Source organism: Pectobacterium zantedeschiae (genome assembly GCF_004137795.1).
Lineage (GTDB): Bacteria > Pseudomonadota > Gammaproteobacteria > Enterobacterales > Enterobacteriaceae > Pectobacterium > Pectobacterium zantedeschiae.
The window spans coordinates 2,244,205-2,301,875 of sequence record NZ_NWTM01000001.1 but is presented as its reverse complement, the minus strand read 5'-3'; the positions used below and the strand labels follow the sequence as shown (position 1 = coordinate 2,301,875).

Annotated in this window: 46 protein-coding genes and 1 other RNA gene (2 of these 47 only partly in view); 26 read left to right on the top strand and 21 right to left on the bottom strand. The window is 50.0% G+C overall.

Translation table 11 applies throughout. The features are described from left to right. The 3 genes from CLR69_RS10485 to amtB all read left to right on the top strand — a co-directional run. A protein-coding gene (locus CLR69_RS10485; protein WP_129712605.1) for a SmdB family multidrug efflux ABC transporter permease/ATP-binding protein crosses the window boundary here: on the top strand, nucleotides 1-200 show its end. Its footprint begins 1,576 nt before the window's first position; 200 of the gene's 1,776 nt are visible here — the last part of the coding sequence; the start codon falls outside the window, past its left edge; it ends in the stop codon at nucleotides 198-200. A 360-nt stretch (nucleotides 201-560) separates the two neighbouring features. Continuing rightward, nucleotides 561-899, top strand: coding sequence for a P-II family nitrogen regulator (gene glnK / locus CLR69_RS10480; RefSeq protein WP_002208627.1), 339 nt, complete (start codon nucleotides 561-563; stop codon nucleotides 897-899). Between the two features lie 39 nt (nucleotides 900-938). Next, nucleotides 939-2,225 carry an ammonium transporter AmtB gene (gene amtB / locus CLR69_RS10475; RefSeq protein WP_165345992.1) on the top strand — a complete coding sequence of 429 codons (1,287 nt, stop codon included), beginning with the start codon at nucleotides 939-941 and terminating at the stop codon, nucleotides 2,223-2,225. Nucleotides 2,226-2,342: 117 nt separating this feature from the next. On the opposite strand, the gene tesB is transcribed toward amtB, so the two are convergent. Then, on the bottom strand, nucleotides 2,343-3,206 hold the full coding sequence (gene tesB / locus CLR69_RS10470) for an acyl-CoA thioesterase II (protein ID WP_129712603.1): 864 nt from the start codon (nucleotides 3,204-3,206) through the stop codon (nucleotides 2,343-2,345). Nucleotides 3,207-3,419: 213 nt separating this feature from the next. Here tesB and CLR69_RS10465 point away from each other — a divergent pair, with 213 nt between their 5' ends. Beyond that, on the top strand, nucleotides 3,420-4,001 hold the full coding sequence (locus CLR69_RS10465; protein WP_129712602.1) for a YbaY family lipoprotein: 582 nt from the start codon (nucleotides 3,420-3,422) through the stop codon (nucleotides 3,999-4,001). Nucleotides 4,002-4,020: 19 nt separating this feature from the next. Here the strand turns inward: CLR69_RS10465 and CLR69_RS10460 are convergent, their stop codons facing one another. Further along, nucleotides 4,021-4,341: an MGMT family protein gene (locus CLR69_RS10460; RefSeq protein ID WP_129703359.1), complete on the bottom strand. Its 321-nt coding sequence runs from the start codon at nucleotides 4,339-4,341 to the stop codon at nucleotides 4,021-4,023. A 185-nt stretch (nucleotides 4,342-4,526) separates the two neighbouring features. Between CLR69_RS10460 and ffs the strand changes: the two genes are divergently transcribed. Further along, nucleotides 4,527-4,623: signal recognition particle sRNA small type (gene ffs / locus CLR69_RS10455), an RNA gene on the top strand. 464 nt (nucleotides 4,624-5,087) lie between these two features. Here ffs and CLR69_RS10450 read toward each other — a convergent pair. From CLR69_RS10450 to CLR69_RS10425, 6 genes are all read right to left on the bottom strand, one after another. Continuing rightward, complete coding sequence (locus tag CLR69_RS10450; RefSeq protein ID WP_005976087.1) at nucleotides 5,088-5,291, bottom strand: HHA domain-containing protein; 204 nt, start codon at nucleotides 5,289-5,291, stop codon at nucleotides 5,088-5,090. A 53-nt stretch (nucleotides 5,292-5,344) separates the two neighbouring features. After that, nucleotides 5,345-5,713, bottom strand: a complete 369-nt coding sequence (gene tomB / locus CLR69_RS10445) for an Hha toxicity modulator TomB (RefSeq protein WP_005976089.1) — start codon at nucleotides 5,711-5,713, stop codon at nucleotides 5,345-5,347. A 596-nt stretch (nucleotides 5,714-6,309) separates the two neighbouring features. Next, nucleotides 6,310-6,453: a type B 50S ribosomal protein L36 gene (gene ykgO, locus CLR69_RS10440; protein WP_005976091.1), complete on the bottom strand. Its 144-nt coding sequence runs from the start codon at nucleotides 6,451-6,453 to the stop codon at nucleotides 6,310-6,312. A 17-nt stretch (nucleotides 6,454-6,470) separates the two neighbouring features. After that, entirely contained in the window at nucleotides 6,471-6,719 is a 249-nt protein-coding gene (locus CLR69_RS10435; protein WP_129703361.1) for a type B 50S ribosomal protein L31, read from the bottom strand. A gap of 237 nt (nucleotides 6,720-6,956) precedes the next feature. Next, the gene (locus CLR69_RS10430; RefSeq protein WP_129712601.1) at nucleotides 6,957-10,085 is read right to left on the bottom strand and encodes an efflux RND transporter permease subunit; all 3,129 of its coding nucleotides are present in this window, start codon (nucleotides 10,083-10,085) and stop codon (nucleotides 6,957-6,959) included. A gap of 28 nt (nucleotides 10,086-10,113) precedes the next feature. Further along, nucleotides 10,114-11,307 carry an efflux RND transporter periplasmic adaptor subunit gene (locus tag CLR69_RS10425; RefSeq protein ID WP_129712600.1) on the bottom strand — a complete coding sequence of 398 codons (1,194 nt, stop codon included), beginning with the start codon at nucleotides 11,305-11,307 and terminating at the stop codon, nucleotides 10,114-10,116. Between the two features lie 165 nt (nucleotides 11,308-11,472). Between CLR69_RS10425 and acrR the strand changes: the two genes are divergently transcribed. After that, a complete protein-coding gene (acrR, locus tag CLR69_RS10420) occupies nucleotides 11,473-12,114 on the top strand; it encodes a multidrug efflux transporter transcriptional repressor AcrR (RefSeq protein ID WP_129703367.1) in 642 nt (213 codons plus the stop codon). Between the two features lie 45 nt (nucleotides 12,115-12,159). Here the strand turns inward: acrR and rsmS are convergent, their stop codons facing one another. Continuing rightward, nucleotides 12,160-12,339, bottom strand: a complete 180-nt coding sequence (gene rsmS, locus CLR69_RS10415; protein ID WP_129712599.1) for a pleiotropic regulatory protein RsmS — start codon at nucleotides 12,337-12,339, stop codon at nucleotides 12,160-12,162. Between the two features lie 37 nt (nucleotides 12,340-12,376). Then, nucleotides 12,377-12,913 (bottom strand): primosomal replication protein PriC, encoded by a 537-nt coding sequence (gene priC / locus CLR69_RS10410; RefSeq protein WP_129703371.1) that lies wholly within the window; start codon nucleotides 12,911-12,913, stop codon nucleotides 12,377-12,379. Between the two features lie 207 nt (nucleotides 12,914-13,120). Between priC and CLR69_RS10405 the strand changes: the two genes are divergently transcribed. The 8 genes from CLR69_RS10405 (at nucleotide 13,121) to hemH (ending at nucleotide 21,562) form a co-directional block, all read left to right on the top strand. Then, nucleotides 13,121-13,516, top strand: coding sequence for a DUF454 family protein (locus CLR69_RS10405; RefSeq protein WP_129712861.1), 396 nt, complete (start codon nucleotides 13,121-13,123; stop codon nucleotides 13,514-13,516). A gap of 219 nt (nucleotides 13,517-13,735) precedes the next feature. Further along, nucleotides 13,736-14,290 carry an adenine phosphoribosyltransferase gene (gene apt, locus CLR69_RS10400; RefSeq protein ID WP_129712860.1) on the top strand — a complete coding sequence of 185 codons (555 nt, stop codon included), beginning with the start codon at nucleotides 13,736-13,738 and terminating at the stop codon, nucleotides 14,288-14,290. A gap of 74 nt (nucleotides 14,291-14,364) precedes the next feature. Then, the gene (gene dnaX / locus CLR69_RS10395) at nucleotides 14,365-16,437 is read left to right on the top strand and encodes a DNA polymerase III subunit gamma/tau (protein WP_129712598.1); all 2,073 of its coding nucleotides are present in this window, start codon (nucleotides 14,365-14,367) and stop codon (nucleotides 16,435-16,437) included. 40 nt (nucleotides 16,438-16,477) lie between these two features. Continuing rightward, complete coding sequence (locus tag CLR69_RS10390) at nucleotides 16,478-16,807, top strand: YbaB/EbfC family nucleoid-associated protein (protein WP_005976112.1); 330 nt, start codon at nucleotides 16,478-16,480, stop codon at nucleotides 16,805-16,807. Continuing rightward, complete coding sequence (recR, locus tag CLR69_RS10385) at nucleotides 16,807-17,412, top strand: recombination mediator RecR (RefSeq protein WP_014914551.1); 606 nt, start codon at nucleotides 16,807-16,809, stop codon at nucleotides 17,410-17,412. Before CLR69_RS10390 ends, recR begins: the two co-directional genes overlap by 1 nt. A 174-nt stretch (nucleotides 17,413-17,586) precedes the next feature. Next, a complete protein-coding gene (gene htpG / locus CLR69_RS10380) occupies nucleotides 17,587-19,470 on the top strand; it encodes a molecular chaperone HtpG (protein ID WP_167483400.1) in 1,884 nt (627 codons plus the stop codon). 262 nt (nucleotides 19,471-19,732) lie between these two features. Continuing rightward, nucleotides 19,733-20,377 (top strand): adenylate kinase, encoded by a 645-nt coding sequence (gene adk / locus CLR69_RS10375; RefSeq protein WP_129703379.1) that lies wholly within the window; start codon nucleotides 19,733-19,735, stop codon nucleotides 20,375-20,377. Between the two features lie 222 nt (nucleotides 20,378-20,599). Continuing rightward, nucleotides 20,600-21,562, top strand: coding sequence for a ferrochelatase (gene hemH, locus CLR69_RS10370; protein WP_129703381.1), 963 nt, complete (start codon nucleotides 20,600-20,602; stop codon nucleotides 21,560-21,562). A 113-nt stretch (nucleotides 21,563-21,675) separates the two neighbouring features. Here hemH and ybaL read toward each other — a convergent pair whose 3' ends face one another. Continuing rightward, nucleotides 21,676-23,361 (bottom strand): YbaL family putative K(+) efflux transporter, encoded by a 1,686-nt coding sequence (gene ybaL, locus CLR69_RS10365; protein ID WP_129712596.1) that lies wholly within the window; start codon nucleotides 23,359-23,361, stop codon nucleotides 21,676-21,678. Nucleotides 23,362-24,048: 687 nt separating this feature from the next. Here ybaL and ushA point away from each other — a divergent pair. The 9 genes from ushA (at nucleotide 24,049) to CLR69_RS10320 (ending at nucleotide 39,997) form a co-directional block, all read left to right on the top strand. After that, nucleotides 24,049-25,698 carry a bifunctional UDP-sugar hydrolase/5'-nucleotidase UshA gene (gene ushA / locus CLR69_RS10360; RefSeq protein ID WP_129712595.1) on the top strand — a complete coding sequence of 550 codons (1,650 nt, stop codon included), beginning with the start codon at nucleotides 24,049-24,051 and terminating at the stop codon, nucleotides 25,696-25,698. A 236-nt stretch (nucleotides 25,699-25,934) separates the two neighbouring features. Further along, nucleotides 25,935-27,953, top strand: a complete 2,019-nt coding sequence (locus CLR69_RS10355; RefSeq protein ID WP_129712594.1) for a discoidin domain-containing protein — start codon at nucleotides 25,935-25,937, stop codon at nucleotides 27,951-27,953. Between the two features lie 163 nt (nucleotides 27,954-28,116). Then, complete coding sequence (locus CLR69_RS10350; RefSeq protein WP_129712593.1) at nucleotides 28,117-30,147, top strand: discoidin domain-containing protein; 2,031 nt, start codon at nucleotides 28,117-28,119, stop codon at nucleotides 30,145-30,147. A gap of 163 nt (nucleotides 30,148-30,310) precedes the next feature. Further along, complete coding sequence (locus tag CLR69_RS10345) at nucleotides 30,311-32,359, top strand: discoidin domain-containing protein (protein WP_129712592.1); 2,049 nt, start codon at nucleotides 30,311-30,313, stop codon at nucleotides 32,357-32,359. 163 nt (nucleotides 32,360-32,522) lie between these two features. Further along, nucleotides 32,523-34,532 (top strand): discoidin domain-containing protein, encoded by a 2,010-nt coding sequence (locus tag CLR69_RS10340; RefSeq protein ID WP_129712591.1) that lies wholly within the window; start codon nucleotides 32,523-32,525, stop codon nucleotides 34,530-34,532. Between the two features lie 292 nt (nucleotides 34,533-34,824). Beyond that, nucleotides 34,825-36,978 carry a carbon starvation CstA family protein gene (locus CLR69_RS10335; protein ID WP_129703392.1) on the top strand — a complete coding sequence of 718 codons (2,154 nt, stop codon included), beginning with the start codon at nucleotides 34,825-34,827 and terminating at the stop codon, nucleotides 36,976-36,978. A 143-nt stretch (nucleotides 36,979-37,121) separates the two neighbouring features. After that, on the top strand, nucleotides 37,122-37,325 hold the full coding sequence (locus CLR69_RS10330) for a YbdD/YjiX family protein (RefSeq protein ID WP_005976130.1): 204 nt from the start codon (nucleotides 37,122-37,124) through the stop codon (nucleotides 37,323-37,325). 16 nt (nucleotides 37,326-37,341) lie between these two features. Continuing rightward, entirely contained in the window at nucleotides 37,342-38,343 is a 1,002-nt protein-coding gene (gene yjiA / locus CLR69_RS10325) for a GTPase (RefSeq protein WP_129712590.1), read from the top strand. Nucleotides 38,344-38,614: 271 nt separating this feature from the next. Then, nucleotides 38,615-39,997 (top strand): glycoside hydrolase family 28 protein, encoded by a 1,383-nt coding sequence (locus CLR69_RS10320; RefSeq protein ID WP_129703396.1) that lies wholly within the window; start codon nucleotides 38,615-38,617, stop codon nucleotides 39,995-39,997. A gap of 250 nt (nucleotides 39,998-40,247) precedes the next feature. On the opposite strand, the gene ybaK is transcribed toward CLR69_RS10320, so the two are convergent. The 3 genes from ybaK to copA all read right to left on the bottom strand — a co-directional run bounded on the left by ybaK (nucleotide 40,248) and on the right by copA (nucleotide 44,494). Then, entirely contained in the window at nucleotides 40,248-40,727 is a 480-nt protein-coding gene (gene ybaK, locus CLR69_RS10315) for a Cys-tRNA(Pro)/Cys-tRNA(Cys) deacylase YbaK (protein ID WP_129703398.1), read from the bottom strand. 70 nt (nucleotides 40,728-40,797) lie between these two features. After that, nucleotides 40,798-41,616, bottom strand: coding sequence for a TraB/GumN family protein (locus CLR69_RS10310; protein WP_129712589.1), 819 nt, complete (start codon nucleotides 41,614-41,616; stop codon nucleotides 40,798-40,800). Nucleotides 41,617-41,770: 154 nt separating this feature from the next. Beyond that, nucleotides 41,771-44,494: a copper-exporting P-type ATPase CopA gene (gene copA / locus CLR69_RS10305; RefSeq protein ID WP_129712588.1), complete on the bottom strand. Its 2,724-nt coding sequence runs from the start codon at nucleotides 44,492-44,494 to the stop codon at nucleotides 41,771-41,773. Between the two features lie 115 nt (nucleotides 44,495-44,609). On the opposite strand from copA, the gene cueR reads away from it, so the two are divergent. Beyond that, nucleotides 44,610-45,026 (top strand): Cu(I)-responsive transcriptional regulator, encoded by a 417-nt coding sequence (gene cueR, locus CLR69_RS10300; protein WP_129712587.1) that lies wholly within the window; start codon nucleotides 44,610-44,612, stop codon nucleotides 45,024-45,026. Nucleotides 45,027-45,086: 60 nt separating this feature from the next. Here cueR and CLR69_RS10295 read toward each other — a convergent pair whose 3' ends face one another. The 6 genes from CLR69_RS10295 to ubiG form a co-directional block, all read right to left on the bottom strand. After that, complete coding sequence (locus tag CLR69_RS10295; RefSeq protein ID WP_129712586.1) at nucleotides 45,087-45,542, bottom strand: NfeD family protein; 456 nt, start codon at nucleotides 45,540-45,542, stop codon at nucleotides 45,087-45,089. After that, nucleotides 45,542-46,456, bottom strand: a complete 915-nt coding sequence (locus CLR69_RS10290; RefSeq protein ID WP_129703408.1) for an SPFH domain-containing protein — start codon at nucleotides 46,454-46,456, stop codon at nucleotides 45,542-45,544. Before CLR69_RS10290 ends, CLR69_RS10295 begins: the two co-directional genes overlap by 1 nt. Before the next feature lie 290 nt (nucleotides 46,457-46,746). After that, nucleotides 46,747-47,007 carry a class I ribonucleotide reductase maintenance protein YfaE gene (yfaE, locus tag CLR69_RS10285; RefSeq protein WP_129703410.1) on the bottom strand — a complete coding sequence of 87 codons (261 nt, stop codon included), beginning with the start codon at nucleotides 47,005-47,007 and terminating at the stop codon, nucleotides 46,747-46,749. A gap of 3 nt (nucleotides 47,008-47,010) precedes the next feature. Continuing rightward, nucleotides 47,011-48,141 carry a class Ia ribonucleoside-diphosphate reductase subunit beta gene (nrdB, locus tag CLR69_RS10280; RefSeq protein WP_129712585.1) on the bottom strand — a complete coding sequence of 377 codons (1,131 nt, stop codon included), beginning with the start codon at nucleotides 48,139-48,141 and terminating at the stop codon, nucleotides 47,011-47,013. 110 nt (nucleotides 48,142-48,251) lie between these two features. Further along, nucleotides 48,252-50,537, bottom strand: a complete 2,286-nt coding sequence (gene nrdA, locus CLR69_RS10275) for a class 1a ribonucleoside-diphosphate reductase subunit alpha (protein WP_129712584.1) — start codon at nucleotides 50,535-50,537, stop codon at nucleotides 48,252-48,254. 354 nt (nucleotides 50,538-50,891) lie between these two features. After that, nucleotides 50,892-51,617, bottom strand: a complete 726-nt coding sequence (gene ubiG / locus CLR69_RS10270) for a bifunctional 2-polyprenyl-6-hydroxyphenol methylase/3-demethylubiquinol 3-O-methyltransferase UbiG (protein ID WP_129712583.1) — start codon at nucleotides 51,615-51,617, stop codon at nucleotides 50,892-50,894. A 266-nt stretch (nucleotides 51,618-51,883) separates the two neighbouring features. Here ubiG and gyrA point away from each other — a divergent pair, with 266 nt between their 5' ends. After that, complete coding sequence (gene gyrA, locus CLR69_RS10265; protein ID WP_129712582.1) at nucleotides 51,884-54,523, top strand: DNA topoisomerase (ATP-hydrolyzing) subunit A; 2,640 nt, start codon at nucleotides 51,884-51,886, stop codon at nucleotides 54,521-54,523. A 115-nt stretch (nucleotides 54,524-54,638) separates the two neighbouring features. Next, nucleotides 54,639-57,494 carry a two-component system sensor histidine kinase RcsC gene (gene rcsC / locus CLR69_RS10260; RefSeq protein WP_129712581.1) on the top strand — a complete coding sequence of 952 codons (2,856 nt, stop codon included), beginning with the start codon at nucleotides 54,639-54,641 and terminating at the stop codon, nucleotides 57,492-57,494. A 37-nt stretch (nucleotides 57,495-57,531) separates the two neighbouring features. Here the strand turns inward: rcsC and rcsB are convergent, their stop codons facing one another. Further along, nucleotides 57,532-57,671: the 3' portion of a response regulator transcription factor RcsB gene (gene rcsB, locus CLR69_RS10255; RefSeq protein WP_005976164.1), read on the bottom strand. Its footprint extends 511 nt past the window's final position; only the last 140 of its 651 coding nucleotides appear in the window; its start codon lies off the right edge, out of view; it ends in the stop codon at nucleotides 57,532-57,534.

Sequence of the window (57,671 nt, the reverse complement as noted above, 5' to 3'; positions counted from 1 at the left end):
CGACCTTGATTATTATCGCCCATCGGCTTTCCACTATCGTTGAGGCCGATATGATTATGGTGCTTCATCATGGACAAACCGTTGAACGGGGAACGCATGAGCAACTGCTGCAACAGCAGGGGCGCTACTATCAAATGTATCAATTGCAGTTGGCAGGAGAGGATCTCGTGGCCACTAGTACTGAATCTTGTCTTGCATAATACTCTTATCTGTAATGCCTCGGTCTGCACCGTCTTGTGTGGTGCAGACCAACAGTCTGCATATACCTTCGCACCATCAGCAAGCATCGTGATTCTGGTTTTTACCTATCCTGCACTGAAAGTACTCTGCGTGCACTAAATTGGTGCAATTATTGCCCCGAATTCTTCACTATTCCATTCCCGTTCCGTTTGCTTTTTGTTCTTTTCTATCTTTAATCGCGTTCTCCATCCTGATTTATGCCAGATAAATCATTTATGGCACACCGTTTGCTTTAATCATGACGTAGACCTACTTCATAGAGTGCGTAATCGAACAAGTGGCGGGCGAAAGCCTGAACGTAATGGCTAGGGGGAAGATAAATGAAACTGGTTACTGTGGTGATAAAACCATTCAAGCTGGAAGATGTACGTGAAGCGTTATCTTCTGTCGGCATCCAGGGGCTCACCGTCACTGAGGTGAAAGGATTTGGTCGTCAGAAAGGGCACGCGGAGCTATATCGTGGCGCAGAATACAGCGTCAACTTTTTACCCAAGGTAAAAATTGATATTGCGATTGCAGACGACCAACTGGACGAAGTGATCGACGTCATCAGCAAAGCCGCGTACACCGGAAAAATTGGTGATGGCAAAATTTTTGTCGCCGAGTTGCAAAGGGTAATCCGTATTCGTACGGGTGAAACTGACGAAGCCGCACTTTAACAACACCTAGCGTAGATACGTAAATAGGGATGGATGAAAATGAAAAAACTACTCTCTTCATTAGGTCTCGGTGTGGCGGCATTACTCCCGTCCTGGGCAATGGCTGCAACACCGACGATTGATAAAGCGGATAACGCTTTTATTATGATTTGTACCGCGCTGGTACTCTTTATGACTATACCGGGCATCGCACTGTTTTACGGCGGCCTGATTCGTTCTAAGAACGTTCTGTCCATGATGACGCAGGTGAGCGTAACGTTCGCGATGGTCTGCATCCTGTGGGTGGTTTATGGATATAGCCTGGCCTTCAGTGAAGGTAACGCTTTCTTCGGTGGTTTCAGTACGTTTATGCTGAAAGGTATCGGGATTGAGTCCATCAGCGGCACCTACTATCAGTTTGTGCATGTGGCTTATCAAGCTTCCTTCGCCTGTATCACCGTGGCGTTGATTGTCGGAGCGATCGCTGAGCGTATTCGTTTCTCTGCTGTACTGATTTTTGTTGGATTGTGGTTGACCTTCTCCTACCTGCCGATGACGCACATGGTATGGGGTGGTGGCTATCTGGCTGCGGATGGGGCGTTAGACTTTGCTGGCGGTACGGTTGTTCACATCAACGCCGCTGTCGCTGGGTTGATTGGTGCTTACCTGCTGGGCAAACGCGCTGGTTTTGGTAAGGAAGCCTTCAAACCACATAACCTGCCGATGGTGTTTATCGGTACAGCGATTCTGTATATCGGCTGGTTTGGTTTCAATGCGGGTTCTGCGGGTGCTGCGAACGGTGTCGCTGCTCTGGCTTTCCTGAATACGGTTGTCGCGACTGCCGCTGCGATTCTGGCATGGGTTGGCGGTGAGTGGTTGGTGCGTGGTAAACCTTCTCTGCTTGGGGCGTGCTCTGGCTGTATCGCAGGTCTGGTGGCAATCACGCCAGCGGCGGGTACGGTTGGCGTGGGTGGTGCATTGATCATCGGTCTTGCTGGTGGCGTTGCTGGTCTGTGGGGCGTAACAGTACTGAAAAGATGGCTGCGTGTGGATGACCCATGTGATGTATTTGGTGTTCACGGCGTGTGCGGTATCGTTGGTTGTATCCTGACAGGGGTATTTACATCGGCATCGCTGGGCGGAACTGGCTATGCAGAAGGTGTGACAATGGCGCACCAGGTTTGGGTTCAGCTGTTTAGCGTGATTATTACGCTGGTGTGGTCTGGCGTGGTGGCATTTGTCGCCTTCAAGGTTGCGGACATGATCGTCGGTCTGCGTGTACCTGAAGAGCAAGAGCGCGAAGGTCTGGACGTCAACAGCCATGGCGAGAGCGCTTACAACCAATAAGTAAGACAGTTCAAAAGCAGTGAACAGGCGTGGAGGAAACTCCACGCCTGTTTTGCTTTACAGCTAAAGCTATTCAAATGGCGTTGTTTTCGCTATGCAATAGGTCTGTCAGCAGATTTATTGCTGGCGGCGACGCATGACCCCTTCCTGCACGCTGGATGCAACCAATACCCCTTCCCGAGTATAGAATTGCCCACGTACGAAGCCACGAGCACCGGATGCGGACGTGCTTTCCACGGTATATAACAGCCAGTCGTCCAGCCGGAAATCACGGTGGAACCACATCGAGTGATCGATCGTGGCAACCTGCATACCCGTCTCCAAAAAGCCAACGCCATGAGGCTGCAAGGCGGTAAGTAGGAAATTGCAGTCAGACGTATAGCCGAGCAGATATTGGTGAATGCGCTTATCGTCCGGCAGTGTGCTGCTGGCACGGCACCAAACGTGTCGTACAGGCTCGTCTACTTCGCCCTTTAGCGGGTTATGGAATTTAACCGGGCGCATCTCAATCGGGCTAGCCTGAATAAACTTATCGCGAAAGCGGGGCGGCAGAAGATGCTGCATGTCTTGCGCGATTTCCTGCTCGGATTTCAGCGCTTCTGGCGGTGCGACATTTGGCATCACATTTTGGTGCTCAAACCCTTCCTCATGACTTTGAAATGAGGCAGTCATATAAAAAATGGGACGACCGTTCTGGATGGCGCTAACACGGCGAGCGCTGAAACTGTTGCCATCACGCAGGTTTTCAACGTCATAAATAATCGGTTTCTGGCTATCGCCGGGTAACAAAAAGTAGCTGTGAAAAGAGTGAATATTGCGCTCGACAGGAACGGTCTGTTTCGCGGCCGACATGGCCTGGCCGACGACTTGTCCACCAAAAACCTGGCGCAGCCCCAAATCATCGCTTTGCCCGCGAAATAGCCCTTCTTCGAGTTTCTCTAAATGAAGGAGGTCGAGAAGGTGTTGTAGTGGTTGACTCATGGTATCGGCCTCAGTGGATGCGAATGGCTGGTTATCTGTTTGTTTTGTAATGTGTAAAATGTTTTATTATGGCTTTTTCACCGCAATAAATATGTGATTTTCAGGAAAAAATCAGAATTTTGCACCATCATTATTGTGTTTATTGAATCATACTATTTATGAGTGCCGGTCTTCGATGCCGGTAGTCTGACAATAATAAAGGAGACTGACCGAATGAAATTATGGCATATCTTAGGCGGTATCACGTTATCGATGACTCTGGTTGCATGTGCACAGAGGGGTGATTATGGCGTTTCTCCTCAGACTGGTGCACCTGTCACCAGTGTTTCTTCAGCGCGTCCGGCTGTCGCGATGCCAGCGGTAACTGGTACCGTGAATATTCGTCAGCGCATTGCGCTACCTCACAACGCAGTTTTGACCGTTACAGTGTCTGATGCATCGCTGGCAGATGCGCCTTCTAAAGTTATTACTCAGCGCGTAACGCGTACAGAAGGGAAGCAGGCTCCTTTCCAATTCGAATTACCGTACAACCCAGCTGATATTCAGCCTAACGCGCGCATCTTACTCAGCGCAGCGGTTGCGATCGATAACCGTATCGTAATGGTGACGGAGAATGTCTTGCCAGTCATCAGCAACGGAGTAAATAACGCCGATCTGGTATTGGTGCCTGTCGCTTCTGTTCCCTTACCAGCGAAAAATCAGGGCTCAATGATATCTAACCCAACAAATCAGACTCCTCATATGCTTCAGGGGCAGCCCGATTCGTCATCTATGGCTCCGCAGCCAATCTGGTAATTTATCTGAATACGCGCCGTTATGGCGCGTATTGCCAGCGATATTTAGCAAGATCAATCTTTCCCTGACGATTGAAAATCACCCCTTCTGCCTGTAGTGCAGATTTCTGGCGTACATAATCTCCACCAGCCAGCGATATTTCGCCTTTACGGTTGATTACTCGATGCCAGGGGAGTTTGCTGTCTTTCGGCAGGCGTTTTAGCACACCGCCGACTTGTCTTGATGCTCTGGGCGAATCAGCAAGCTGCGCGATGTCGCCATAGGTCGCTATTTTTCCGTACGGTATTGCCGCGACGATTTGAAAAACTCGCTGGCGAAAATTATCGTTTTCTTCTGACATCCGAGGATGTTCCTGCTGTTTCTAAATCGATGAAACATCATAGTGGCATAGTAAGGTGAGTAAGAAAACAACGGTTAGTCTGGGTTAGCTTGCAATTGCCTATCTCATCACCGATAATGCCCACCGCTTTGTAGCACGCTGTAGTTACCATGTGTAAGCTGTTATAAAGTCGTCAATGGAGGCCCTGTCGGTTCTCCCGCAACACTAACCTGTGGACTCGGTCAGATCCGGAAGGAAGCAGCCGCAGCAGGAGACGTGTGTGCCGGGATGTAGCTGGCAGGGCCTCCACCAATTCTGCCTCTGTATAACTTTTTATCGTCAGGCTGTGACTTTCTCTTCTGCTTATCGACCTCGTGTTTCTGCCATACACTCAACATTTTCGCATACATAAACTCAGTGCCGTCATTCTCGGCTTAACAGGCATCATGCACTGCTTTTGCTTTCTTCAGGGAGAAGACTACATATCTTTACTTACCGAGTAATAATTGCGGTAATTATTACGACCTCTGTTTTTCATCAAGAGATATACCATCCGTATGTCATCTATCGATGCAATTGTTATAAACGATAAGTGATGGGGAATAAGCGTGGAGCGAGAAGGGTTTTGCATTTTTACTTAATATTAAAAATACAATTTGTTACAAGTCTTACTTAATTAATGCGTTAAAAATATAATAAAAACAAAGGCCGATAATATTATCGGCACAGTGTATTTAATGTCAGTTTTTGTATGCGCTCGTTAGAAATTAACGGACATATCGCCATACTGCAGTAGGAACTTTGTCGTAGAGTTTGTTCATCGTCAACTCAGCCAGACGATGATCGGCTGCAGAAAAGAACATCTCTAGTTCATCATTAGAGAGCTCATACTTGTTTTTTTCAATAACGCGTTCGAGGGTGTCAATGGTTGTGCATTTACGCAAACGCATCAAATAGTCGATTTTTTTCATAATGGCCTATGCAAACAGTACCTGGTGGTTAAAAAATATAAATAAATTATTGCTTAAGTTTTAGCAGGCGTACAGACGTTCTCCCCTGAGAACATTCCGAATAATTTTGCTTTGGACTTCTGCCAACGTCGTAGTTCTGCATCATTAATACCATAGTTGCTAAACAAGACGTACGTATCATCCAAATACTTTTCAACCTGCTCTGAAAGCTCACTTTCGTTAGGGTATTTTATTTTAAATGTGAGAATAAACGTAGCGATATGCTCAATAAGTTCATTTAATTGGAGATTGATCGCAGATGTTGGATCATTGACCCAGCCGTGACTGCTATCGCCTAACGTAGCTATGCTTTCATCACACAGATTCTCACATAAGAATCTGAGTTGGGCAATATCATAATGTTTTGGTGTGTACTCATCCATATCAATCCCTCCGTTAAGCCGTTATTCAGTGTTACTGCGGTTAACACCTGGTAAACAGGTAGACTGATGAAGCCTGCAAGATAAAGACATTAGCATTGTTTCGTATTCATGCTGTTACAGGTAATGCGTTGACGATTGTGATTTGTTCAGCAATGAATGAGACAACAAAGATTTTTTCACCTCCTACTATCTACTATGTCGCGAAATAGGGTCGGCGTAAATACCAACATATCATGACTTAACCTTAAGTATAGCTCTACCATGTTGGTGACGATTACGTCATTCTATATATGACTATAGCAAAAGCGTTCGTAAAGTTCGCGGGTAATAGATAAGGTTTTCATTGCTATTTATTTTGATTAAATCTCAGATTTTTTGTTGTAACAATGAGCATAGAATAAACTCGGCTGCGGTTTATTTAATTATTTCTATCTGAAAATATGAGGAATGACAGAAGTAATGCGACGGGATTTTTCAGTTGATAAGGTGAATTGTTTTTCGTTATCTTATTGTTTCAGAAGTTTTTTTATGAAAATAATCCCGAGCGGTCTTGTTAGTGTCGCAACGCAGACCGTACGGGATGAACCTGGAAAAGATTAACCTTTTTTCTTTTTCCCGCCTTGTACTGCCTTAAAGCGCGGGTTGGATTTACATATAACGTAAACTCGTCCGCGACGGCGGACTACTATACAATCTTTATGGCGATTTTTTGCTGAACGCAGCGAACTAAGAACCTGCATTTAATAACCCTCTCTGATTACTTGAAGAAGTTCCCAAAACGCTGCTGGAAGCGCGCCGTGCTACCTTCTTTGGAATATTCTTTTTGCTTCCCGGTGTAATAGGGATGCGATGCCGAAGAAACGTCGATGGTGACGTAAGGGTAGTTGGTGCCCTCAAGCTCAATCGTCCGATCGGTTTTAATGGTTGATCCAGTTCTGTAATAGACATCTGCGCTGGTATCATGAAATACCACTGTGCGATAGTCAGGGTGAATACCCGGTTTCATATCTACCTCAATTGTTATGTTATAACATACAAAGCATGTTGCGCTTTTTTAGCATCAGGATCAACCATTATGTTGTGGCGAGATATCTGTACTCTCTACGTCACTATAGATATGGGTAAGAGACAAACCAGGACAGCGCGCTGTTTGGCACGGATTAGTCGTAATGTGAAGGTGGTGAGGGTGGGGCGTAAAAAAGGCCGCTAGGCGGCCTTTTAGGATACATCTCTGGGGATGGTTTTAGTGTGCTGTTGTGTCGTCTGCTTTCTTGCCAAAGCGGCGGCGGACAACAACAAAGAACACTGGAACGAAGAAGATAGCCAGCACGGTTGCGGTAATCATCCCGCCCATTACGCCAGTACCAACAGCATTCTGTGCACCGGAACCTGCACCACTACTGATTACCAGCGGCATTACACCGAGGATAAAGGCAAGTGATGTCATCAGGATTGGGCGCAAACGCATACGAACGGCATCGAGCGTTGCTTCTATCAGTCCTTTCCCTTCTTTTTCCATCAGGTCTTTAGCAAATTCGACAATCAATATGGCGTTCTTCGCGGATAGCCCTATGGTTGTCAGCAGGCCCACCTTAAAGTAAACGTCGTTTTCAAGACCTGTCATATTCGCTGCAATCAATGCACCGATGATCCCTAATGGAACAACCAGCATGACGGAGAACGGTATTGACCAGCTTTCATAAAGTGCTGCCAGACATAGGAACACGACAATCAATGAAATGGCATAGATTGCAGGAGCCTGGTTGCCTGATAACCGCTCTTGATAAGACATACCCGTCCATTCGTAGCCGATACCTTGCGGTAATTGGGTGACGAAACTTTCCATCAATGCCATGGCTTCACCAGTACTCTTACCTGGAGCGGCTTCGCCCTGTATCTGCATGGATGGTTGACCGTTATAACGCTCCAGACGCGGTGAACCGTATTCCCAGTGGCTCTGCGTGAATGCAGAGAATGGCACCATTTGTCCGTTACTACCGCGGATGTACCAGTTTTTGATGTCATCTGGCAGCATACGGAAAGGCGCATCGGCCTGAACGTAAACTTTCTTCACACGGCCACGATCGATAAAGTCATTCACATAAGATCCACCCAGCGTTGTTGCCAACGTAGAGCTGATATCCGACAGTGACACACCAAGCGCCTGAGCTTTTTCCTGATCGATATCAAGACGGAATTGCGGTGTATCTTCCATCCCGTTAGGACGAACTTGTACCAGCGTATCAGGGTGTTGTGCAGCCATGCCGAGTAACTGATTACGTGCTTCAGTCAGTTTTGCATGACCAAGGTTAGCCTGGTCAATCAACTGGAAGTCGAAACCTGTTGCTGTACCCAGTTCGATAATCGCAGGGACGTTGGCCGCAATCACGATAGCTTCTTTATACTGACTGAAGACCGCGTTAGCCCTGCCAGCAATCGCCTGGACTTTATTCTCCGCACCGCTTCGTTCACTCCAGTCATTCAAGCTGGCGAAGGCCAAACCGGCATTCTGCCCACGACCAGAGAACCCAAAGCCCGTCACAGTAAATACAGACTTGACGTTATTTTTCTCATTTTCGAGATAATATTTCGTCATTCTGTCCATGATTTTCTGAGTGTTTTCCTGCGTCGCACCTGAAGGTAGCTGAACAATGTTCAGGAGAACCCCTTGGTCTTCATCCGGTAGGAAGGACGTTGGTAAACGTAAGAACAACAGTGCCAGACCCACAACAATCAACAGATAGATGACCAGATAACGGCCAGTGCTGCGCAGGATATTCGCCACGCTGTCGGTGTAGTGGTGCGTGCTCTTCTCAAACAGCCTGTTGAACCAGCCGAAGAAGCCTGTTTTTTCACCGTGATCGCCTTTGGCGATTGGCTTCAGAAGTGTTGCACAAAGCGCTGGCGTTAAAATCAACGCGACCAGAACCGACAGCACCATCGCAGAAACGATTGTGATGGAGAACTGGCGATAGATTGCCCCAGTAGAACCACCAGTAAACGCCATCGGGACGAATACAGCGGACAGAACCAGTGCAATACCGACCAACGCGCCCTGGATCTGCTCCATGGAGCGTTTGGTTGCTTCTTTAGGCGGTAGACCTTCTTCCGCCATGACACGTTCTACGTTTTCCACGACGACGATGGCATCATCCACCAGAAGCCCGATGGCGAGAACCATCGCGAACATCGTCAAGGTGTTTATGGAATAACCAAACGCAGAGAGGATTGCAAACGTCCCCAGCAAGACGACTGGCACCGCGATGGTTGGGATCAGCGTGGCACGGAAGTTCTGCAAGAACAGATACATGACCAGGAATACCAGTACGATGGCTTCTACCAGCGTTTTCACCACTTCGTTGATCGAAATCTTAACGAACGGCGTTGTATCGTACGGGTAAACGACTTTCAGGCCGGAAGGGAAGAACTCTTCCGCTTTGGTCAGCGCATTTTTTACTGCGGTTGCCGTATCCAGCGCGTTCGCGCCTGTTGCCAATTTGATACCGATACCAGCAGCGGGCTTACCATTGAAGCGCGCGATAACGTCGTAGCCTTCTGCTCCTAGCTCAACGCGTGCGACGTCTTTAAGGCGAACCTGAGACCCATCAGCGTTAACTTTCAGCAGTATTTTAGAAAACTCCTCTGCTGAATTCAGACGGGTTTGCGCAATGATTGAGGCGTTCAACTGCTGCCCGGGAACCGGTGGTGCGCCCCCCAATTGCCCTGCGGCGATCTGGTTATTTTGAACTTTGATCGCGGCTGTGACATCACCGGCAGTTAACTGATAGTTATTCAGTTTGTTCGGATCCAGCCAGATACGCATGGCGTACTGGGAGCCAAACAGCTGCGCGTCACCGACACCGGATGTACGGCTGATCGGGTCTTTAACGTTAGCAGCCACGTAGTCAGCGATATCTTCCTGCGACATTTTACCGTCTTCACTAATGAAGGCGGCAACCATGAGGAAGCTGCTACTTGATTTCTGAACGTTAACCCCTTGCTGCTGTACTTCCTGCGGCAGCAGCGGCATGGCCAGTTGCAGTTTGTTCTGCACCTGAACCTGCGCGATGTCTGGATCGGTACCAGCGTCAAAGGTCAGCGTAATCTGAACCGTACCAGAGGAGTCACTGCTTGATGACATGTACATCAGGTTATCGATACCGTTCATATTCTGTTCGATAACCTGCGTAACGGAATCTTGCAGCGTTGATGCATCGGCCCCTGGATACGTTGCTGTTACGTCAATCGCGGGTGGTGCGATCGTCGGATACTGGGCAATGGGTAACTTAACAATTGCCAGCAACCCCGTCAGCATCACCATGATGGCGAGTACCCATGCAAAAATGGGTCGATCTATAAAAAACTTAGCCATGAATTGTACCGGCTCCTGTTAGAACGTCTTAAGACTTCGCGGGTTCTGCTGACGCTTGCTGCGCCTGCAGATTTTCTGGAGCGACTTCTTTAACTTTCACCTGCGCACCGGGTCTGATTTTTTGCAGACCAGTGAGGATAACGCGGTCGCCCGCTTTCAAGCCTTCGGTAACCAACCATTTGTCACCAATTGCTTTACTGGTTTTAAGCGCGCGAGGTTCTACTTTATCGCCTTCCCCAACGACCATCGCCGTAGCTTGACCACGTGGATCGCGGGTGATTCCTTGCTGAGGAACTAACAGTGCCGTTGGGTTAACACCGGAATCGAGGCGAGCTCGTACAAACATACCAGGCAGCAGGTTATGCTGTGGGTTAGGGAAAATAGCGCGCAGCGTGATGGAACCGGTGGTTTCATCTACGGTTACATCAGAGAATTCCAATGTCCCCGCTTCAGCATATTCGGTACCGTTTTCTAACAGCAGGCGAATATTCGCTTTGCCTTGATTTTGTTTCAGCGTGCCGTTTTCCAGCTCTCTTTTCAGTTGCAGGAAATCATTACTGGACTGTGTGACATCAACATAGATTGGATCAAGCTGTTGTACGGTCGTTAGTGCCGTTGTCTGGCCAGTGGATACCAATGCGCCTTCCGTGACCGTGGATTTACCCACGCGGCCTTCAATTGGCGAATTAACTTTGGTGTAGGCCAAATTGATTTGCGCCGTGTCAACTGCCGCTTTGGCAGCCTGAACGGCGGCGTCAGCCTGACGAGAGGTGGCAACAGCCTGATCGTAATCCTGCTTGCTGACGTAATTGGTGCCCAGCAGCGGTTTATAGCGGTTAACCGTCAGGCGGGCAATTTCTGCCTGAGCTTGTGCCTGAGCAAGTGAGCCTTTGGCGCTATTATAATTTGCCTGGTATGTTGCAGGATCGATCTGATATAGCGATGCACCAGCTTTAATGTCAGATCCTTCAACAAAGTTGCGCTTGAGGATAATACCGCCAACCTGTGGGCGAACCTCTGCAATGCGGTAAGCACTTGTACGGCCTGGCAGCTCGGTCATAACATTCAGTGCTTCCGTTTTCAACGTAACAATACCCACTTCAGGCATCTGCTGTTGTGCGCCGCCTTGCTGATTATTGCCGCCATCACATCCTGCAAGCATTAAGCCGCCAGAAAGCATCAGAACTGCCGCCAGAGGCGTTAGCCCTCTGTTTTTGTTCATAGATAAACCTCAAGTGTCCGATTTGAAATTGACCAATGGATCACAAGCTTAAAAACCCATTGCTGCTATAGTCTTATGTTCGTGCTATGTTACATACATACTTGAATGTATGTAAATCTCACTTTCCTTCAAATACAGCGATATGGCACGAAAAACCAAATTATCATGGCACGAAAAACCAAAAAACAGGCTCAGGAAACTAGGCAACAGATACTGGATACTGCGTTAAGGGTGTTCTCTGAGCATGGTGTGTCTGCGACTTCATTGTCTGACATTGCGACTGCTGCTGGTGTGACCCGCGGTGCTATTTATTGGCATTTTAAGAACAAAGCCGAAATTTTTGATGAAATCTGGGTTCTGGCAGAGTCAAAGATCAGTGAGTTTGAAATAGAGTATCAGACAAAATTCCCTGATAATCCACTCCGCGTGATGCGTGAATTATTGATTTATATGCTGCGTTTAACCGTTAGTGATACCCACTGGCGATCTATTATGGAGATCGCTTTTCACAAATGTGAGTTTGTCGGTGAAATGTTGCAATCGTATAATGCACGCAAAGAGCTTTATCTTTCCTGTTATGTCGATATCGAAGAAAACCTGATTGAGTGCATCCGCATGGGAATGTTGCCGATGGACATTTATCCTCGTCGTGCCGCGATTGCGTTGCGTGCTTATTTTTCCGGCGTGATGGAAAACTGGCTATTTATGCCGGAAAGTTTCGATCTCGATCAGGAAGCGCCAGCGCTGGTGGATGCCTTTATCGATATGCTGCATTTTAGCCCTTCGTTACGCAAACCCGCTGAGTAAGTCGTGGTTCGATGCATTAAAATCTCTTGTCTTTAAAACGCTGAGCTATTTACCTTGGGTGGAGGATTCAGCGTTGCTTTCTTCTTGCGAGAGCTTTTTCTCAAAATCGGTACGCACCATTGCCAACGCGGCTAGTACGATACGCGGTTCGATTTTGTTTTCTTCCAGCAGCATAATCAAATCGACCGCCAGCTTGACTTCGGGTGGTGCGTTTTCAAGTGACATGAATCAGTTCCTCTTCTTTCTCGGCTAAGCTATCGCGCTACAATCCTTGCTCCCGACGTTCGATCTGACGTTCCAGGCGTGTCAGCGCCTGACGGCAGCGTGACAGCCGTCCTTCGAGCGCGGCCAGCTCTTTTTGCAACCGCTGTTGCTCGCTGAAAAGCGTCTGTGTAAGGAGCAGACTTTCTCTATCCTGAATCATAGAAAGCAAACGGCGTTCATAATCCTGATGTTCCGCCAGCTTGTGATATACATCTTCCTGCTGTGGTACGGCGCTTTGCTCTTGTCTGCGCAATGATTGTGTCGCCAGTTCACGCTGTAATGCGGCTATCTGCCTGACCAATTTTTCCGCCAGAAATGCCACGCGATCGGTGCGCTGTTCAGCGACAAGCTGTTTTATTGCGTGCAGGTTTTGTTCAACTTCGGCGCGATAGTCACGCAGCCTGGTGCCATAGCTGCTAAAAAGCTGACGATCAAAGCGCGATTGCGGTACTGCTTTATCCGCCAGCGGCTCAAGCTCTTTCGCCAGCGTGTTAATTTGTTGTTCAAGTACCAGCAGCAATTGATGCGTATTCACTTTTTTCCCTTACGGTAAGGCTGATAGTTCAGCGAGTCGCCACCAGTAGATCGATACAGTGAGTCTACGTCGCCTTAATACACTGCATGAGGATATCTTAACTAATTCATCGGGCAAGGTGGTGATAAAGTGTGATGGGCATTGTCGTAGACAAAGCATGTTGAGTAGACAAAACATATTGGTAGCAAACAAGGTGTAAAGGTGAATATGTATCGCGTGTTGCTGATTATATTGGGGTGGGTTTCCGTTGTGCTGGCAACGTTGGGTGTCGTATTACCTTTATTACCGACCACTCCATTCTTGTTACTGGCCGCCTGGTGTTTTGCCCGTTCGTCCCCGCGTTTCCATGATTGGTTACTGTATCGCTCCTGGTTTGGCAGCTATCTGCGCCACTGGCAGCAACACCGAGCCTTGCCGCCGGGAGCAAAATGGAAGGCCGTCACCATGATTTTGTTGACGTTCGCGCTGTCACTCTGGCTGGTTAAGCTCGTCTGGGTCAGGATCTTGCTGTTAGTCATTTTGACTATTTTGCTGACCTTTATGCTTCGTTTACCCGTGATTGATCCAGAACAACAAACGCAAAGCGCGAATCCGAAAAGATAGCGCAAACGGCGGCCTCCGTGACGGGTATACAAAAAATACCCACCCAGAGTGCGGATGGTTGCATTTATCCGTCACTTTGACTAGATTTGAGCGTTTTCGTGCGCGGGTCGCCATTTTCCTCTTTGTCATAATGCCTCTTCATCACACATCATGCGATGATGAAAGCCTTGTGGTGACCGGCATTTGTATGTTCAGAACGTTTTATCAGGCACAACTATGATGACCGTAACAGCGCAGCAGCAGGCAGAATTAATTAAAAACAGTATCAAAAGCATTCCCGATTATCCGAAGCCGGGGATACTGTTCCGTGATGTCACCAGCCTGCTGGAAGATCCTGTGGCCTATGCGGCCAGTATTGAGATGCTGGCGAACCGTTATCGCAACACTGGTGTGACTAAGGTTGTCGGCACAGAAGCGCGTGGTTTCCTGTTTGGCGCACCGGTTGCTCTGGCACTGGGGGTAGGTTTTGTTCCCGTGCGTAAACCGGGCAAGCTTCCACGTCCGACGATCAGTGAAAGCTATGAACTGGAATACGGTTCAGATACGTTGGAAATTCATGCCGACGCTATTTCTGCTGGCGATAATGTGCTGGTGATTGACGATCTGCTGGCAACGGGCGGTACGCTTGAGGCCACCGTGAAACTGATTCGTCGTCTGGGTGGTACGGTGAGCGATGCCGCTTTTATCATCAATCTGTTTGATCTGGGTGGTGAGCAACGTCTGACTGAGATGGGTGTGGCCTGCTATAGCCTGGTTGACTTCCCCGGTCATTAATCATAACAGTCTCGCCGATAGCGGCGTGGCTGTGTTAGCATGATCGCCTCAATAACTCGACTGTTGCGGTATTGATGAGCTATCAGGTTCTTGCCCGTAAGTGGCGTCCCCAAACGTTTACCCAAGTTGTCGGTCAGGAACATGTCCTGACCGCGTTGGCTAACGGCCTTTCCCTAGGTCGAATTCATCACGCTTATTTGTTTTCTGGCACCCGCGGTGTCGGGAAGACGACGATTGCCCGTTTGCTGGCAAAAGGGCTGAATTGCGAGCAGGGTGTGACGGCAACGCCGTGCGGCCAGTGTGACAACTGCCGAGAAATCGAACAGGGCCGTTTTGTCGATTTGATTGAAATCGACGCCGCTTCTCGCACTAAAGTCGAAGACACGCGCGATCTGTTGGATAACGTGCAGTATGCCCCCGCGCGTGGGCGATTCAAGGTGTACCTGATTGACGAAGTACACATGTTATCGCGCCACAGCTTTAATGCGTTGTTAAAAACTCTGGAAGAGCCACCTCCACACGTCAAATTCCTATTGGCGACCACCGATCCGCAGAAACTGCCGGTGACCATTTTGTCGCGCTGCCTGCAATTTCATCTCAAAGCGCTGGATGTCGAACAGATTCGTGCGCATTTGGAACAGGTATTACAGGCGGAAAATCTCGTTAGCGAACCGCGTGCGCTACAACTCTTGGCGCGTGCTGCCGATGGTAGCTTGCGTGATGCCCTGAGTCTGACCGATCAGGCGATTGCCATGGGGCAAGGGCAGGTGACGACCGTTTCAGTCAGCCAAATGCTGGGTACGCTGGACGATGAACAACCGCTGGCACTGATTGAAGCGTTGGCGAAAGGCGATGGTGGGCAAGTCATGTCGCTGCTCGATCAGGTAGCGGCACGAGGCGTGGACTGGGAATCGTTATTGGTGGAAACCCAGACACTGTTACACCGTATTGCGATGGTCCAACTGCTGCCTGCGGCGTTAGGCGATGATTACGCCGCAGTTGAAGCCCGTATGCGAGAGTTGGCGCGTGCGCTGCCACCAGCAGACGTACAGCTTTACTACCAGACGATGCTCATTGGCCGCAAAGAGCTGCCTTTTGCACCAGATCGTCGGATGGGCGTTGAAATGACGCTCCTGAGAGCGTTGGCGTTTCACCCCAGTCAGATTATTGCCGAGCCTGTAGGACCCGTCAGCACCGTTCCTGTTCAGGCTGCGCGCGTGACTTCTATCCAGCCTCCTGTGCAGCAGCCTGTTGCTACCGCATCGTCGGTGACTCGTGCGTCGATGCCACAAAACACGGAATTTCATGACGACGTGCCACCGCCATCTTATTCTCCCGAACCGCCGATGGATGTTTCCGCGTATGCCCCGCCGTTAGGGGAACCGCCTGTTTCTGCCGATTCTGCGGATCAGCATAGTGGGAGCGAACTGCCTGATGCGACTTCTCAGCTGTTACAGGCGCGCAGTCAGCTCCTGCGAAAACAGGGGAGTACGCCACCAAAAAAGGCTGAACCGGCGGCGTCTGACAATACGCGGCCGGCAACCTCAGCGCTGGAGCGATTGGCCTCAGTGACTGAGCGCAGCATTCAACGGCAAAACGCGAAAACGTCTCCTTCTGAGCCTAAAAAGCCAGAAGCCTATCGTTGGCGGGCACAGAATAAAGTCGACGAAGAGAAGGTCGATGTGACGACGCCAAAAGCTCTGCGTTCGGCACTAGAGCACGAAAAAACGCCGGAACTGGCGGCACGGCTGGCGGAAGAGTCATTAGAGCGGGATCCATGGGCGGCGGAAATCCATCGCCTGACGCTGCCAAAGCTGGTACAACAGCTGGCACTCAATGCGTTTAAAGAGAGTGAAGAAGCAGATAAAATCCATTTACATCTGCGTTCATCTCAGCGGCATCTGAATTCGCCTGCGGCGCAAAAGACGCTGGGGGACGCATTGACGGCTCACTACGGGCATCCTGTAGAATTACTGATTACTGAAGACGACAACCCTGCGGTGCGAACGCCGCTGGAGTGGCGTCAGGCTATATATGAAGAGAAGCTGGCGCAGGCGCGTCAGTCGATTCTGGCCGATACAACGATTCAAACGCTGCGGCGTTTCTTTGATGCGGAACTGGACGAAGAAAGTATCCGCCCTGTTTAACCGCTGCGAGTGCGCAGCCCGACGTGATAGAGAGAAAACTATGTTTGGTAAAGGTGGAATTGGCAACCTGATGAAGCAAGCCCAGCAGATGCAGGAAAAAATGCAGCAGATGCAGGAAGAAGTGGCAAATCTGGAAGTCACGGGCGAATCGGGCGCAGGTCTGGTGAAAATCACGATCAACGGTGCGCATAACTGCCGTCGTGTTGAGATCGATCCCAGTCTGATGGAAGACGACAAAGAGATGCTGGAAGATCTGATCGCTGCGGCGTTCAACGATGCTGCTCGTCGCATCGCTGAAACGCAGAAAGAAAAAATGGCATCGGTTTCCAGCGGTATGCAATTGCCGCCGGGCTTCAAGATGCCGTTCTAATGCAGACCAGTCCGCTTCTTGAATCATTGATGGAAGCGCTGCGCTGCCTGCCGGGCGTTGGGCCCAAGTCGGCGCAGCGCATGGCGTTTCAACTGCTGCAACGTAACCGCAGCGGAGGTATGCGTTTAGCGCAGGCGTTGACGCGGGCGATGTCCGAAATCGGCCACTGTAGCGATTGTCGGACATTCACCGAGCAGGACGTTTGTGCAATTTGTTCGAATCCGCGTCGACAGCAAAATGGGCAAATTTGCGTTGTAGAAAGCCCGGCTGATATTCATGCGATCGAACAGACGGGGCAGTTTGCCGGTCGTTACTTTGTGCTGATGGGGCATTTGTCGCCGCTGGATGGTATTGGCCCGGACGATATTGGCTTGGGACGGTTGGAAGAACGTCTGCAAGTTGAGTCGATCAGCGAAGTCATTCTGGCTACCAACCCAACGGTAGAAGGTGATGCCACGGCGAACTATATCGCTGAGCTCTGTGCGCAACACGGCGTGATGGCCAGCCGCATTGCACACGGTGTGCCCGTCGGCGGTGAGCTGGAAATGGTGGATGGTACAACGCTTTCCCATTCTCTGGCGGGTCGTCAGCCTTTCCGGTTTTAATCTGTCGGCTGTCAGCGTCACTCTCTGGCAGCCACAGTCTTCTTTTTTCTCCCACCATTTTCGTCATTCGCTGAAATTTACCCCTTGAAATCATCTTGGTTTATCCCCACCTGCTACTTATCGTCAGTTTAATCAGCCTGAATAATATTAGGATTGAGGTAAGCAACAATGAGTATGAAAGGCCAAGAAACTCGCGGGTTCCAGTCCGAAGTTAAGCAACTCCTGCATTTGATGATCCATTCGCTTTATTCCAACAAAGAAATTTTTCTGCGTGAATTGATCTCCAACGCCTCCGATGCGGCAGACAAGTTACGTTTCCGTGCGTTGTCTACGCCAGAGCTGTATGCGGGCGACGGCGACCTGCGCGTACGCGTGTCTACGGATAAAGAAAAACGTACTCTGACGATCTCTGACAACGGTATCGGCATGAACCGTGACGAAGTCATTGATAATCTCGGTACAATTGCGAAATCCGGCACCAAGGCTTTTCTGGAATCCATGGGTTCTGATCAGGTTAAAGATAGCCAACTGATTGGCCAGTTCGGTGTGGGTTTCTACTCCGCCTTCATCGTTGCAGATAAAGTGACTGTGCGTACCCGTGCTGCGGGTGCAAATGCCGATCAGGGCGTGTATTGGGAATCGGCCGGTGAAGGTGATTACACCATTGCCGACATTACTAAAGACGATCGCGGAACGGAAATCACTCTGCATCTGCGTGAAGGTGAAGACGAGTTTCTGGATGATTGGCGTGTGCGTTCCGTCATCAGCAAATACTCCGACCATATTGCGCTGCCGGTAGAAATAGAATCCCAGACTGAAAGTGAAGAAGAAGGTGGTGAGTCCACCGTTAGTTGGGAAAAGATTAACAAGGCACAAGCCCTGTGGACGCGCAGCAAATCTGAAGTCAGCGATGATGAGTACAACGAATTTTATAAGCACATCTCCCATGACTTTACCGATCCGCTGAGCTGGAGTCACAACCGTGTAGAAGGTAAGCAGGAATACACCAGTCTGCTCTATGTTCCTGCTCGTGCGCCGTGGGATATGTGGAACCGCGATCATAAACACGGTCTGAAATTGTATGTTCAGCGCGTCTTTATTATGGATGACGCCGAGCAGTTCATGCCGAATTACCTGCGCTTTGTTCGTGGCCTGATTGATTCCAACGATCTGCCGTTGAACGTTTCTCGTGAGATTTTGCAAGACAGCCGTGTGACGCAGAACCTGCGTAATGCACTGACTAAACGTGTGCTGCAAATGCTGGATAAACTGGCAAAAGACGACGCGGAAAAATACCAAACGTTCTGGCAACAGTTCGGCCTGGTGCTGAAAGAAGGCCCGGCGGAAGACGGTAGTAACCGTGAAGCGATCGCGAAACTGCTGCGCTTTGCCACCACGCAATCCGACAGTTCCGCGCAGACGGTATCGCTGGAAGATTACGTTAGCCGGATGGTGGAAGGTCAGGACAAAATCTACTACATCACCGCAGACAGCTATGCAGCGGCGAAGAGCAGCCCACACCTAGAGCTATTCCGTAAGAAAGGTATCGAGGTATTGCTGCTGTCCGAGCGCATTGACGAATGGATGATGAGCTATCTGACCGAGTTCGATGGCAAATCCTTCCAGTCTGTTAGCAAAGCGGATGATACGCTGGACAAACTGGCTGATGAAGAAAACGATGCGCAGAAAGAAGCACAGAAAGCACTGGAGCCGTTTGTTGACCGCGTGAAAACGTTGCTAGGTGAGCGTGTTAAAGATGTACGCTTCACGTACCGTTTGACCGATACGCCTGCGATTGTCGTGACAGATGCCGACGAGATGAGTACGCAGATGGCGAAACTGTTCGCCGCAGCGGGCCAACAGGCACCGGAAGTGAAGTACATCTTTGAACTGAACCCAGAACACGCGCTAATTAAACGTGCCGCTGATGTTTCTGACGATGCTGAATTTGGCGAGTGGGTTGAGCTGCTGCTGGATCAGGCTTTACTGGCCGAACGCGGTACGCTGGACGATCCGAACCAGTTCATTCGTCGTATGAATCAGCTATTAAGCGCCTGATATTGATGCCCTTCAGACCCCGGTTTCAACCGGGGTCTCCCTCGATTTTTACGTATCCTTCCTCTGATGAGGGTTTCTTCGTCTACACTGAATGGCAACATTGGGCAGGCGGCAAACCGCATTTTTAGGTATTTGGCTTTTTTTCATCTGCCTACGCGATGCTGAAGCGAGCCCGTTCCTTGAGCATAAGCGTCTGGAATGGTATGGTTTAGCGTTTTTCAAATTTATTTTATAAATATTACATAGCAAGGGGATTTACGCGATGCGTATTATTCTGCTGGGCGCTCCGGGCGCAGGCAAAGGTACTCAGGCTCAATTCATCATGGAAAAATACGGTATTCCGCAGATTTCCACGGGTGACATGCTGCGTGCTGCGGTAAAAGCGGGTACTGAATTGGGCAAACAGGCTAAAGAAATCATGGACGCGGGTAAACTCGTCACTGATGAATTAGTCATTGCTCTGGTTAAAGAACGCATCGCCCAGGACGATTGCCGTAATGGTTTTCTGCTGGATGGTTTCCCACGCACCATTCCACAAGCTGATGCTATGAAAGACGCTGGCATCGATGTGGATTACGTTATCGAATTCGCAGTTCCTGACGAACTGATCATCGATCGTATCGTTGGCCGTCGCGTGCATGCGGCATCCGGTCGCGTCTATCACGTAAAATTTAATCCGCCTAAAGTTGAAGGCAAAGACGACGTGACAGGCGAAGATCTAAGCATTCGTAAGGATGATCAAGAAGATACCGTGCGTAAGCGTCTGGTTGAGTACCATCAGCAGACTGCACCACTGGTTTCTTACTATCAGAAAGAAGCTGACGCAGGCAACACGCGCTATTTCAAAGTGGAAGGTACGCGTAAAGTGGATGAAGTTCGCGCAGAATTGGAAACTATTCTGGGCTAATTTTTCTAAGCGAATCATACCCCATCATCTGAATGCCAGACGACTGTCTGGCATTTTTTTGTTCTGAAATTCTTGTTTGCTTCTTTTTCTCTATTGATAGCATCGGCGTTACCCCTGCTATCTACCCGTATTTGTTTAGCTTTTTTTCGCTACAATGGACACTTGATGTTACGCACGGGCGGGCTGAAAGAGAGCCTGCTTCTCCATAAAAGGAAGACGGCGATGAAACAAGAGAAATACGGCGTGCTGATGGTGAACTTAGGGACACCCGATGCCCCGACGCCGCAGGCGGTGAGGCGTTATCTGGCTGAATTTCTGAGCGACCGACGCGTTGTGGATACGCCGCGTCTGTTATGGTGGCCGCTGTTGCGCGGTATCATCCTGCCAACTCGTTCGCCACGGGTGGCGAAGCTCTATCAATCAGTCTGGATGGAAGGGGGATCGCCACTGTTGGTGATTAGTCGCCGACAGCAGCAGGCGCTAGCTGCGCGCATGCCGGAAACGCCTGTTGAGCTGGGTATGAGCTATGGCTCGCCCAGCCTGCGTTCAGCGCTGGATAAGTTACTGGCGCAAGGTGTAACGCAACTGGTGGTCTTGCCCATGTATCCGCAATATTCCTGTTCGACGACCGCCGCTGTGTGGGATGGGCTTGCTGCGCAACTGCGTGATAATCGCCAACTGCCCGCGATTCGCTTTATCCGTGATTACGCTGAACATCCGGCTTATATTGCGGCGTTGAAGCACCGTGTTGAGCAGTCTTTTGCTGAACACGGCGAACCGGACAGATTGGTGATTTCTTATCACGGTATCCCGGTGCGTTATGCCAATGAAGGGGATGACTATCCGCAACGCTGTCGAGCGACTACAGAGGCGCTGATTGCCGCATTGGGGCTGCCGGAAGGCAAAATAATGATGACCTTCCAGTCGCGTTTTGGCCGTGAGCCTTGGCTGACGCCTTACACAGATGAAACCATGAAGGGGTTACCTGCGCAGGGAATTAAACACATTCAGATTATGTGCCCCGGTTTTGCCGCTGACTGTCTGGAAACATTGGAGGAGATTGAGGAACAGAACCGTGAAATCTTCCTGCATGCTGGTGGAGAGGCATTCCACTACATTCCTGCGCTCAATGACGATCCGCTACATATCGATCTGCTGGAACAGCTCGTTGGAAAAGTAGAGTAAGGACGAGAGTACTTTTGTTTGGCGGTGTTTGAAAGCAGGGTGGCCACATCGCATAGCGTAAAAAAATGGCGGGCATAATTTGCCCGCCATTTTTGTATCTGGCATGTGGTCGCTTAGATAGGGCATGCCTGTGGTGCAGGTGGGATTTCCTCCAGCTTCAACAGTGTGATCATACTGTTGGCGATTTCCCGCTCACCCATGACCACCTCGTTGGCACCGTGCTCGGTAATATAGCTGACTTCATCGTCATAGTGCGCGCGGGCAATAATCTCCAGATCGGCGCGCTTCTCACGAGCCGCAGCGACGATTTCCCCCGCCTCATAGCCGTTCGGAATTGTCAGTAGTAGCCAGCGGGCGCAGTCCAGGCGCGCAATGTCCATGATTTCAGGCTTGGTCGCGTTACCCAATACCGCTTTAATTCCCTGTTCACGTAAGGCATCAACGCGGGTACGCGAATTTTCAATGACTACGATGGGAATCCCAGCCTGATGCAATTTGGCACCAATCAGACTACCTACGCGACCATAGCCGACCAGCAGCGCATGGTTGCACATATCGACGGGAATCTGTTTCTCTTCCTCAATCGCTTCTTCCACGATCTGCTCTTCGATGGTTTCATGCTTCGCCAGATAGCGTTCAAGCAGCGTAAACAGCAGCGGGTTTATCATGATGGAGAGAATGGCGCCGGCCAGTACCAGATTCCGTCCTTCTTCGGACAGTAGCCCCAGCACAATGCCGAGCCCGGCTAAAATAAAGGCAAACTCACCGATCTGCGCCAGACTGGCGGAAATCGTTAATGCCGTTCGTTTTGAGTGACCAAAGAGTCGAACCAGCAAGAAAGCAGCGGCTGACTTACCGAACACAATAATAGCCAGTGTGATCAGCACGGAAATAGGGTCGTTCAGCAGGATCATCGGATCAAACAGCATACCGACAGAAACGAAGAACAGTACGGCAAAGGCATCGCGTAGCGGCAGCGTATCGTGGGCTGCGCGCTGGCTGAGCTCAGATTCGTTCAATACCACGCCTGCGAAGAACGCGCCTAGTGCAAAGGAGACATCAAATAGTTTCACTGCGCCAAAAGCGATACCCAGTGCCATCGCTAACACCGCTAGTGTGAAAAGCTCGCGTGAGCCCGTGCTGGCGCTTTTTGCCAACACCCACGGTACCAGACGGCGACCAACCACAATCATCAGGGTGATAAACGCAATAACTTTACCAATAGTCCAGGCTAAATCCGTCAGTAGCTTGCTGGTATCGGCATGCTCAGCACCAATCATGTCGCCGAAGGCGGGCAGCAGAACCAGCGTGAGTACCATCGCCAGATCTTCTACGATTAGCCAGCCGATGGCGATTTGGCCACGCTGACTATCAATAAGTTGGCGTTCTTCCAGTGCACGTAGCAGAACTACGGTACTGGCGGTGGACAGGCAGAGGCCAAAAACCAGGCCGCTCGCCAGGCTCCAACCCAACATGGTGGATAACCCCATTCCAAGCAGCGTTGCCACGGCAATCTGGGCTATCGCTCCGGGAATGGCGATGGACTTTACCGCCATGAGGTCTTTCAGTGAGAAGTGCAGGCCGACGCCAAACATCAGCAGGATTACGCCAAGTTCAGCAAGCTCTGATGCCAGTGAGGTATCTGCAACGAAACCGGGTGTAAAAGGACCGACAAGTACGCCTGCGGCAAGGTAACCAACAAGGGGGGAGATACGCAGGCGGTTTGCCAGAATACCAAGGAGGAAGGCAAGAACCAGCCCCCCAGCGATAGTAGAAATTAGCGGTGTTGCAGCATGCATCCCAACTCCTTGTGCCATAGGTGAAACGTAATTGAGCGGATTTACCCTTCTTGCCTTGACGCTACAGCGTGGTTAGCGGTGTTTACTTACCCTTATCACTCTTATTATGTACCGAAAAGTGTGTTGGGTTTCGTGAGTTCGCTGTCTGGCTGCAACGCCAATTATTCTGGGTATACACAAATTCTATTGCATATAGTGAAATGTTGCTTGGGTAAAAGTGGTATTTTATGAAAAATATCAGTTTCTCCAGCTAAAGATAGTGTAACACAGATTTAAGGGTGGTTTCTTGCGATAAGCATTGATAAACATGCGTAATTATTCCGATAGCGTGATGTTATTGACTGTAATGCCTCACTGCTTTTCTGTGTATTCAGCGAAATAATTTCATCCACCTGTATAAAACCCCGGAAAATAGAGGATAAACGGTGTGATGCTGGATTATTCCGCTGAAGCATCCATATTAACAAGAGTTCGTGACGGCGCGACGACAGTGCCAGACCAGCGTGATATCACTATAGCTGCTATACCTGATCTGATTTTGTCACCTATCTCACATTGCCGATGGCGGTCGTGAACGAGCGTCGCGCATTGTTCATCTGGCTGTGCTAAGTTGTGCCATAAATTATAGTTTGTGCGATGCGTTTCTCAGTAGTTCCACTGAGTCTTTAAAATAAACGGAGATTTATCATGCGCTTTTCAATAAAAGCTCTGGGATGTGCGATGGCGGTATCGCTGGCGCTAACACCTGTTATGTCAATGGCTTGGGAAAAAGACAAAACATACGCCATCACTATTTTGCATACCAATGACCATCACGGCCATTTCTGGCATAACGATCACGGTGAATATGGATTGGCAGCGCAAAAAACGCTGGTCGATCAGATTCGTCAGGAAGTGGCGGGTAAAGGGGGCAGCGTATTACTGCTTTCTGGTGGCGATATTAATACTGGCGTACCTGAATCCGATTTGCAGGATGCGGAGCCTGATTTCCGTGGTATGAATATGGTTGGCTATGATGCGATGGCGCTCGGCAACCACGAATTCGATAATCCACTGTCTGTCCTGCGTCAGCAGGAGAAATGGGCAAAATTCCCGCTGTTATCGGCTAATATCTACCAAAAAAGCACTAATCAGCGCTTGTTCAAGCCTTATGCCCTGTTCGATAAGCAAGGTGTGAAAATCGCAGTTATCGGCCTGACAACGGACGATACGGCCAAATTAGGCAATCCTGAGTATTTTACCGATATCGAATTCCGTAATCCTTCGACAGAAGCGAAGCAGGTTGTTGAGCAATTGCGTAAGAGCGAAAAGCCGGATGTGATTATTGCCGCGACGCACATGGGGCATTATGACGACGGTAATCATGGCTCTAATGCGCCGGGTGATGTAGAAATGGCGCGTAGCTTGCCTGCCGGATATCTGGACATGATTGTTGGCGGCCACTCGCAGGATCCGGTCTGTATGGCGCAAGAAAATAAAAAGCAGGTGGATTATGTGCCGGGCACGCCTTGTGCACCCGACCGCCAAAATGGCACTTGGATTGTTCAGGCGCACGAGTGGGGTAAATATGTGGGGCGTGCTGATTTCACATTCCGCAATGGCGAATTGAAACTTGAGCATTATCAGTTGATACCGATCAATCTGAAGAAAAAGGTAGAGAAAGACGGCAAAACCGAACGTGTTTTCTATACGCATGAAATCGCTCAGGACTCTGACGTCATGAAAATGCTGACGCCGTTCCAGGAGAAAGGTCAGGCGCAGTTGGGGATCAAAATCGGTAGCGTGAAGGGCAAACTGGAAGGCGATCGTAATCAGGTGCGTTTCCGTCAGACCAATCTGGCGCATGTGTTGTTGTCCGCACAGCTTGAGCGTGCGGGGGCTGATTTTGCTATCATGAGCGGTGGTGGGGTACGTGACTCGATTGAATCGGGTGATATCACTTATAAAGATGTACTGAAGGTTCAACCGTTTGCCAACACGTTGGTTTATGTCGATATGAAAGGCAGCGATGTTGAGAAATATTTGGCCGTAGCCGCCAATAAAAAGGTGGATTCCGGTGCCTATGCGCAATTCCTTAATGTCAGCCTGACGGCAGACGGGCAGGGTGTGCAGGACGTCAAAATCAAGGGTGAGCCGTTGCAGGCTGATAAAGTTTACCGCATGGCAACGTTGAACTTTAATGCGATGGGCGGTGATGGTTATCCGCGTCTTGATAACCTACCGAGTTATGTGAACACCGGTTTTGTTGATGCTGAAGTGCTGAAGCTGTACATCGAGAAACATTCTCCGCTGGATGCAGAAGCCTATGCGCCGAAAGGTGAGATCGTTTATAAGTAATTAATAATCATGGCGGTTTTTGTCTCTATTGCTGATGACTTAAGCCGCCATTTTTTCTGGGACGAGTTCTTAGTGGCTGTGCCGCATTTAGCCCCTTCATTGCAAAAATGAATTGAATCTAATTTGCTGATTTAATTGATTAAATAATCTTATGTTTAGTAAAGCGCTTTAAAATAACAGACCCGCCAAATAAACGATACTCCTGATGCACCCTCACTAACGGAGTAGTCGGTACTATGAAAAGCGTAAATATTGAAATCAATGTCTGTGGCAGCGCAGAAAAATCAACGTGTGCTGTTAACCCCCCAATTCAGATCAATCCTCACACCTGCTGCCATGTGGATACGGATAATCAGTGCGAGCCGCAACCAGGTGTTTCCGGCGTTGCTTCCGTATTCGGACGGACTGGCGTTGTCACTGCACAGCCAGGCGACTATACGGCCGATCAGATTACCGAAACAGCCACCAGAAAATTTGCTTCGCCGGATGAAAAAGCGGTCTGGAATGCAAAGCAGGATGCATTAATTTCTGGCACCACTATTCGCACGGTCTTTGGTCAATCGCTGCTGGGCAGCGGTGATGTTTCACCAACGCCAGCGCAAATGGGGGCTGCTGCGATTGGACACACCCATACCACAGCGGAAATCACCGACTACACGCCAAAAACGAAGCAGCTCATTCATTCCTCTCTGGAAGCAGGGTCTGGTGTGACGCTGAGCTATAATCCAGTGAGAGAGAAAACGGTAATCAGTGCTACGGGAGGGGGGGCCGGCAGTGGCGGCTCTGGCTATATCGTTGCCGATCGTCAGGGCGCAACGGCAGGGCAAAATCATGCGTTCAACATGAGCCCACAAAGCACGTTTAATCTTGCGGCGTACGCGCTGAAAGAAGTCGCTGGCGCAGCGAATCAGACTTATGTTGTTGATGAGTTTAATGCGTCGAGTGAGTCAAATTATAACGCGACTGGTGCGGTTATTTTTGATGACTCAATGAAGTTATTTACAGGAAGTACTTACGATTTAACAGTTAATAGTGATTTTTATTCAACAGACATAGTTAATAATGGGGAGCCTATTAATATAAAAATACCTTTATCATCAATAGTACCTTCTATGTCATCAAATATCCTCCCTACGGGTTATATCGTATCTCAGGATAGCTATTACGATCCTGCATGGATGGGATGGCTGGCATTTGATGGCGTCATAACTGGTGATACATCAAGATGGTCAGCAACACTTACGCCAGCTCCGCACTGGCTGTCTATTCAGCTTCCAGTAGTAACCACAGTAGATTCATACTCAATAACTGCTCGGCAGAATATTAATTTGGGTGGAACTCCGATCGATTTTGAACTTCAGGGAAGCAATGACGGAAAACAATGGAATGTACTGGATAGTAGATCTGACATCTCATTTTCATCAAACGAAGAGAAAAAGTTTAAACTATCAGTGCCGAGTCGTTTTAATCATTACAGATTGTATATAACTCGATATAATACAACGAGAGATGCATGTACAATACAAGAGTTACGATTATTCGGCACCGAATCACGTATGTTGATACGTTCCGGGGAACAGTATTACACATCACACAGTGGAATTATTTCTGAAGTAAAAAAACCGGAATCTGGATTAGATATAGAACGCTCCGGGTTCTATGAATCTGGGATTATTTCCTCATATGATGTGCAGCGATTAGCGCCATTTGAAATAATATCATCCCATGCGATAAGTGTTACAGTGAATAATTATCCAATCAATCATATAGCAATTCAAAAATCACTGACACCCGCAGCATGGCCTCAAATCAATTCCGCCACCTTAACGGCAACACAAACTGGCAACGGTAAAGTGCGTGTCGCTGTCACGCGGGATCTTGTTAACTGGCATGTCTTGCGTAACGGGACGTGGGTTGATGTTGGAGCGCTGTCAGCCAGTACGGCAGGGGCTACTACGTTAATTGCAGACGGCATGACGCCAACTGAACTCGGTGCTATTAAGGCGGCACAGTGGACACAGCTGTTTGCATCCAATAACGGTGTGCCGGATTCGCTTGCCTTTGCGTTCGCGCTTGATATCACCGATCCAACGGCCGATGTCGCAACCATTGACCGGCTGGTGCTGAACGTCAACGATGCATCCAGTTGGAAATTGCAGTCACCATCAGAAGTTGAAATCCGCTGGCGCACGGACAGCGTGACATTCCGCACCGTAACAGCAGGCAATTACAAACTGGCGTATCAGGTTCCGTAATTTGTCTTCCGATTATCTATTCCACTGGCCGTGTATCTCGCGGCCTTTTTTATTCTGACTTTTATAGAAAAGGAAACAGCCGATTAGTAAAGCGCTTTAAAATAATGCTCCGGTCAAATAAGTGATACTCCTGATGCCTTTTATCAACGGAGTCGTCAACACCATGAAAGATATCAATATTGAAATCAACGTTTGTGACAGCACTGGTAAATCAACATGTACTGTTCATCCTCACACTTGCTGTCATTCCGATAACGGAGATGGGCAAGAATCCGGTGTTTCGGGTGTTTCCTCCGTATTCGGGCGTACGGGTATTGTCATTGCACAATCCGGCGACTATACCGCCGATCAGATTACCGAAACTGCCACTAGAAAATTTGTTACGCCAGATGAAAAAGCGGTCTGGAATGCAAAGCAGGATGAATTAATTTCTGGAACAACTATCCGCACGCTCTTCGGTCAATCGCTGCTGGGCAGCGGTGATTTCTCGCCGACGCCAGCACAAATGGGCGTAGCAGCAGTCGGGCATACTCACACGACATCGGAAATCACCGACTACACGCAGAAAACAAAACAGCTCATCCATTCCTCTCTGGAAGCTGGGGCTGGCGTGACGCTGAGCTATAACCCTGCGAGTGAGAAAACGGTAATTAGCGCAACGGGTGGGGGTTCTGGCGAAGGCAAATCTGGCTATATCGTCGTCGATCGTCAGGGTGCAACGGCAGCGCAAAATCATGTGTTCAGCATGAGCCCACAAAGCACGTTTAATCTCGCGGCGTACGCGCTGAAAGAAGAAACGGGTGCTGCGAATCAGACTTATGTGATTGATGATTTTAATGCGTCGAGTGAGCCAAATTACAAAGCGACGAGTGCAGTTATTTTTGATGGCATGGCCAGTCTTTATACTGGTTCAAACTATCAATTAATGCCAGATGAGGATTTTTACTCTGCTGAAATAAAATCGGATGGTGAGAAATTAGATATCGCTGTAATAGCTGATTTTTCTTCGTCCGTTATTCCTTTTATGACATCTAATACATTGCCAGTAGGTTATACAGCGAGTGCATCTAATGAATCTCTAGGGATGTATAAAGCTTTTATCGCGTTTGATGGCTCTAACAATTCAGGTCCGCCACCCAACTGTTGGGGAACTGATGGTACATGGGTACCTTCTATTGAACGTCCTCACTGGCTACAAATCGATTTACCAGCGGAAGAGGTCATCGGTGGTTATCAAATTACCAACCGTAGCCAACTGGATATGGGGAATGTTCGAACATGGAAACTCCAAGGCAGTAATGATAAGAGTGTAACGTGGGATGATTTACATTCCGTTACCGATGACGCGAATAATGAACCTGGTGCGATAAGGAATTTTACTCTCTCACAATTCGCTAGTTACAAAAATTACCGTCTGTTAATTACAGCTATTAATGGTAGCAGCCCATATGTCACTATTTCAGAACTAAAATTCTTTCAACCAAATGGAAAGTTTATCATCCATACTGGTGGGAAAAACTATGGCTTCTCTGGAAGTGTACTGACTGAAATCACTGGAGAGTTGACCCCAGAAAAAATAGATCTGCTAGGTGTATCGAAAATCGATTCATTAAATACGACGCTGCCTATTTTTACTACTCCTGTAAAACTGATTTCTGATCGGCAGATTAGTGTGCGCACAACATATACACCATTAGAGCAATTAGTCATTCAGACGTTATTAACATCAACTGATTCATGGGCACAGATCAATGCCGCAACGCTAACAGCTACGCAAACTGGCGACGGTAAAGTGCGTGTTGCTGTGACGCGGGATCTTGTTAACTGGCATGTCTTGCGTAACGGGACGTGGGTTGATGTTGGATCTCTGTCAGCAGATACAGCGGGCGCAACGGCGTTGATTGCAGACGGTATGACGCCAACTGAGCTCGGCGCTATTACTGCGGCACAGTGGACGCAGTTGTTCTCATCAAATAATGGCGTGCCGGATGCTCTTGCGTTTGCGTTTGCGCTCGATATCAACGATCCGGTGGCAGATGTCGCAACCATTGACCGACTGGTGCTGAACGTCAACGATGCGTCTAGCTGGAAAGTGCAATCCCCTGCGGAAGTGGAAATCCGCTGGCGCACCGACAGCGTGACATTCCGCACGGTAACGGCAGGCAATTACAAACTGGCGTATCAGATTCCGTAATTTGTCTTCCGATTACCTATTTCACTGGTCGCGTATATCGCGGCCTTTTTTATTCTGACTTTTATAGAAAAGGACATAGCAGATTAGTAACGCGCTTTAAAATAATACCCCGGTCAAATAAGTGATACTCCTTGTGCCTTTTATTAACGGAGTCATCAACACCATGAAAGACATCAATATTGAAATCAATGTTTGTGACAGCACAGGCAAATCAACATGTATCGCTCATCCTCCTATTCAGGTTAATCCTCACTCTTGCTGTCATTCTGGTAATAGGCAAGAGCCAGGAGTTTCTGGCGTTGCTTCCGTATTTGGGCGGACAGGTGTCGTCACTGCACAGCCTGGCGACTATACGGCCGATCAGATTACCGAAACTACCACCAGAAAATTTGCCACGCCGGATGAAAAAGCGGTCTGGAATGCAAAGCAGGATGAGTTAATCTCTGGAAACACTATTCGCACGGTCTTTGGTCAGTCGCTGCTGGGCAGCGGTGATGTTTCACCAACGCCATCACAAATGGGCGTAGCTGCAGTAGGGCATACTCACACTACATCGGAAATCACCGACTACACGCCAAAAACGAAGCAGCTCATCCATTCCTCGCTGGAGGCCGGTGCGGGCGTGACGCTGAGCTATAACCCTGTGAGTGAGAAAACGGTAATCAGTGCTACGGGTGGTGGTTCCGGTAGCGGTGGTTCTGGTTATATCGTAGCCGATCGTCAGGGAGTAACTGCGGGACAAAACCACGCGTTCAGCATTAGCCCAAAACATAAATTTAATCTTGCGGCGTATGCGCTGAAAGAAGAAGTGGGTGCGGCGAACCAGACTTATGTTATGGATGACTTTAATGCCTCAAGCGAGCCTAATTACAACGCGACAAATGATGTTATTTTTGATGGTATAGCTAGCCTTTATACCGGTTCAAATTATCAGTTAACACCGGATGGAGAATTTTACTCTGCTGAAATAAAAGCGGATGGAGAAGCGATAAGCATTCTTCAGAAAACATCGACAACACCAGTCACAGCGGAAAGCATCATTCCTGTAATGACAGCTAATAACGCGCCAGCAGGCTATGAAGCAATCGCAAGCTCAAATAGTAGAGACCCAGGAGCCGGATCTGCAATATATAAAGCGTTTAACCGATCTCAGGTTGGGGGTACTGATTCATGGACTAGCGATGGTGCACCTTCCGTCTCATCGCCACAATGGGTCGGAGTAAAGCTCCCTGCGTCCGCGCTTGCTAAAGGCTATTCCGTTGTGACCCGTAATCAGTCTGGGTATTCAAATTCGCCGCGTACCTGGGCGTTTCAGGGGAGTCATGATGGGGTTACGTGGACGGTATTGCATTCTATTACAAACGACACCCAGAACGTTCCTGGACAGAAACGCTCGTATGTCATTAATAATGATATCAGCTATCAATATTATCGCATTCATATCACGCTTGCGAATTATGGGGTTTTATCATCATTCGTCGCTGTTGATGAATTGGAAATTTATGAATCACTGGATAAGTTTGTAATTAACTACGGCGGTAAAAATTACGGTCTCAATAATGGCTCATTGGAAGAGATTGCCGGTGAGTTAACCGCAGAAAAAATTAGTTCACAGGGTATTGGCAGCGTCAGCAATCTGCCATCATTATTCACTAGCCCTGTGAAAGTAATCTCCAATTTGGAAATGAATATTGAGACGAAATACACGCCATACTCACAGCTCCTGACTCAGTCAGCGTTGACTTCGCTTGTGAGTTACAGCCAGATCAATGCCGCAACGCTAACAGCAACGCAGACGGGCAACGGCAAAGTACGTGTCGCAGTGACGCGAGATCTGGTGAACTGGCATGTTTTGCGGAGCGGGGCGTGGGTTAATGTCGGTGCGCTGTCTGCCGATACCGCAGGCGCAACGGTGTTGATTGCAGAGGGGATGACGCCTGCCGAGCTAGGTAGCATTACCGCAGCACAGTGGACGCAGTTTTTTACATCCAATAACGACGTGCCTGACTCGCTTGCCTTTGCGTTTGCGCTCGATATCACCGATCCGGTGGCAGATGTCGCAACCATTGACCGACTGGTGCTTAACGTCAACGACGCGTCCAGTTGGAAAGTCCAGTCCCCTGCGGAAGTGGAAATCCGCTGGCGCACGGACAGCGTGACATTCCGCACGGTAACGGCAGGCAATTACAAACTGGCGTATCAGGTTCCGTAATTTTTCTTCCGATTATCTATTCCACTGGCCGCTATTTTGCGGCCATTTTTGCTTCTGTTTTTTATATAAAAGGAAATGATGGATTAGTAAAATACGTTGAAATAATACACTGGGAAAATAAGTGATACTCCTTATTCCTTTTATTAATGGAGTCATCAATACCATGAAAGATATCAATATTGAAATTAATGTTTGTGACAGTACAGGTAAAGCAACATGTACCGTTCATCCCCCTGTTTGCTGCCATTCAGATAATGGCGGCGGGAAAGAGCCTGGCGTTACCGGCGTTGCCTCCGTATTCGGACGGACTGGCGCTGTCACTGCACAATCAGGCGACTATACGGCCGATCAGATTACCGAAACTACCACCAGAAAATTTGTCTCGCTGGATGAAAAAGCGGTCTGGAATGCAAAGCAGGATGAGTTAATTTCCGGTACCACTATCCGCACGGTCTTTGGTCAATCGCTGCTGGGCAGCGGTGATCTTTCACTAACGCCAGCGCAAATGGGTGTTGCGGCTGTCGGACACACCCATACCACAGCGGAAATCACCGACTACACACAAAAAACAAAACAGCTTATTCATTCCTCGCTGGAAGCGGGGGCGGGCGTGACGCTGAGCTATAACCCTGCGAGTGAGAAAACGGTAATCAGTGCTACGGGTGGTGGTTCCGGTAGCGGTGGTCCTGGTTATATCGTAGCCGATCGTCAGGGAGCAACTGCGGGGCAAAACCACGCGTTCAGCATTAGCCCAAAACATAAATTTAATCTTGCGGCGTATGCGCTGAAAGAAGAAGCGGGTGCGGCGAATCAGACTTATGGGGTTGATGATTTTAATGCATCTAGCAAAATTAACTATGACACAACGAATGATGTTGTCTTTGATGGGGGATTACACGAAGTTAATGGTGTGTATTCAGAAGTGTTAGAGCAAAGCGGGAGCTTTTATAATTCAGAGATAAAAAATGGGTATCATTCCGTCGATATGAGTGTCGTAAAGGATTCAATCGTCCCCAACATGACATCTGATAACATTCCGACTGGATATACCGCAAGTGCTAGTAGCTATAATACGGCAGCTTATAGCGCATATTACAGCTTTGATGGTGTATCTGAGACAAATCAGAAAGCATGGATTTCTAATGCTCGTCCGACGGAACAAGCGCCACAATGGCTGCGTATAGATTTACCCAATAAACTCCCAGTTTCTGGATTTGCTATATTTTCCAGATACATTGATTCATACGGAAATAACGTGGCTTCAGCCAGAGATTTCATTTTCCAAGGTAGTGATGATAGCGTTGACTGGCATGACCTACATAAGGTAACGAATGATACTCGAAATGACACTCGAGTGATTAAGTCATTTAAACTGGATGAAACTGCTGTATATCAACATTACAGATTGCTTATCACCAGTGTTAACGGTACTCAAAATTTTGTTGTCATTGCAGAACTGAAGTTATATCCACCTGAAAGTAAATTTATCATGCGCTACGCTGATAAGTTTTACACTGTAGTAAATGGAGCCCTTATTGAAATAACGGATCCTGTTACACCTGAGCTAATTGAAAATATTGGGGTTTCATCCGCCTCTCTTACTGGAAAAGATGCTCAGGATGTAACGATTGTAAGTAATAAAAGTGCATTAATTAAATATGTATACAAGTCACAGCCTCAAATCGTTGTCCAGAAATCACTGTTGCGTGCTACTGCATGGCCTCAAATCAATTCCGCCACGCTAACAGCAACGCAGACGGGCAATGGCAAAGTACGTGTCGCAGTGACGCGAGATCTGGTGAACTGGCATGTCTTGCGGAGCGGGGCGTGGGTTGATGTTGGATCATTGTCAGCAGACACCGCAGGTGCAACGGCGTTGATTGCAGAGGGGATGACGCCAGCCGAGCTGGGTAGCATTACCGCAGCACAGTGGACGCAGTTGTTTACATCCAATAACGGCGTGCCTGACTCGCTTGCCTTTGCGTTTGCGCTCGATATCACCGATCCGGTGGCAGATGTCGCGACCATTGACCGACTGGTGCTGAACGTTAACGATGCGTCTAGCTGGAAGGTGCAATCTCCTGCGGAAGTGGAAATCCGCTGGCGCACGGACAGCGTGACATTCCGCACGGTAACGGCAGGCAATTACAAACTGGCGTATCAGATTCCGTAATCGCTCGTAATACTTAATACCTTACTGGCCGTGTATATCGCGGCCTTTTCTTTTTTAGGTAGCCCGAGATCTCTCCAGCCACTCACTGCGTCATTCTAACCGCTTAGCACGCTATTCTGCCGCCTAACCAAATACCCGCTCCACGCGCGCATGCGATGACGTACTGTGCCGCCACTATCTTCCTTATCTGAAACACGCGATGGACTGCGTTATAGCGCAACGTCGTACCAGGGTTTCTTTTTCCACAGCTAACAAAATCAAACGATTGTAATTTTTAATTGAAGGATGTCTTATGAAGAGCAGTTCCATTCTTAAACACATCCCCTGGATGATTCTCGGAATCATTGGGGCTGCCTGCCTCGGCGTAGTTGCACTACGTCGCGGTGAGCATGTCAGTGCACTATGGATTATTGTTGCTTCTGTCGCCGTTTACCTCGTGGCCTATCGATACTACAGCTTGTATATCGCACAAAAAGTCATGCAGTTGGATCCGACCAGAGCAACCCCTGCCGTTGTTAATAATGATGGCCTCAACTATGTGCCGACGAACCGTAACGTGCTGTTCGGACACCACTTTGCCGCTATCGCAGGTGCTGGGCCACTCGTTGGGCCGGTACTGGCCGCGCAGGTCGGCTACCTACCGGGCACTTTATGGTTGCTGGGCGGAGTGGTGCTGGCGGGTGCCGTGCAGGACTTCATGGTGTTGTTTATTTCGACCCGCCGTAACGGTGCGTCGTTAGGCGAAATCGTTAAGAAAGAACTCGGCCCGGTACCGGGTACGATTGCGCTGTTCGGCTGTTTCCTCATCATGATCATCATTCTTGCCGTACTGGCGCTGATTGTGGTGAAAGCACTGGCAGAAAGCCCGTGGGGCGTTTTTACCGTATGTTCTACGGTACCCATCGCCCTGTTTATGGGCGTCTACATGCGCTTTATCCGTCCAGGTAAAGTTGGTGAAATCTCGGTGATCGGGATCGTGCTACTGGTGCTGGCAATCTGGTTTGGTGGCGTAGTTGCACACGACCCGTACTGGGGCCCGGCGCTGACCTTCAAAGATACGACCATCACTTATACGCTGATTGGCTATGCCTTCGTATCTGCACTGTTGCCAGTATGGTTGATTCTGGCTCCGCGTGACTATCTGGCAACCTTCCTGAAAATTGGTGTCATCGTCGGTCTGGCGATTGGTATCGTGATTCTGAATCCCGATCTGAAAATGCCAGCGGTAACGCAATTTGTGGATGGCACCGGTCCGGTCTGGAAAGGTACGCTGTTCCCGTTCCTGTTTATTACTATTGCTTGTGGTGCTGTGTCTGGCTTCCACGCGCTGATTGCTTCCGGTACTACGCCGAAGTTGATGGCTAACGAGAAAGATGCGCGTTTCATCGGTTACGGTGCCATGCTGATGGAATCTTTCGTGGCGATCATGGCTTTGGTTGCGGCGTCTATCATCGAACCTGGTCTGTATTTCGCGATGAATACCCCGCCAGCGGCATTGGGCATTACGATGCCGGATCTGCATCGACTGGGCACGGCGGATGCGCCGATGATTCTGGCACAGTTGCAGGACGTATCCGCACACGCGGCGGCGACCGTTAGCTCGTGGGGCTTCGTGATTTCTCCTGAGCAAATTCTGCAAACGGCGAAAGACATCGGTGAGCCTTCCGTTCTGAACCGTGCAGGTGGCGCACCAACGCTTGCTGTCGGTATCGCACACGTGTTCCACCAGATCATTCCTGGTGCCGACATGGGCTTCTGGTATCACTTCGGTATTCTGTTTGAAGCGCTGTTCATTCTGACGGCGCTGGATGCGGGTACACGTGCTGGTCGCTTCATGTTGCAGGACCTGTTGGGTAACTTCGTTCCATTCCTGAAGAAAACCGATTCGCTGATTGCCGGTATGATTGGTACGGCGGGTTGCGTCGGTCTGTGGGGCTACCTGCTGTACCAAGGCGTGGTTGATCCGCTGGGCGGCGTGAAGAGCCTGTGGCCGTTGTTCGGTATATCTAACCAGATGCTGGCTGCGGTGGCGCTGGTACTGGGTACCGTTATCCTGATTAAGATGAAGCGTACGCAGTACATTTGGGTAACGCTGGTTCCTGCGGTTTGGCTGCTGATCTGTACCACTTGGGCGCTGGGGCTGAAACTGTTTAGCGACAACCCACAGTTGGAAGGTTTCTTCTACATGGCGAACATGTTCAAGGGCAAAATCGCAGAAGGCGGTGCCGATCTGAGCGCGCAGCAGATTTCGAACATGAACCATATCGTGACCAATAACTATACCAACGCCGGTCTGAGTATTCTGTTCCTGATCGTGGTGTACAGCATTATCGCATATGGTATTAAAGCGGCATTGGCTGCACGTAAAGTGGCTGAACGTACCGATCAGGAAACGCCGTATGTTCCGGTTCCTGAAGGTGGCGTGAAAGTCTCTTCCGGTCACTAAGCCACACGCCCGTCGGATTTTGCGAGACAGCTAGCAAGGTTGAACGTGAAAGATGACGGGTACAGATACCCTGTATAATGTATAACGTTATACAGGGTATTTTTTATCTAGCTGCTATTGCAGGCGATGGTCTGGAGGTAATGATGTTTGGCAATCTGGGAAAAGCAGGAAAATATTTGGGCCAGGCGGCGCGTATGCTGGTCGGTATGCCAGATTATGACACCTATGTGCAGCATATGCAGACCAATCACCCGGATAAACCTGCGATGACGTACGAAGAATTTTTCCGCGAACGCCAGCAGGCGCGTTACGGCGGAGACGGCAAAGGCGGGATGCGCTGCTGTTAACGACTTGGAACCTGTTATGACTCAACCTTTATCTTCTGATGTGACTAAACCCGTGTATGTCACCATTCTGACCGGGTTTCTTGGTGCGGGAAAAACCACCTTATTACGGCATATTCTGAATGCCGAACACGGCTACAAGATTGCCGTGATTGAAAATGAATTTGGCGAAGTTCCGATTGATAATACGTTAATCGGTGAACGTGCCAGCCAGATTACGACGCTGAGCAACGGCTGCATCTGCTGCACGCAGTCCAATGAACTGGCTGATGCGCTGCTCGATCTAATTGATGGCGTGGATAACGGTACGCTGGATTTTGATCACGTTATTATTGAATGTACCGGTATGGCCGATCCGGGGCCGGTGGCGCAAACTTTCTTCTCTCATGAAGTGATCTGTGAACGCTTTGTTCTGGATGGGATTATCACGCTAGTGGATGCCGTGCATGCACAACAGCAGCTCGATCAGTTCACCATCGCACAGTCACAGATTGGCTATGCTGACCGTATACTGCTAACTAAAACGGATGTGGCAAACGAAGACGAAACGTTGCTACCGCGTTTGCAACGCATCAATGCGCGTGCGCCGATCTATCCTGTGGTACACGGCGATATCGATCTGAGCGTGCTGTTTAACATCGATGGCTTTGTTCTTGGCGATAATGTCCTTAGCGACAAGCTGGACGTGAAAACGCCAGTATTTCGCTTTATTGCCCCCACGCAGAATAACGTGCAATCGATTGTCGTGTATCTCGATAAGGCCGTTGAGCTTCAGGCTGTCTCCGATGTGATGGAAAACCTGTTGCTACAATTCTCCGATAATCTACTGCGCTATAAAGGTATTCTGGCCATTAACGGTAATGACCGTCGCCTGCTGTTTCAGGGAGTTCAGCGTTTGTACAGCGCTGACTGGGACAGAGAATGGCAGCCTGATGAAGAAAGAGAGAGCGTGCTGGTGTTTATTGGTGTGGATTTACCTGAACAGGAAATCCGTGATGCTTTCGCTCGTCTGACGGCATAACGCTTTTGTCTTATCTGTGCTGGTCGTTCAGGCCAGCACAATCTCTCCGTCTTGCTTTCTTTCCTACCTCTGTTTTTATCGCCCCAACATGATTGCGACAGTACCCAGTATGCGCAGATTCTCAAAATGGGAATAGTGCAATTGCACGAAAAAATCCCTACCTTATTGTAATTATTACGAATACATCTAAAACGTGATCGTCTCTCGCTTTTTAATGACGTGTTGGTGTTATTTTATTAAAACGATATTTCATTATTTGGTGAGGTTAAGTATGCGTAGTGGTCTTGCTCTGTCATTAATGGCTTCCTGCATCACGCTGGGTATTCAAGCTGGTACGGCTCAGGCGGCCAGTTCAGTGAAATTTCCAGATAAAATCTGTGACGTCACACAATACGGGGCCGAGGGTCACCGCCTACAGATCGCACTAAATACCGAAGCGTTCCAGAAAGCGATTGATGATTGCGCGGCGGCTGGCGGCGGAACGGTACACGTTCCTCGCGGTAACTATCTGGTCGATCCGCTGTTCCTGAAAAGTAACATTCGACTGGATTTGGCAAAAGATGCAACTATCGTCGCGTCGACCGAAGTGGCAGCCTATCGCGCGACGGAAAAAACCAAGTACGCTGAAGCGGAAAATGGCTGGCTTCCCTTTATCAGTATTGCCGACGCTCAGAATGTGGCTATCACCGGTCAGGGCACCATTGATGGGCAGGGTGCCGTCTGGTGGGAGCGCTGGCGTGAAAATATTCGCGCAACCGGCAAGAAAGGTGGGACCGATCGCCCCCGTCTGATTTATATCAAAAGTTCCAGTAATGTGCTGGTGGACGGCGTCACGCTCACGCATTCCCCGAGTTTTCACATCGTGATGCGTTACTCGCATGATGTAGATGTGAACGGCACGCGGATTCTATCGCCGTGGCATGCGCCAAATACTGATGCTATCGACCCGATCGACAGCCAGAATATTCGTATCACTAACAACTATATCGACTGTAATGACGATCATATCGCGATAAAAGCTGAGAAGCCGGATAGCCGCTTCCCGAATGGTGTCGTGGATAACATTTATATCGCTAACAATATCCTGAAGCAGGGGCGCGGCATTTCCATCGGCAGCGAAACCTCTGGCGGTGTGAATAACGTGCTGGTTGAAAACAACCAGTTTGAAGGTTCCATGTACGGTATCCGCATTAAAACCCTACGCGGTAAAGGCGGCGAAGTGAAAAACATCACTTACCGTAATACCAAAATGGTCGATGTCGAAATACCGCTGGTCTTTGCCGCTTACTACAAAGCCGCGCCGATTGTGCAGGCTGAGGTAGACAAGATGCTGGCCGAAGGTGGCTTCACGATGGGTGAACAGATTTACCCACCGGATACCGATCCAGAGCAGCCGTTTGATCAGTACAAGACGCCGCATTTCAGCAATGTGACGATCGAGAATTTGGAATCAACCGGTAAGACTAAGGCTGCGGCGTATATTATCGGCGTACCGGAAGCGCCGCTCAGTGGTTTCCACTTTGATAATGTACGGATTGATGCGGATAAAGGTATTCGCGTAAGGAATGCGGAACTGCAAACCAAGGGCCTGACGCTGAATGTGAAGGAAGGCCCGGTGATGCAGTTGGATAAAGGGGCGAAAGTCGATCAGTAATCGATTATACCCTAAATAATTCGAGTTTCAGGACAAAAACGGCAAGGCGTTTTTGAACCGTGCTTGCGCTGCCCCCAACGGGGCGAGAAACACATCAGTGTGTCGAGTAGTGCAGCCAACGTACATGCAACTTGAAGTATGACGAGTATATGAAGCGGTAGCAGGGGACACACTGGCCGTGGAGTCCTCTGCTATCTGCTTCACCTTGATACCATATCGTCTGGCAGGTTATATGCGTTTAATCGCGGTATTAATCATGCTTGGCGATATCGGCAAAGGTGGCGCGCAGTAGTCGCGCCAGATCGTCTGCCGACAATTCGATATCCAACCCGCGTTTACCGCCAGAAATGAAAATGGTACTGAACTGGCGTGCCGGTTCATCAATCACGGTCGGCAGCAGTTTCTTTTGCCCAAGCGGGCTGATCCCTCCAACCAGATAACCTGTTACACGCTGAGCGATAATTGGGTCGGCCATATCGGCTTTTTTAGCGGAAAGAGCGCGAGCGACTTTCTTGAGATCCAACATTCCAGCGACTGGGGTGACGGCCACGGCGAGATTTTTTGCATCACCATTCAGAGAAACAAGCAGCGTTTTATAAACCTGTTCTTTATTCAGCCCTAGCTTTCTGGCCGCTTCCTCGCCAAAGTTGGTTTCGTCGCTGTCGTGATGGTAGCTGTGTAACGTAAAGGCGATCTTGTTCTTTTCGAGTAAATTGACTGCGGGTGTCATGACTTCACTATCCTTAAACCCTTTTTGGGTCTTATCTTGCGGACGCGCTGGTGCGTCATCGTGTGTGCTTTCACGGAGTGGCTGAATGACCGTTGTTGAGCAGCGTAGGTAAGTTCTCATCTCCATACAGATGCAGCGCGCCGACGGCTACAACGTAATTTCCGGGCGGTAGCGCTTGAAGCTGCTGTTGCCAACGACGGTTACGCTTACCCATCAGCAGGTCAGTCATTTCATTGCTGAATGTCGCGGGGATATCCGGTTTATACGTGCCGGGCCTGCTGTCTAGCCACCAGCCCACCATTGTTTGCAGCAGGCGAGCGTTAGTGTGCCAGTGCTTAATGGTGTCCTCCAGCAACAGCAAACCGCCCTGCGGCAACTGCTGTAATAGGTCAACCTGCGTCTGTTGTCCTTCCAGTTCGATAACCTGAATACCATGGGATTTCGCCGCGTTAATCAGTTGATAATCAATGCCGTAATCGGGGCGTAAGCCCAGCAGCTGTGCCTGTCTTGCTTGCAGCATCAGCGCGGCCTGCCAACCTGGAAGCGTATTGATATTGCTCTCATCGAAAGAGAGTGATTCGCAGATTTTTTGCAACTGGCGGTAGTTCTCCGGGCTAAGGCGCTGCACGAGCGGCGGCTCGGCATCACTGTGTCCGAAGGGAGAATGAGAATCGGAGATGTCGGCTTCTACAATGAGTGCAGTTGCCTGCCGGAGCTGTTGCAGCAATGCATCGGGCAGCGGTGCCATATCCAGGCTACCCATATGAATACTGCCAACCAGATGCAGCTGTCGTCCATTGGCAAGCTGAACATCTATCGCCGGGTAGGCATAAGCCAGCGGTGAAATAAAACCAAGAAAAGTCGCGATTCTACGCAGCAGTTGCCCCATTGATTCCGTCTCCTGATGTGGGAATAGCTATGCTAAACGCTAGATGCAGAACAATACAAGGTATACCGCGGGTAGAGCTAAGGTGGGATGGTGTAAAAAGGTTATGCGAAAGAAAGCGTGCGCCATCATTCGGAATGACGATGGCGCACTAACATTACTGATTTTTAGGTTTAAAACGCAGCAAGCGGTTGGCGTTACTGACCACCGTGATGGAGGATAGCGCCATAGCTGCTCCTGCGACTACCGGGCTGAGCAGCGTTCCGGTCAGCGGATAGAGCACGCCCGCAGCAATCGGAATACCTAGCGAGTTATAGATAAACGCGCCCAGCAGATTTTGCTTCATGTTGCGCAGCGTGGCATTGGATAGCGCCAGCGCATCGGCGACGCCGTGCAGGCTGTGGCGCATCAGCGTGATCGCGGCGGTTTCAATCGCAATATCGCTGCCGCCGCCCATCGCAATGCCGACATCGGCCTGCGCTAGTGCGGGGGCATCATTGATACCATCGCCAATCATTGCCACGCGCTTGCCTTGAGCCTGTAGCTTTTTGATGGCTTCTGCCTTGCCGTCTGGCAGCACGCCAGCGATCACCTGATCGATACCCGCTTCTTTAGCGATACTCTTCGCCGTTAGTGGATTATCCCCCGTGAGCATCACTAACTGGTAGCCTTGCTGATGCAGGCGCTGTAAGGCGCTGATGCTATCCGCTCGCAGCGGATCGTGGATAGAGAACACCGCAATGATGTGACCATTCGCCGCAAGTAACACCGGCGTGATACCGCGCTGAGCCTGTTCGTTGATCAGCGTATCACCTTCGGTGATATCGACCTGATATTGTTTGAGCAGAGGTGGATTTCCCAGCAGCAGGTTGGCATCGCCAATATTACCACTGACGCCGAGACCGCGCAGCGTGCGGAACTGCTCGACTTGCGTTAGCGTAAGGTTTTCCGCCCGTGCAAGAATCGCCTTCGCCAGCGGATGATTAGACCCCTGTTCCAGCGACGCTGCCCAGGTCAGCGCCTGCTCCTCTGTTACGCCACCGAACGTGTGAATCGCCACGACGCGCGGTTGTCCCTCGGTTAGCGTGCCTGTCTTGTCAAACACCAGCACATCCAGCTTGCTGGCCTGCTGCAATGCATCGGCATCCCGCACCAGTACGCCAAACTCTGCTGCACGCCCGACGCCGGAAATAATCGACATCGGCGTTGCCAGCCCAAGCGCGCAAGGGCAAGCAATGATCAGAACCGTTGTGACGATAATGAGCGTATAAACTATCTGCGGCTGTGGCCCCACGAAGAACCAGATCGCGCCGCTGAAAAGCGCGATGGCAACGACAACGGGAACAAATACGGCGGAAATACGATCGGCTAGCTGGCCGATCGCGGGTTTGCTGCTTTGTGCCTGCCTGACCAGCCGGATGATGCGTGACAGGGTGGTTTGGTTGCCGATCGCGTCCGCACGGAAGAGAACGCTGCCGTCGGAAACCAACGTGCCTGCATGAACCGTATCGCCAGATGTTTTGGACTGTGGGATCGGTTCCCCGGTCAGCATGGCTTCATCCACCCACACTTCGCCTTGTAAGATCTCACCATCGACAGGAATGCGGTCACCGGTTGTCAGACGCAGCGTCATGCCTGACTGCACGTCGGACAGCGGAATAGATTTCTCACCTTCTGGCGTCACAACGCGGGCTGTTGGGGGGGTTAAATCCAGCAGCCGCTCCAGCGCGCGCGAAGATCGCTGACGAGCACGCTGTTCCAGCGCATGACCCAGATTGATTAAACCGATGATCATCGCGCTGGCTTCATAGTACAGATGACGTGCTGCCATCGGGAAAAGGTCCGGCCACAGATTAACGGTAATAGAGTAAAGCCAGGCTGCCCCCGTTCCCAGTGCAACCAGTGTGTCCATGGTCGCTGCGCCGTTTCTCAGGCTGCGCCAGGCGTTACGGTAAAAGTGACTGCCAGCCAATACCATTACCGCCAGCGTCAAAATACCAATCACGAGCCACGGTGTTTGGTTCTCCGGCGTCAGGCTCATGCTGCCGCCCAATACGCCCCACAGCATCAACGGTACACCCAGCAGTAAACCTAGCGCTGCCTGCCATTGAAAACGGCGAATCGCCTGCTGAGAGGTTTGCTGTTGACGCGCGCGGCGTGCTTCTTCGTCCTGAATAATTTCTGCGCCATAGCCTGCTTGCTCAACGGCGGCAATCAGCGCTTCTGGCTCGGCGTGACCGCTCACTAATGCACTGCGCTCAGCCAGATTCACCCGCGCCTGTGTGACGCCGCTGACGTTTTGCAGCGCTGTTTGTACGCGGTTCACACAGCTGGCACAGCTCATCCCTTGAAGAAGGAGTTGCACGCTGTCGTCATCGTTGGTGGTCTGTGTTGTCATTACCGGAAGAATACTCTCGGCCGCTGGCAGCGCTTCCGGCGTTGTCGCTACCTGTGCCAGCGGCTCAGTTTTTGGGTGAGCGCTCTCCTGTACGCTGGCGTGATAGCCCGCTTCTTCAATCGCGCTAATCAGTATGGTGGCCTCAACGTTGCCATACACGGCAGCCTGTTCTTTGGTGACATCCGTCGCCACGACGCCGGGAATGGCTTCCAACACTTTACGCGTAGCGGCGACACAGTGGTTGCAGCTCAGACCGGAAAGCAAGAGGGACACATCCGGCGTAGTCGCGGACTGCGCTTCATAGCCAGCCTGCTCAATGGTGTCGATCAACGTCTGTGAATCAACATCGCCGCTGACTCTGGCGTACTGTTGGGTGACGTCGGTTTGTTCGACAGAGGGTAGCGCGTCCAGTGCTTTTTTAACGCGCTGAACACAGTGCCCGCAGGTCAGTCCCTGCAACGACAACACGATAGTTTGAGACATAATAATTTTCTCCCGTGATCACAGCCGGAGGTGAAAGACGTTGACCGGCCATCTGATTTCTACTAGTTATTGAGTAAGGTAAACCTTCTAGCAAGGGGAGGGTCAAGGGGAAATCATGAATATCAGTGATGTTGCGAAAAAAACCGGTCTCAGCAGTAAAACTATTCGCTTCTATGAAGAGAAAGAACTTCTGACTACGCCGCTGCGTTCTGAAAATGGTTACCGCAGCTACGATGACCATCATGTCGAAGAGCTAACGCTGCTGCGTCAGGCGCGTCAGGTTGGTTTTAATCTGGATGAGTGTCGTGAACTGGTTACGCTATTTAACGATCCGCTGCGGCGAAGTGCGGATGTCAAAGCGAGAACCTTGCAGAAAGTGCAGGAAATCGAGATGCACATCGAAGAGCTGAAAACGATGCGCGAGCAGTTATTGGCACTGGCTGAACAGTGTCCGGGGGACGGTAGCGCGGAGTGCCCAATAATCAATAATCTGGCGGGCTGTTGTCAAAAAGATAAATTGGCAAAAGAGTAAATTATCAACAACGTAAGCTAGCATAAAGGGGAGACCGGCTCCCCCAAATAATGTGTGCTGCTAGCGTTCGGTCGGACGCACATGCAGCGTGATACCATCAATGGCAATCACTTCAACATGAGTACCGATGGGCAGATCCTGCTCTGATTTTACGCGCCAACTGCTATCGCCGATGTTTACCCGGCCAAAACCGTTAGTCACGGGTTCGGTCAAGGTGGCTCTCAGACCAATCAGCTGTTGCCCGCGCTGGTTGAGCGTCGACTGTGGGCGTGACAGTGTCCGTTTACGCAGCCAGTACCACCAAAGCAGCGCCGTGACGATGGTCAGAATGGCGAAAATCGTTCCCTGCCATGGCCAACCCAGCGGCATTACCCATGTTAATAGCCCAACCAATACCGCCGATAAGCCGCTCCACAGCAAATAGCCACTGGCCCCCAGCATTTCGGCGGCCAAAAGCAGACCGCCGAGCGACAGCCAGAACCAGTGTGCATTTTCCATCACCAGTTCAATGCCCATTATTGACCTCGACTGTTTTTGCTGTCTTTAATCAATTCCGTGATCCCGCCAATAGCGCCCATCAGGTTACTGGCTTCCAGCGGCATCATGATTACTTTGCTGTTATTAGAAGACCCGATCTGCTGCAAGGCATCGGTATATTTCTGTGCGACAAAGTAGTTAATTGCCTGAATATTACCTGCCGCGATGGCTTCGGATACCATTTTGGTCGCCTGTGCTTCTGCTTCCGCGGCACGTTCACGCGCTTCCGCTTCCAGGAACGCAGACTGACGCAGGCCTTCCGCCTTCAGAATCTGTGACTGTTTTTCCCCTTCGGCTTTCAGGATAGCGGCCTGACGCACCCCTTCGGCTTCCAGAATATCGGCACGTTTGTTACGTTCCGCTTTCATCTGCGCGTTCATCGCCGCAATCAATTCTGCTGGCGGGCGTACGTCGCGGATCTCAATACGCGTAATCTTAATGCCCCACGGGTTGGTCGCTTCGTCAACGATATGTAGCAGGCGCGTGTTGATGCTATCGCGCTGAGACAGCATTTCGTCCAGCTCCATCGAACCCAGTACGGTACGGAAGTTGGTCATGGTGAGGTTCACGATAGCCTGTTCCAGATTGCTAACTTCATAGGCGGCCCGCGCGGGATCGATCACCTGAATAAAGCAGACGGCATCAATGGCGACATTGGCATTATCGCGAGAGATAATTTCCTGAGAGGGAATATCCAGCACCTGTTCCATCATATTAATCTTGCGGCCGATACGATCCATAAACGGCACGACCAGATTAAGCCCCGGCATCAGCGTCTTGGTATAGCGACCAAAACGTTCTACAGTCCATTGGTATCCCTGCGGTACGACTTTGATGCCTGACCAGACGATGATAAGTGCAACAAAGATCAAAACGGGAATGACGGTGAGCATAGTATTAACCTCTATTTATGGCTGTTTTTGTGAATGTCCCAGAGAAAATTAGACTGAAATGTATTGCGTTGACGATTCTAGCGCCATCCTCGGCTAAAACCTATCTTTGACGGCAGTCGGCCGGAATATCTCGGGCCGACGGGTGAACAGGGGAAAGCGGTTAGAACGAAAGGTTTTTCCGTTATCAGACGCAAGAAGCTACCGTCGGTAAGCACGTCAGTCGGCGCTGTGGCGCGTTGATGAACTGGGGCATACTTATAGCAAGGACACAAAATATGAAAGAGATTGAGCTAGATATCAAGTTCGATGTCGCCCTGCGGCATACAACAACAAGGTAGAATTTCATCCTGTTGGATGCAGGCCAGCGGTGTTTGGCGATACGCCACGCGGCCTTTTACCAGACGCAGACGACAGGAACCGCAATAGCCAGAGCGGCACTGATATTCAATGCTGACTCGGTTGGATTCCAGCACATCCAGTAGGGAAGGGCCGTCGTCTGAACAGGGAAACTGCGCACCGGATGTGCGCAGTGTAATCGTTGGATTGCTCATTGATTACAGTTGGAAATCGCTCAGGTCGTCATCGCTGATTTCTGAATCGATCTGACCGACCAGATAAGAGCTAACTTCGACTTCCTGTGGTGCGACCTGTACGTTATCGGATACCAGCCAGGCGTTGATCCATGGAATAGGGTTGGTACGCGTCTGGAACGGCAGCGGCAGCCCAACCGCCTGCATGCGGATGTTGGTGATGTATTCCACATACTGGCAGAGAATATCTTTGTTCAGGCCAATCATCGAACCGTCGCGGAACAGGTATTCAGCCCACTCTTTTTCTTGCTGAGCGGCGAGAACGAACAGGTCATGGCACTCTTGCTGACACTCTTCGGCAATCTGCGCCATTTCAGGGTCGTCATGGCCGGAACGCATCAGGTTCAGCATATGCTGTGTGCCGGTCAGGTGCAGTGCTTCATCACGAGCGATCAGCTTGATGATTTTAGCGTTGCCTTCCATCAGCTCGCGTTCAGCAAAAGCAAACGAGCAGGCGAAGCTGACGTAGAAGCGAATGGCTTCCAGCGCGTTTACGCTCATCAGGCAGATATACAACTGCTTTTTCAGTGCATGCAGGTTCACTGTCACGGTCTTGCCGTTAACCTGATGTGTTCCTTCACCTAGCAGATGATAGTAGCTGGTCATCTCAATCAGCGAGTCGTAGTAGCCGGAGATATCTTTGGCGCGCTTCAGGATCTCTTCATTAGTCACGATATCGTCAAACACCAGCGACGGGTCGTTCACGATATTGCGAATGATGTGCGTGTAGGAACGTGAGTGAATGGTTTCCGAGAAAGCCCAGGTTTCTACCCAGGTTTCCAACTCAGGGATGGAAATCAGCGGCAGCAGCGCCACATTCGGGCTACGTCCCTGAATCGAATCCAGCAGCGTTTGGTATTTCAGGTTGCTGATGAAGATGTGTTTTTCATGATCGGGCAGTGCCTGATAGTCGATACGATCGCGGGACACGTCAACTTCTTCTGGGCGCCAGAAGAAGGACAGTTGCTTTTCGATCAGCTTTTCGAAAATTTCATATTTTTGCTGGTCGAAGCGTGCAACGTTGACAGACTGGCCGAAGAACATCGGTTCGAGCAGTTGGTCATTTTTGTTCTGTGAAAAAGTGGTATAGGCCATGAGTCTCTCCAAAAAAATGCCAAGGGCATTTTTTAACGCCAGTTGCGACTACGGGTAGGACGCCCGCGCTAAAAGGATGAAAGGCTGCATTGCAGCCTTTCATTAGTGGCTTAAATCTTACACGCGCCGCCTTCGCAGCCATCGTCCTGTGGCTCAGCCAACAGATCGTCTTGTACGTCTTCAGCGCCGTCACGGGTGTTTTGGTAATACAGCGTTTTGACGCCGAATTTGTAGGCCGTGACTAGATCTTTCAGCAACTGCTTCATCGGTACTCGACCTGATGGGAAGCGTGACGGATCGTAGTTGGTGTTGGAGGAGATCGCCTGATCGACAAATTTCTGCATCAGACCCACCAGTTGCAGGTAGCCGTCGTTATTTGGCATTTCCCACAGCAGTTCGTAAGCGTCTTTCAGCGTTTCATATTCCGGCACCACTTGACGCAGAATACCGTCTTTGGACGCTTTGACGCTGATGTGACCGCGCGGTGGCTCAATACCGTTAGTGGCGTTAGAGATCTGAGACGATGTTTCAGACGGCATCAGCGCAGACAGCGTAGAGTTACGCAGACCGTATTCTTTGATGTCTTTACGCAGTGCTTCCCAGTCGAGATGCAGCGGTTCATTACAGATTGCATCCAGATCGCGCTTATAGGTATCGATAGGCAGAATACCCTGCGAATAGGTGGTTTCATTGAACCACGGGCAGGCACCTTGCTCGCGTGCCAGCACATTCGAAGCCTTCAGCAGATAATATTGAATTGCTTCAAACGTTTTGTGCGTCAGGCCGTTGGCGCTGCCGTCGGAGTAACGCACGCCATTTTTCGCCAGATAGTAGGCAAAGTTGATCACACCAATACCCAGCGTACGGCGACCCATCGCACCACGTTCTGCTGCCGTAATCGGGTAATCCTGATAATCCAGCAGGGCATCCAGCGCGCGTACGGCCAGTGTCGCCAGCTCCTCCAGGTCGTCTAAGCTATTGATTGCACCGAGGTTGAAAGCAGACAGCGTACACAGCGCGATTTCACCGTTCTCATCATTTACGTCGTTCAACGGCTTGGTTGGCAACGCGATTTCCAGACACAGGTTGGACTGGCGAACCGGAGCAATCTGAGGATCGAACGGGCTGTGCGTGTTGCAGTGGTCAACGTTTTGAATATAGATACGACCCGTAGAAGCGCGTTCCTGCATCATCAGGGAGAACAGTTCAACCGCTTTGATGCGCTGTTTACGGATGCTGGCATCCTGCTCATATTGCACATACAGGCGCTCGAATTCATCCTGATCCGCGAAGAATGCGCCATACAGTCCTGGTACATCAGACGGGCTGAACAGCGTGATATCTTCACCTTTTACCAGACGCTGATACATCAGTTTGTTCAACTGCACGCCGTAATCGAGGTGACGAACGCGGTTGCCTTCTACGCCACGGTTGTTTTTCAACACCAGCAGGCTTTCCACTTCCAGATGCCACAGCGGATAGAACAGCGTAGCGGCACCGCCGCGTACGCCGCCCTGAGAGCAAGATTTCACCGCTGTCTGGAAGTGTTTATAGAAAGGAATACAGCCGGTGTGGAATGCTTCACCGCCGCGAATCGGGCTGCCGAGCGCACGGATGCGACCCGCGTTGATGCCGATACCCGCACGCTGGGAAACATATTTCACGATCGCGCTGGACGTCGCGTTGATGGAGTCCAGGCTGTCGCCGCATTCGATCAACACGCAGGAGCTGAACTGACGCGTCGGGGTGCGCACGCCTGCCATGATTGGTGTTGGCAGAGAAATTTTGAACGTGGAGATCGCATCATAGAAACGTTTAACGTAATCCAGACGGGTTTCACGCGGGTAGCCGGAGAACAGGCAGGCCGCGACCAAAATGTACAGGAACTGGGCGCTTTCGTAGATATCACCGGTGACGCGGTTTTGTACCAGATATTTCCCTTCCAACTGCTTAACCGCAGCATAGGAGAAATTCATGTCACGCCAGTGATCGATGAAAGCGTCCATCTGGGCGAATTCTTCGGGGGTATAGTCTTCCAGCAGGTGCTTGTCGTATTTGCCGAGTTCCACCATGTTGGTGACGTGGGTCAGTAGGGCTGGTGGCTCAAACTGGCCGTAGGCTTTCTTACGTAGATGGAAGATAGCCAGACGTGCGGCCAGATATTGATAATCCGGGCTTTCGCGGGAGATCAGATCGGCTGCGGCCTTGATGATGGTCTCATGGATATCAGAGGTTCTGATGCTGTCGTAAAACTGGATGTGGGAACGCAGTTCCACCTGAGAAACGGAAACATTGTGTAAACCCTCTGCGGCCCAGGTAATGACGCGGTGGATTTTATCCAAATTGATTTTTTCTTTACTGCCATCGCGTTTGGTAACGAGCAAGCTCTGGTTCATGTTGGGATTTACCTGTTGATGAAAATAAAAAAATATCCCCCGTTTATTCACAGAAATTCATCTGTGACTAACTCTGTGGATAAATACTAGATATGGATATTTTTTGATAAATGGCTACTACATGGTGAGTATTGTAGTGTGGATTCTTTTAAGAACAAGAGTTGATTTTTCGTTAGTTTTGGTGAGGGTCAGAACGCTATTTGTTAAAAACCTCGCCCGATAAGGCCTGTAGCGATGTCAATATTATTCTGGGTTTTGATAAGAAAAAGAAAACCGGAAGACTTTGCTGATTTTGACACCAGAAAGGTAAAGGCGCGCGGCAAAAAACCGCGCAGCATTTAAGAGTATTCTGAATCAGATTTGTTTATCGTGGTAGGTATGCAACATGTAGTTCACGTCCACATTTGGGCCCAGTTTAAAGCGGTCCGTCAGTAGATTGTAGTGCAGCCCGGTGATATGCCTTTCACGCAGGGCGGTGTCATCAACCCAGCGCATCAGTTCTGCCGGGCGAATGAATTTCTTAATATCGTGCGTGCCGCGTGGCACCATTTTTAAAACATACTCAGCACCGATAACGGCCATCATCCATGCTTTCGCATTGCGGTTTATCGTGGAGAAAAACACGTGCCCTCCGGGTTTAACCAACTTCGCGCAGGCCTGCACCACGGATTGCGGATCGGGAACGTGTTCCAGCATTTCCATACAGGTGACGACATCGTAAAGGCCCGGATGTGCGTTTGCATGTGCTTCGACTGTTTCCTGCACGTAATTGACAGTGACGCCGCTTTCCAACGCATGCAGGCGCGCAACCTGCAACGGCTCTGCGCCCATATCTAGCCCGGTGACGTCCGCGCCTTCACGCGCCATGCTCTCGGCCAAAATGCCGCCGCCGCAGCCGACATCCAGCACTTTCTTGCCGAACAACCCTTCGGCGCGCTGCGAAATATAGCCCAGACGCAGCGGGTTAATGCGGTGCAATGGCTTGAACTCGCCTTCTAAATCCCACCAGCGTGACGCGATCGCCTCAAACTTGGCAATTTCCTGATGGTCAACGTTCGGAGTTTGATTTTCTACATTCATGTGTCATCACTGCCTTTCGTTATCTTCTACTGCCGCGAGTATACCCCCTTCGTGTCGCAACGTGCAGCGGTGTCGCTTTTCTCTGCGAGATACTTTTCTCTGGGGATAAATGTCCACTGGGAAAACCGTCTGTTCAGAGCGGAAGGGAGTTTCCCCCGAAACGGCGGTTTGTGATATAATTTTTCACCTTTTGAACAGTTCACCTTATCTGAACGGTTCACTTTTCTGAACACGGGTAGATGCCTAAATAGAGGGATAGCGGCTCCATGAGCGACCTTGCCAGAGAAATCACACCGGTCAACATTGAAGAAGAGCTGAAAAGCTCGTATCTGGATTATGCGATGTCCGTTATTGTCGGGCGTGCATTACCAGATGTTCGTGATGGACTGAAACCGGTACACCGCCGCGTACTGTATGCGATGAGCGTACTGGGTAACGACTGGAACAAACCGTATAAAAAATCCGCCCGTGTCGTCGGGGATGTCATCGGTAAATACCACCCGCACGGCGACTCTGCCGTTTATGAAACCATCGTGCGTATGGCGCAGCCTTTCTCACTGCGCTACATGCTGGTTGATGGTCAGGGTAACTTCGGTTCGATTGACGGCGACTCCGCTGCGGCCATGCGTTATACCGAAATTCGCATGTCGAAAATTGCTCATGAACTGCTGGCCGATCTTGAAAAAGAGACGGTCGATTTTGTGCCGAACTATGACGGCACCGAGCAGATTCCTGACGTCATGCCTACACGTATTCCCAACCTGCTGGTTAACGGTTCTTCCGGTATCGCAGTCGGGATGGCAACGAACATTCCACCGCACAACCTGACAGAAGTTGTGAATGGCTGTCTGGCATATATCGACGATGAAAACATCAGCCTCGAAGGGTTGATGGAGCACATCAAAGGCCCAGACTTCCCGACGGCGGCAATCATCAATGGCCGACGCGGTATTGAAGAAGCCTATCGCACCGGGCGAGGTAAGATTTACATCCGTGCGCGTGCAGAAGTTGAGGCGGATGCGAAAACCGGGCGTGAAACCATTATCGTGCATGAAATTCCGTATCAGGTGAACAAAGCTCGCCTGATCGAGAAAATTGCCGAGCTGGTCAAAGATAAACGTATTGAAGGCATTAGCGCACTGCGTGATGAATCCGATAAAGACGGTATGCGTATCGTTATCGAGATTAAGCGTGATGCCGTGGGCGAAGTGGTTCTGAATAATCTGTACTCCCAGACGCAGCTTCAGACGTCATTCGGCATCAACATGGTGGCACTGCATCAGGGCCAGCCGAAAATCATGCCGCTGAAGGACATTCTGGTTGCGTTTGTGCGCCACCGTCGTGAAGTGGTGACGCGTCGTACCATTTTTGAACTGCGTAAAGCCCGTGACCGCGCCCATATCTTGGAAGGTCTGGCGATTGCGCTGGCGAACATCGATCCGATTATCGAACTGATTCGCCGTGCTGCGTCACCTGCTGAAGCGAAAGCCTCACTGATCGCACAAGCGTGGGAACTGGGTAGCGTTGCCACCATGTTGGAACGTGCTGGCGATGATGCTGCACGTCCAGAGTGGCTGGAGCCAGAGTTCGGTATCCGTGACGGTCGCTACTACCTGACTGAACAGCAGGCTCAGGCGATTCTGGATCTGCGTTTGCAGAAACTGACTGGCATGGAGCACGAAAAGCTGTTGGATGAATATAAAGAGCTGTTGGCGGAGATCGCCGAGCTGCTTTATATCCTCAATAGCCCTGAGCGTCTGATGGAAGTGATCCGCGAAGAGCTGGAAGCGATCAAAACGCAGTACAGCGACGAGCGCCGCACGGAAATTACGGCGAACACCGCCGACATCAATATCGAAGATCTGATTAATCAGGAAGATGTGGTTGTCACGCTGTCTCACCAGGGTTATGTGAAGTATCAGCCGCTGAGCGACTATGAAGCACAGCGTCGCGGTGGCCGCGGCAAGTCTGCCGCACGTATAAAAGAAGAAGATTTTATCGATCGTCTGCTGGTGGCAAACACCCACGATACGATTCTGTGCTTCTCCAGCCGTGGCCGTTTGTATTGGATGAAGGTATATCAATTACCGGAAGCCAGCCGGGGTGCGCGCGGTCGTCCGATCGTCAACCTGCTGCCGCTTGAACCGAATGAGCGTATTACCGCGATTCTGCCGGTACGTGAATACGAAGAAGGCCGCCACATCTTCATGGCAACCGCGAGCGGTACGGTGAAGAAAACGGCGCTGACGGAATTTAGCCGTCCGCGTAGCGCGGGGATCATCGCAGTTAACCTGAATGAAGGCGACGAGCTGATTGGCGTTGACCTGACCGATGGTAATGATGAAGCGATGCTGTTCTCTGCGGAAGGTAAAGTGGTTCGCTTCTCCGAACAGGCGGTGCGTTCCATGGGCCGTACGGCAACGGGCGTCCGTGGTATCAACCTGCAAGGTGAAGATCGCGTCGTATCGCTGATCATCCCTCGCGGTGAAGGCGATATCCTGACCGTCACGCAAAATGGCTTTGGCAAGCGTACTGCCGTGAGCGAGTACCCAACCAAGTCGCGTGCGACGAAAGGGGTTATCTCTATCAAGGTTAGTGAGCGTAACGGTAAAGTGGTGGGTGCGGTTCAGGTTGATGCCGCAGACCAGATCATGATGATCACCGATGCGGGAACGCTGGTGCGTACACGCGTGTCTGAAGTGAGTATTGTGGGTCGTAACACGCAGGGTGTGACGCTGATTCGTACAGCGGAAGACGAACATGTTGTTGGCCTGCAACGTGTTGCTGAACCGGTAGAAGATGAAGAGCTGGATGGCGTAGTAAAAGTTGAAGGCGAAATCGCCGAAGACGATGGTGCTATCGACGACATTGATGGCGATGATGATATCGCTGAAGATGACGAATAAGCCTTTTCCTTAAACGGGAATGAGTCGAGTAAGCCAGCGCGATGCGCTGGCTTTTTTTATCGACACTCGGTAGTGTATCAGCAAACTGGTTCTCCCATTATTCAACGGTATCCACTTGAAATATCTCGCCTCATTCCATACCACATTAAAAGTTTCCCGCTATTTATTTCGGGTTCTGGCGGTCATGCTGTGGGTATTGGGGGCGCTGATATCCATTTTCTATGTGACTAAAGTATTGAATGAAAAAGAGTCAGAGCTGCGGCAGGAATATAACCTCAGCTTTGATCAGTCGCAGGGTTACATCCGACACGCGTCGGATATTGTGCGCGAACTCCAGTATCTGGCGGCAAATCGCCTGGTGCTGGCGAGAGAAAAAGCAGAGCCGCCAATGGAAGACGGCCCCGGCGTCTCTGTTTACGCCCTTGCTCCCGGTGCAACCTGCTCCACGCAATATGGCGGGAATGCTGCACTGCTCTCATTGAGTCATTTTTTTAACGGCTGGCAGGATAATTTCTCTGCCGTCTACGATCTTAATCGAGTGTTTTTTGTCGGCGGCGATCGTCGCTGTATGGTGGATTTTGGCATCCGTAACCAGTCACTCGATCGTGATAACTTGCTTAAAAACGTGCAGGATCGGTTTCAGGATCAGAAGAAGAACCGCACCCAAACTGGCCGCGATGAAACACTCTACTGGATTACTCCTGCGTCTATCCCCGATGTCGGCTATTTATATGCGCTGACCCCGATTTATGTGGATAACAAGCTAGAAGTCATCATGGGGATCGAGCAGACGATTCGTTTGGATGATTTCGTTACCGTGGGTAAATTTCCGATCGGTGCCAGGCTGCTGGATCAATATAATCAGGTTGTTCTACAGTTTTCCGATACTAAAGAGCGCTATGCCTCTTCGGTAGACAGTTATCCCTCCGATCATAACTATTTTGGCTATGTGAACGGTTATGATGAACTCATTCTTAAGAAGTCGCTGCCGCCGACGTCATTTAGTATCGTATATTCACTGCCGTTGAAAGTGCTGCTTTCCTACATCAGCGCATTGATGATCAACATGCTTGTGCTGAATATTCTATGGGCTATTGTGCTATTTGTGTTGGCGCTGGTGTTCGAGAGGAAAATGCTATTGCCTGCGGAAGTGAATGCGTTCCAGTTAGAAGAGAATGAGCAATTCAACCGCAAGATTGTGGCGTCGGCGCCAGTAGGGATTTGTATCCTGCGTATTAATGACGGTACGAATATCCTCAGTAACGAACTAGCGCACAACTATCTCAACTTGCTTACCCACGAGGATAGACTGCGAATTACCCGTATTATTTGCGAGCAGCAGTCCAAGTTTGTGGATGTCATGACCAGCCGCAACCATCACCTGCAAATCAGTTTTGTTCATTCGCGCTATCGTAATGAAAATGTGGCAATTTGTGTGCTGTTGGACGTTAGTGCGCGCGTCAAAATGGAAGAATCACTACAGGAAATGGCAAATGCTGCCGAGCAGGCAAGCCAGTCGAAATCGATGTTCCTTGCTACCGTCAGCCATGAATTGCGTACGCCGCTTTACGGGATTATTGGGAACCTTGACCTGCTACAAACCAAATCGTTGCCGAAGGACGCCAACCGTCTGGTTGTAGCGATGAACAACTCCTCTTCGCTGTTGCTGAAAATTATCAGCGATATTCTCGATTTTTCCAAGATTGAGTCGGAGCAGTTGAAGATAGAGCCGTGTGAATTTGCTCCGCATGAGGTCATTAGCCACATCACCAGTAACTATCTCCCGCTGGTAGTCAAAAAACGCCTGATGCTCTACTGCTTTATCGATCCTAATGTTCCTGTCAGCCTGTTTGGCGATCCCGTGCGTTTGCAGCAAGTGTTGTCTAACCTGCTGAGCAACGCCATCAAGTTTACGGACACGGGCTGCATCATTTTTGAAGTCGGCTGCCGCGATGGTTATCTGGAATTTGTGGTGCGCGATACCGGTGTGGGCATTCAACCGCGCGAAGCGGTGAAGCTGTTTGATCCGTTCTTCCAAGCTGGGAGCGGCGTGCAGCGTCATTTCCAGGGCACAGGCTTAGGGCTGGCTATTTGTGAAAAGCTGGTCAATCTGATGGATGGCGACATTACCATTGAATCTGAACCTGGGCTGGGTAGTCTGTTTGGCGTCAGGATTCCGTTGTATAAAGCGCACTATGCTCCCGTAGCGATCAATGCCAGTCTGCAAGGGAAAACATGCTGGTTGAGGGTACGCAATGCTAGGCTGGAGGTGTATCTACTGACGCTGTTGCAGGATCAAGGCGTGCAGGCTGTGCGTTACCAGAATCAAACAGTATCACCTGATGATGTGATGATTAGTGATTATACATCGATAGACGACATTACTGTTCGGGCGCATATCGTGATGAGTGGCGCGCATAACGGACCTGCGCAGAAAGTGAGTGAAGGGCACTGGGTGCAAGGGACATCAACCCCTCAACACTTGCCTGACTTGCTGGAGAAAATTTATCGTTCAGAAAGTGAAGACAGGGCTCGCACTGAGATTTCACCGCCGCTGACTAACTATGTGCGTGAAGAGAATGGCGACATCATGATTCTGGTCGTTGACGATCATCCGATCAACCGTCGACTGCTAGCCGATCAGCTCGGTTCTCTGGGCTATCAGGCAATGACGGCGAATGACGGCGTCGATGGGCTGAGCGTATTGAGTAAAAACCACATTGATATCGTGCTGACGGACGTCAATATGCCGAATATGGATGGTTATTTGTTTACACAGCGTATGCGTGAGCAAGGGTTACGCTTCCCGGTTATCGGTGTCACGGCAAATGCGTTGGCAGAAGAACGAGATCGTTGTCTTGGGGCAGGGATGGATAACTGTTTGTCAAAACCGGTTACGCTGGATACGTTACAGCAGGCGCTGGCGTATTACAGTAACGTGGTGCGTCAGGCGAGAACATCTGGGGAATAACCTGCACCAGCGGTTGCCGGTGCAGGAAAGGAAAGGTTTAGTCTACCTGTGTCGCGCCGCCATTGACGGATGACAGGTAGTTCAGCAGAGCGATATCGTTCTCGACGCCCAGCTTGGTCATGGCTGATTTTTTCTGACTACTGATCGTTTTGATACTGCGATTCAGTTTTTTGGCAA

What these genes read in the sequence shown, in the direction of transcription:
- glnK (WP_002208627.1), top strand. Translation starts at nt 561, where the DNA reads ATGAAACTGGTTACTGTGGTGATAAAACCATTCAAGCTGGAAGATGTA.
- amtB (WP_165345992.1), top strand. Translation starts at nt 939, where the DNA reads ATGAAAAAACTACTCTCTTCATTAGGTCTCGGTGTGGCGGCATTACTC.
- tesB (WP_129712603.1), bottom strand. Translation starts at nt 3,206, where the DNA reads ATGAGTCAACCACTACAACACCTTCTCGACCTCCTTCATTTAGAGAAA.
- CLR69_RS10465 (WP_129712602.1), top strand. Translation starts at nt 3,420, where the DNA reads ATGAAATTATGGCATATCTTAGGCGGTATCACGTTATCGATGACTCTG.
- CLR69_RS10460 (WP_129703359.1), bottom strand. Translation starts at nt 4,341, where the DNA reads ATGTCAGAAGAAAACGATAATTTTCGCCAGCGAGTTTTTCAAATCGTC.
- CLR69_RS10450 (WP_005976087.1), bottom strand. Translation starts at nt 5,291, where the DNA reads ATGAAAAAAATCGACTATTTGATGCGTTTGCGTAAATGCACAACCATT.
- tomB (WP_005976089.1), bottom strand. Translation starts at nt 5,713, where the DNA reads ATGGATGAGTACACACCAAAACATTATGATATTGCCCAACTCAGATTC.
- ykgO (WP_005976091.1), bottom strand. Translation starts at nt 6,453, where the DNA reads ATGCAGGTTCTTAGTTCGCTGCGTTCAGCAAAAAATCGCCATAAAGAT.
- CLR69_RS10435 (WP_129703361.1), bottom strand. Translation starts at nt 6,719, where the DNA reads ATGAAACCGGGTATTCACCCTGACTATCGCACAGTGGTATTTCATGAT.
- CLR69_RS10430 (WP_129712601.1), bottom strand. Translation starts at nt 10,085, where the DNA reads ATGGCTAAGTTTTTTATAGATCGACCCATTTTTGCATGGGTACTCGCC.
- CLR69_RS10425 (WP_129712600.1), bottom strand. Translation starts at nt 11,307, where the DNA reads ATGAACAAAAACAGAGGGCTAACGCCTCTGGCGGCAGTTCTGATGCTT.
- acrR (WP_129703367.1), top strand. Translation starts at nt 11,473, where the DNA reads ATGGCACGAAAAACCAAAAAACAGGCTCAGGAAACTAGGCAACAGATA.
- rsmS (WP_129712599.1), bottom strand. Translation starts at nt 12,339, where the DNA reads ATGTCACTTGAAAACGCACCACCCGAAGTCAAGCTGGCGGTCGATTTG.
- CLR69_RS10405 (WP_129712861.1), top strand. Translation starts at nt 13,121, where the DNA reads ATGTATCGCGTGTTGCTGATTATATTGGGGTGGGTTTCCGTTGTGCTG.
- apt (WP_129712860.1), top strand. Translation starts at nt 13,736, where the DNA reads ATGACCGTAACAGCGCAGCAGCAGGCAGAATTAATTAAAAACAGTATC.
- dnaX (WP_129712598.1), top strand. Translation starts at nt 14,365, where the DNA reads ATGAGCTATCAGGTTCTTGCCCGTAAGTGGCGTCCCCAAACGTTTACC.
- CLR69_RS10390 (WP_005976112.1), top strand. Translation starts at nt 16,478, where the DNA reads ATGTTTGGTAAAGGTGGAATTGGCAACCTGATGAAGCAAGCCCAGCAG.
- recR (WP_014914551.1), top strand. Translation starts at nt 16,807, where the DNA reads ATGCAGACCAGTCCGCTTCTTGAATCATTGATGGAAGCGCTGCGCTGC.
- htpG (WP_167483400.1), top strand. Translation starts at nt 17,587, where the DNA reads ATGAAAGGCCAAGAAACTCGCGGGTTCCAGTCCGAAGTTAAGCAACTC.
- adk (WP_129703379.1), top strand. Translation starts at nt 19,733, where the DNA reads ATGCGTATTATTCTGCTGGGCGCTCCGGGCGCAGGCAAAGGTACTCAG.
- hemH (WP_129703381.1), top strand. Translation starts at nt 20,600, where the DNA reads ATGAAACAAGAGAAATACGGCGTGCTGATGGTGAACTTAGGGACACCC.
- ybaL (WP_129712596.1), bottom strand. Translation starts at nt 23,361, where the DNA reads ATGCATGCTGCAACACCGCTAATTTCTACTATCGCTGGGGGGCTGGTT.
- ushA (WP_129712595.1), top strand. Translation starts at nt 24,049, where the DNA reads ATGCGCTTTTCAATAAAAGCTCTGGGATGTGCGATGGCGGTATCGCTG.
- CLR69_RS10355 (WP_129712594.1), top strand. Translation starts at nt 25,935, where the DNA reads ATGAAAAGCGTAAATATTGAAATCAATGTCTGTGGCAGCGCAGAAAAA.
- CLR69_RS10350 (WP_129712593.1), top strand. Translation starts at nt 28,117, where the DNA reads ATGAAAGATATCAATATTGAAATCAACGTTTGTGACAGCACTGGTAAA.
- CLR69_RS10345 (WP_129712592.1), top strand. Translation starts at nt 30,311, where the DNA reads ATGAAAGACATCAATATTGAAATCAATGTTTGTGACAGCACAGGCAAA.
- CLR69_RS10340 (WP_129712591.1), top strand. Translation starts at nt 32,523, where the DNA reads ATGAAAGATATCAATATTGAAATTAATGTTTGTGACAGTACAGGTAAA.
- CLR69_RS10335 (WP_129703392.1), top strand. Translation starts at nt 34,825, where the DNA reads ATGAAGAGCAGTTCCATTCTTAAACACATCCCCTGGATGATTCTCGGA.
- CLR69_RS10330 (WP_005976130.1), top strand. Translation starts at nt 37,122, where the DNA reads ATGTTTGGCAATCTGGGAAAAGCAGGAAAATATTTGGGCCAGGCGGCG.
- yjiA (WP_129712590.1), top strand. Translation starts at nt 37,342, where the DNA reads ATGACTCAACCTTTATCTTCTGATGTGACTAAACCCGTGTATGTCACC.
- CLR69_RS10320 (WP_129703396.1), top strand. Translation starts at nt 38,615, where the DNA reads ATGCGTAGTGGTCTTGCTCTGTCATTAATGGCTTCCTGCATCACGCTG.
- ybaK (WP_129703398.1), bottom strand. Translation starts at nt 40,727, where the DNA reads ATGACACCCGCAGTCAATTTACTCGAAAAGAACAAGATCGCCTTTACG.
- CLR69_RS10310 (WP_129712589.1), bottom strand. Translation starts at nt 41,616, where the DNA reads ATGGGGCAACTGCTGCGTAGAATCGCGACTTTTCTTGGTTTTATTTCA.
- copA (WP_129712588.1), bottom strand. Translation starts at nt 44,494, where the DNA reads ATGTCTCAAACTATCGTGTTGTCGTTGCAGGGACTGACCTGCGGGCAC.
- cueR (WP_129712587.1), top strand. Translation starts at nt 44,610, where the DNA reads ATGAATATCAGTGATGTTGCGAAAAAAACCGGTCTCAGCAGTAAAACT.
- CLR69_RS10295 (WP_129712586.1), bottom strand. Translation starts at nt 45,542, where the DNA reads ATGGGCATTGAACTGGTGATGGAAAATGCACACTGGTTCTGGCTGTCG.
- CLR69_RS10290 (WP_129703408.1), bottom strand. Translation starts at nt 46,456, where the DNA reads ATGCTCACCGTCATTCCCGTTTTGATCTTTGTTGCACTTATCATCGTC.
- yfaE (WP_129703410.1), bottom strand. Translation starts at nt 47,007, where the DNA reads ATGAGCAATCCAACGATTACACTGCGCACATCCGGTGCGCAGTTTCCC.
- nrdB (WP_129712585.1), bottom strand. Translation starts at nt 48,141, where the DNA reads ATGGCCTATACCACTTTTTCACAGAACAAAAATGACCAACTGCTCGAA.
- nrdA (WP_129712584.1), bottom strand. Translation starts at nt 50,537, where the DNA reads ATGAACCAGAGCTTGCTCGTTACCAAACGCGATGGCAGTAAAGAAAAA.
- ubiG (WP_129712583.1), bottom strand. Translation starts at nt 51,617, where the DNA reads ATGAATGTAGAAAATCAAACTCCGAACGTTGACCATCAGGAAATTGCC.
- gyrA (WP_129712582.1), top strand. Translation starts at nt 51,884, where the DNA reads ATGAGCGACCTTGCCAGAGAAATCACACCGGTCAACATTGAAGAAGAG.